Raw genomic sequence first — 43,738 nt, forward strand, 5'->3', positions numbered from 1 at the left:
CTAGGTGTATTGACCTGAGAGGTTAGGTACGCGGGAAGCGGGAGGGCCCCCGAGGGCGGTGTGGAACCGGTGGTGATTGTAGTGGTGCAACCACCCTGTGAACGCCTCCCGCTTCTCGCTCTCGCTGGTGTAGGGGCGGGCGTAGGCCCATTCCTCGACCAGGACGCGGTTGAACCGCTCGACCTTGCCGTTGGTCTGGGGACGGTAGGGGCGGGTGCGCTTGTGCTCGATGCCCTGGCCGGCCAGCAGGCCCCGCCAGGCGTGGGACTTGTAGCAGGACCCGTTGTCGGTCAGCACCCGCTCCACGACGATGCCCACCGACGCGAAGTAGGCGGCCGCGCGTTCCCAGAACCCGGTGGCGGTCTCCTTCTTCTCATCGGCCAGGATCTCGCAGTAGGCCAGGCGGGAGTGGTCGTCCACGGCGTTGTGCAGGTAGGCGTACCCGGCCCTGGCCCGGTTCTTGCGCCCCCGGGCGCGGCCCAGTGTCTTGTGGCCGCCGCCGTCGGGGATGTTGCCGAGCTTCTTGATGTCCACGTGGACCAGCTCGCCGGGCCGCTCGCGTTCGTATCGGCGCACCACACGGCCGGTGGCCCGGTCCAGGTGGGTGAGGCGGGCGCACTTGTAGCGGGTCAGGACGCGGTGGACGGTGGAGGCGTGCATGCGCAGGTGGCCGCCGATGCGGGCTGGTCCCCACCGGTGGAGGATGCGGAGTTTGATGATCCGGCGCTCGCGGTGGGTGGGGGTGCGCCGGGGGCTGTGGTGGGGGCGGCTGGAGGTGTCGTGCATGCCGGGCTCGCCGAGGGTCCGGTAGCGGTCGGCCCAGCGTTTGGCGGTGGTGGGGCTGGTCTGGAAGCGTTCGGCGGCCCGGCGCAGCGGCCAGCCGTCGTCCACGACGCAGCGGGCCAGGGCCAGGCGCCCGGCGGGTGTGAGGCGGGCGTTGGGGTGGGTAGTGTGGGGCATCGAGGGCCTTCTGGTGAGTCGGTGCAGATGTCGCAATCCACACCGATACCGAAGGCCCTCTTCGTGTGTGTCGGGCGGGGTGGGTGTTACCAACCTCTGTGGTCAGTACAACTAGGGCCGCCGCCGGTCCGTCGTCCGGGGCCGCTCCGCGTTCGCGCGGGGCGGCCCTTCGTGTGCGCTCGGGACCCCTGGGCCACGTCGGACCCGTGCGCCCCATCCGTGAGCAGGCGCCCCACCGGGCCTCCGAAATCACAGAGAGTGCCCGAAACCCCGGGGCGACCGGACGTCCGCCTACAGCGAGGACTCCGTACAGTCACGGATCCGCATCGACCCGCCAGGACTCATAGCACTTGCCATAGCTTGTCCGCCCCCGTGATGACTTGCCCCGGAAGCGGACGTAAGGTTGGCCCGGCGATATACCCGCGTCTCCCCAGCTCGTAGCGGTCATCCGATGAATGCGAACTATCAAGGCATTTGTCGTTATATGTGGCTTTTCTGTTTGTTTGTCACGATTTAGCTACATGGGCGCAGATTGGACGATATGCACCCCGGGGCCGAGTAGGTTTGTCGCTGTGTAACAACCCGGGCGGAACGCCCTGTGGATGTGTCCAACTCCTCGTAGGACCCAGGACACGTTCGCGGGCGGGGTCCGCGGTGGCGGGCCAACCTCCCGCACCGCAGGCCCGGCGCCCACGCCAGCCAGCGTCGAGACCCGGCCGGCCCCACCCGTGAGACCCGCATGGGTCACCCCCCACAGGCCTCACGTGTGGGATCCGTCCCCCCTCGGCCAGAAGCGTATGAGTGGAGAGTGGTGGCCTGATGAGCGCGCCCTCGCATGCCCCCGAGTCGGCCGAGCAGCCCGAGGCTGCGGCCGCGGCAGCCAAGGTGCCGGGCGGGCGCGGCGACGCCGACAGCCGGTCCCTGCGCCAGATCGCCTGGCAGCGCCTGCGCAAGGACAAGGTCGCGATGGTGTCCGGCGTGATCGTCGTGCTGCTCATCCTGGCCGCGATCTTCGCCCCCCTGCTGGCCAAGTGGCTGGGACAGCCGCCCACCCAGTTCAACCAGGACCTGATCGAGCCCAACACGGGCCTGCCCTACGCCGACCCGAACAACACCGAGCCGGTCGGCGGACTGATCCCCGAGGTCGACAACTGGGGCGGCATCAGCGGCGACCACCTCCTGGGCCTGGAGCCCAAGACCGGCCGCGACCTGTTCAGCCGCATCGTCTACGGCGCGCAGATCTCCCTGCTGGTGGCGTTCCTGTCCACCCTGCTGTGCGTGGCCCTGGGAACCCTGCTCGGCATCATCGCCGGGTACAAGGGCGGCTGGGTCGACACCGTCATCAGCCGGGCCATGGACATCTTCCTGGCCTTCCCGCTGATGCTCTTCGCGATCGCCCTGGTCGGCGTCATCCCCAACGGCTTCATCGGCCTGGAGGGCAACGGCCTGCGCATCGCGGTCATCGTCTTCATCATCGGGTTCTTCAACTGGCCCTACATCGCCCGCATCGTGCGCGGCCAGACCCTCTCGCTGCGCGAGCGCGAGTTCGTCGAGGCCGCCCGGAGCCTGGGTGCGAGCAACCGGCACATCCTCTTCAAGGAGATCCTGCCGAACCTGATCACGCCGATCCTGGTCTACTCCACCCTGCTCATCCCCACGAACATCCTGTTCGAGGCGGCCCTGAGCTTCCTGGGCGTCGGTATCAACCCGCCCACCCCGAGCTGGGGCAAGATGCTCTCCGAAGCCGTGGCGCACTACTCCACCGCCCCGTACTTCATCATCTTCCCGGGTCTGGCCATCTTCGTCACCGTCCTCGCCTTCAACCTCTTCGGCGACGGCCTCCGAGACGCCTTCGACCCCAAGACCTCCGACTAGGACCGTACGCCCGGTGCGCGGCCCACCCGCTCGGCCCGCACCCCCACAAGGGCGCACGTCCGCACGGACGGCACCACCCATCCCCACATCAGGTTCGCAAGAGAGGTACTTCCTTGAGGAAACGCACCCTCGGCTTCGTCGCACTCGGCGCGGCGGCGTCCATCTTCCTTGCCGCGTGCGGCAGCGGTGACTCCGGCGAGAACGGCGGCTCCGACGCCGCCGCCGCCTTCGACGCCGGCTCCACCGGTGTCGTGAACCCGTCCGAGGAGACCGGCGGCACCCTGCGCTACGCCATCTCGTCGGACTTCGACTCCACCGACCCGGGCGACACGTACTACGGCTTCAGCTGGAACTTCACCCGCTACTACGCCCGTACGCTGCTGGCGTTCACCCCGGCCCCGGCCGAGGCGTCCACCGAGCTGACCACGGACCTCGCCGCGGGCATGCCCGAGCCCAACGACGACTTCACCCAGTGGACGGTCAAGATCCAGGAGGGCCTCAAGTACGAGGACGGCACTGAGATCACCGCCCAGGACATCAAGTACGCGATCGCCCGCTCCAACTACAACGGCGGCGAGCTGCCCAACGGGCCGCGCTACTTCGAGTCCAGCCTGGACCAGGAGCCGTTCAACGTCTACGAGTCCTCGGACCCGATGGAAGAGTTCACCGCCATCGAGACCCCGGACGACTACACGCTGGTGTTCAACCTCAAGGAGAGCTTCTCGGAGTTCCCCTACGTCCTGACCCAGCCGCAGACCGCCCCGGTCCCCGAGGAGGCCGACCGCGGCGCGCTGTACAAGGAGAACGTCCTCTCCTCCGGCCCGTACAAGTTCGAGGGCCAGTACGAGCCCGGCGTGAAGCTGGACCTGGTCCGCAACGAGAACTGGGACGGCGCCACCGACCCGATCCGCCCGGCCCTGCCGGACGAGGTCACCGTCGAGATCGGTGTCGCCCAGGAGGAGATCGACCAGCGCATCGTCAACGGCGAGCTGGACGTGGACCTCTCCGGCGTCGGCGTCGGCCCGACCATGAAGAGCCAGTTCCTCCAGGACCTGGAGTCGTACGAGACCAACCTGGACAACCCGCTGTCCGGCGCGCTCCGCTACGTCAACATCCACACCCCGAACCTGGAGACGGCCTGCCGCCAGGCGATCGCCTTCGCCGCGGACCGCGACAGCCTGCACCGCGCCTGGGGCGGCGACACCGGTGGCGACCTGGCCACCAACCTGCTCCCGCCGACCATCCCCGGCTCGGACCCCGAGTCCGACCTCTACCCGTCCGAGGACAACAAGGGCGACCTGGAGGCGGCGCAGGACAAGCTCGACGAGTGCGGCGAGTCCGACGGCTTCAAGACCGTCATCGCCGTCCGCGACGGCCGCCCGAACGACCTGGCCACCGCCGAGTCGCTCCAGGAGTCGCTCAAGCGCGTCAACATCGAGCTGGAGATCAAGACCTTCCCGGCCGAGGACTTCTTCGCGCAGTACGCCGGCTCCCAGGACTACGTCCGTGAGAACAACATCGGCCTGAGCGTCTCCGGCTGGATCCCGGACTGGGCCAGCGGCTACGGCTTCGGCTACAAGATCACCTCGGGCGACGCCATCCAGGCCACCGGCAACTACAACACCTCCGAGCTGGACGACCAGGAGGTCAACGCCCTCTGGGACGAGGCCCTCACCACCGAGGACCCCGACGAGCGCGCCGAGATCTACGCCCAGATCGACACGCTGGTGATCGAGCAGGCCGCCATCCTGCCGGTCGTGTTCGACCGCGCGATGTTCTACCGCTCGGACGAGCTGACCAACGTCTACTACACGTCGTCCTACGCCATGTACGACTACATGGCGCTCGGCGTGAACCGGGGCTAGTGCCCCTACCGGCCTGAACTAGTACGAGAAGGCAGGTGAAAGCGGCGGGGGTCCACGGCCCCGTGGACCCCCGCCGCCGACCGCGATGCTGAACTATATTCTTCGCCGCCTCGGTGCGGGACTGCTGCTGCTCGCCGTCGTCACGGCGGTGACCTTCTGGATCTTCTACGTCCTGCCCAAGTGGGCGGGCGTGACCCCGCGCGGGATGGCCGCGATGTACGTGGGCAAGGCCCCGACCCCCGAGGCGCTCGACGCCACGGTGGAGCGGCTGGGCCTGGACCAGCCCGTCATCGTGCAGTTCTTCGACTTCATCCGGTCCCTGGTCTTCGGCGACCAGTTCCAGTTCGGCCGGGAGACGGTGGAGTGCGCGGCCCCCTGCCTGGGCTACTCCTTCACCACCAACAGCCCCGTGCTGGAGCAGCTGCTCGCCCGCCTGCCGATCACCGTGTCCCTCGCCCTGGGCGCGGCCGTGATCTGGCTCATCGGCGGTGTCGCCGTCGGCGTCCTGTCCGCGGTCAAGAGGGGCAGCGTCTTCGACCGCCTGGCCATGGGCACCGCCCTGGTGGGCGTGTCCCTGCCGATCTACTTCACCGGCCTGCTGGCCCTGGCCTTCATCGTCCACGAGTGGAAGGTCCTCCCGGTCCCGCGCTACGCGCCGCTGACCGAGAACCCCGGTGCCTGGTTCACCGCGATGCTGCTGCCCTGGATCACCCTGGCGTTCCTGCACGCCGCCCAGTACGCGCGCCAGACCCGCGCGGGCATGCTGGAGGTCCTGAGCGAGGACTACATCCGCACCGCCCGGGCCAAGGGGCTGAGCGAGCGCAAGGTGATCTTCAAGCACGCCCTGCGCCCCGCCCTGACGCCCATCCTGACGATCTTCGGCCTGGACCTGGGACTGGTCCTGGGCGGCGCCATCCTGACGGAGAAGGTCTTCTCCCTCAAGGGCGTGGGCGCCTACGCCATCGACGCCATCATCGGCAAGGACCTCCCGGTCGTGCTCGGTGTGACGCTCCTGGGCGCCGTCTTCATCGTCGTCTGCAACCTGGTCGTCGACCTGCTGTACCCGCTGGTCGACCCGCGGGTGCGGATCGCGGGCTGACCCCCGCGCCGGTACCGATCAGCTCTAGTGAAGGAATGTGACATGGCCCCGACCGAGCCCGTCGTCCGGGTGGACGACCTGCGGGTGACGTTCCCGACCATGGACGGCGACGTCCAGGCGGTGAACGGACTGTCCTTCGAGGTGCCCGCCGGGGGCGCCCTCGGCATCGTGGGCGAGTCGGGCTCGGGCAAGAGCGTGACCTCGCTGGCCCTGATGGGCCTGCACCGCGGCAGCCGGGCGCGGATCACCGGCGCCATCGAGGTGGCGGGCCAGGACGTGGTCTCGGCCACGGACCGGCAGCTGCGGGCGATGCGCGGCAACGACATCGCGATGGTCTTCCAGGACCCGATGCAGTCGCTGCACCCGCAGTACACCATCGGCAACCAGCTGGTCGAGGCCCACCGCGTCCACCACCCCAAGACCTCCAAGGCCCAGGCCCGCAACCACGCGGTCGGGGCCCTGGACCGGGTCGGCATCCCCGACCCCGCCAACCGCATCAACTCCTACCCGCACGAGTTCTCGGGCGGTATGCGCCAGCGCGTGGTGATCGCGATGGGGTTGATGTGCGATCCGAAGGTGTTGTTGGCGGACGAGCCGACGACGGCTTTGGACGTGACGGTGCAGGCGCGGATCCTGGACCTGCTGGACGAGTTGCGGCGTGATCTGGGGATGGCGCTGATTTTGGTCTCGCACGACCTGGCGGTGGTGGCGGGGTCGGTGGACGAGGTCGTGGTGATGCGCCACGGTGTGGCGGTGGAGCGGGGCGACGTGCGCACGGTGCTGTCGGCGCCCGAGCACCCGTACACGCAGGCGCTGCTGGCGGCGGTGCCGCGGGTGGAGGTCTCCCGCGCCCAGCGCCGCGCCCAGGACCGGTCCGACCGCCTGGACAAGGAGAAGCGCGAGGGCACCGTCACCGACCCGGCGAAGTTCGAGGCCTTCACCCCCGCCCCGGCGGGCGGCGAGCCGCTGCTCAAGGTCGAGGACGTCGCGCAGAGCTTCAAGGTGCGCGGCGGGGTGCTGGGCCGCTCCACCGACTTCTGGGCCGTCAACGGCGTCAGCTTCGACCTGTACAAGGGCGAGACGCTGGGCATCGTGGGCGAGTCCGGGTCGGGCAAGAGCACGCTGTCGCGGATGATCATGCGCCTGCTGGAGCCCACCCGGGGCCGGGTGGTCTTCGAGGGCCAGGACATCACGCACATGTCCGAGCGCGCGCTGCGCCCGCTGCGCCGCGACGTGCAGATGGTGTTCCAGAACCCGTACTCCTCGCTCAACCCGCGCGTGACCGTGGGCGACGCGGTCGGCACCGCGCTGCGGGTGCAGGGCGAGCGCGACACCAAGAAGATCAAGCTCCAGGTGCAGGAGCTGCTGGAGCGGGTGGGCCTCCAGCCCAACCACTACAACCGGTTCCCGCACGCGTTCTCGGGCGGGCAGCGCCAGCGGATCGCGATCGCGCGGGCGCTGATCCTCAAGCCCAAGCTGATCATCTGCGACGAGCCGGTCTCGGCGCTGGACGTGTCCACCCAGGACCAGGTGCTGCGGCTGCTGTCCGAGCTCCAGGACGACTTCGGGCTGACCTACATCTTCGTCGCGCACGACCTGGCGGTGGTGCGCCAGGTCAGCGACCGCGTCGCGGTCATGCGCAAGGGCGAGGTGGTGGAGCTGGGCGACAGCGACGCCATCTACGAGAACCCGCAGAGCGACTACACCCGCCAGCTGCTGACGGCTGCCCCGCTGCTGGACCCGGACGAGGCCCGCAGCCAGCGCGCCGAGCGCGAGGCGCTGCGCGCGGAGGCGGCCCGGACCGCCTGACGCGGCCGGGCGGGGCGCCCGCACCGCGGGCGGGGCCCGCCCGCGCGGCGCGGGTGCGCAGGAGTGCGGTCCGGTGCGCCGGACCGCGGAGGGGGCCGGTCGGCGACCGGCCCCCTCCGGCGTTCAGCGGGGCGCCGCGGGCGGGCGCCCGGTGGCCGCGGCGCAGAAGAGGTCGGCCAGCTCGCGGCCGTAGTCGGCCGGGGAAGCCCCGGCGCGCCCGCGCAGCACGGCCGGCGCCCCCCGCAGCGCGGCGAACAGCGCGTCGGTGAAGACCCCGGTGTCGAACGGCCGGAACTCCCCGTGCCGCTGCCCCTCGGAGAGGAAGCCGCCCAGCTCGGCCCGCCCCGCCAGCTCCTGGGCGTCGAGTTCGGCGCGCAGCCCGGCCGGCAGGGTGGCGGCGGAGACGATCTCCCGCCGGGCCGCCATCTCCTCGGGATTGCTCGCGCAGTAGCCGACGTTGCCGGTGATGATCCGGCGCAGGGCGTCCTCGAACCCCTCCAGCGGCTCCCCGCCGCCCTCCATCGCCTGGTCGAGCCGGGCGGCGATGTCGTGCATCACCCGCCGCATCAGCCGTTCCTTGGTCTTGAAGTGGTACGTGATCAGGCCCGGGCTGATCGAGGCCCGCGCGGCGATGCGCACGAACGACGCCCGGGCGTACCCCTCCTCCGCGATGGTCGCGATGGCGGACCGCACGATCTGGTCGCGGCGCGCGGCCTCCACGAACGTCTCCCCGGACCCCTCCGGATCCTTTCCTGGTTGCATGTACAGGATCCTATATGCTCAACTAGGAGAGAGTCCACCACCGGAGGGGGAGTGCCGCATGGAGACCGCAGCGCTGGCGCTGACGCGGGTCACCGCGCTGGTCGGCGACGGCCTGGAGCCGGTCCAGGGCACCGTCGTGGTCGAGGGCGGGCGGGTCGCCGCCGTCGGCGACGTTCCCGTCCCCGCCGGGGCCCGGGAGGTCGCCCTGCCCGGCCACACCGTGCTCCCCGGCCTGGTGGACACCCACGTCCACCTGGGCGCCCCCGGCGGCGCGGGCCCGCTCGCCCTGGCCGGCGCCGTCCTGGGCCACCTGCGCTTCCAGCCGCGCGGGCGCCGCGCCTTCCTCGCCCACGGCGTCACCACCGTGTGCAGCCTGGGCGACGACGACGCCTGGGTCCACGAGCTGCGCCGCCGCACGGCCGACGGCTCCCTGCCCGGCCCGCGTGTGCGCATCGCCGGCCCGCTCTTCACCGCCCCCGGCGGACACCCGGTCGCCACCCTGGGGGCCTCGCCCGACGACGATTGGGTCCGGGTGCCCCGCAGCCCCGACCACGCCCGGGAGCAGGTGGCCGCGCTGGCCGGGGGCGCGGACCCCGTCGACGTGGTCAAGGTCGTCCAGGACCGGGGCGACCCCGCCCGGAGGTCCCTGGAACCCGTCGCCCCGGCGGTGCTGGCCGCGATCGCCGACGAGGCCCACCGGCACGGCGTCCCGGTGGTCGCCCACTGGGGGACCCTGCCCGACCTGGCCGAGCTGCTGGAGGCCGGGGCCGACCACCTCCAGCACCTGGAGCCGCGCGGCCCCCTGGCGGGCTGGCCCGCCGAGCTGCTGGAGGCCCTGGTGGCGCGCGGCACCACCCTCGCGCCCACCCTGGCCGTCACCGAGGCGCTGCTGGACGCCGACACCGCCCGCACGCTGCGCCGCCGGGTCCGGGAGTTCCACGAGGCCGGCGGCACCGTGCTGGCGGGCAGCGACAGCGGCATGCCGGCCGTGCCCCCGGGGGCGGGGCTGGTCCGCGAGGTCGAGCTGCTGGCCGCCTGCGGCCTCACCCCGCGCGAGGCCCTGGCCGCCGCCACCACCGGGCCCGCCCGCGCCCTGGGCGCCGGGGCGGCGCTCGTCCCCGGCGCCCCGGCCGACCTGCTGGTCGTCCGGGGCGACCCGCACACCGGGACCGACCCCCTGCGCCGGGTCGCCCTGGTCCTGCGCGGGGGCCGGCCCGCCGCCCGCGCGGGACGCCGACGCACCCGCCGTCTCCGAGGAGGGACACCGTGAAGATCCGGGAAAGAGGAAACGTGACCGCCGCCGAGCCCGCGGGCCCGCCCGCCGTCGTCCGCCACGGGGCGGGCCACCACCTGTTCGTATGGGGGGTCCTCCCGCCGCTGGGGGCCGCCGCCGGAGGGCTGCTGTCCCTGCTCCCGGGGTGGCTGCTCGCCCTGCCGGACTGGGTCCTGGCGCTGCCGTTCCTGCCGGGCCCGGACAAGGTCGAACTCCTGGCCGGGGTGAGCGGCCCGGTCCTCACCGCGGTCCTGGCCGTCGTCGGCCTGCTGGGCGGGGGGCTCCTGGCGCTGATGTCCTACGAGGAGGCCGTCATGGTGGAGGCCGGCGCGGACTCCGTGCGGGTGACCGCCTCCGGCGGGACCGCGGAGGTGGCCCGCACCCGCTTCGGCACCGCCTTCCTGGACGGCCGGGAGCTGGTGGTCCTGGACACCGACACCGCCGAGGCGGTCCGCGTCGTGACCGACCACGGGGAGAAGCGGCTGCGCGCCGCGTTCGAGGCGCACGGGTACGCGTGGTCCGACGCCGATCCGCACGAGGGCGACTTCCTGCGCTGGCTGGACGGCACACCCGACCTGGACGCGCACGCGCAGGCGCTGCTGCGCACCCGACAGGAGGCGCTGGAGCGCAAGGACGCGGACGACGCCGCCGGGCTGCGGACCGAGCTGGCCGGACGGGGCCTGGTCGTGCGCGACCGGGAGCGGCGCCAGTACTGGCGGGCGCTGCCCGCCCGCGGGGGACGGCCGGTACCGGGGACCGACTGACGGGGCCCGGCCGCGCCGCCGCACCCGGCCGGGGCGGCGGCGCGGCCGGGTCGGCGGGTCAGGTGCCGACGATCCCGCCGTCGTCCTTGCGCACCGCCACCACCGCGCAGCGGGCGCGGCCCCCGGGGTCGAACCCGGGCCAGTTGCCGACCGCCCGCGGGTTCCGTGCGGTGGGCTCCCCCCAGCGGGCGTCGGAGGTCCCCGGGCCGCGCACCGCCACGAACAGGGTCCGCTGGTCCGGGGTGGCCCCCACCCCGGCGATCCCGGAGCCGCGCGGTCCGGTCATGAAGCGCCGCACGCTCCGGCCCGCCGCGTCGGCGCACAGCAGGGCGCTGTTGCCCAGCTGCTCGCGGGAGGCGTCCCGGCCCAGGTGGGCGACGTCGGTGGAAATCCACATCCGCCCGTCCGCCCCGGAGAAGACCCCGCCGGGGGAGGCGAACACCGTGCCCCGGCCCGCCCCGGCCCGGGCGAACTCCCGCCAGGCCATGACGGTCGCGGCGTGGTCGCCCGCCCCCTCGGTCCAGGCGATCAGCCGGCCGCCCCCGCCGCCGTCGGCCTCGGGCAGGTACACCTCGCCGCTGTCGGGGTGGACCGCGGGCCGCCCCGGCCCCTGGAACCCGGTCGCGCCCACCGCGGCCGCCGCCTCGCGCGCCCGCAGCAGCACCGCGGCCTGGTCGGCGAACCCGTCCCGGGCGGTGAGCCCGGACCGGCCGTGCGCCAGCGGCAGCCACGCCCCCGTCCCGTCCCCGTCCAGCCGCAGCGCGTACAGGGTGCCCTCGTCCAGCGGGCTCGACCCCGGCCTGCGGGACTCCGCCCAGGGCCGGGCGGCGACGAACTTGTACACGTGGGCGGTGTCGCTCATGTACACCACCGGGCGCCCCCGCGAGCCGCCCACGGCCAGCCCCGTGTGCCCCAGCCGCCCCAGGGCGGTGCGCTTGGCCGGCGGGGCCTGGGGGTCGAACGGGTCGATCTCCACCACCCAGCCGAACCGGTCGGCCTCCCCGGGCGTGCGCGCCAGGTCGAACCGGTCCAGGTGCCGGTGCCAGCCGCGCACGGAGTCCGCCGTCAGGCCGTAGGCGTCGTGGGCGGCCCCGGGCCGCCAGGACCGCTCCCGGGTCCCGAAGGCGTCGGCGAAGGTGTCCTCCCCGGTCAGGTAGGTGTTCCAGGGGGTGACCGCGTGCGCGGACCCGCCGGTGGTGCCCAGCGGCTCCTCCCCGGTGTCCAGGGCGGCGTGCCCGGCCAGCGGCCCGGAGAACACCACGGGGGTGTCCGCGGTGACCCGGCGGTTCAGCTCGTCGTGCGCCATCCGCCAGCGCCCCTCGGCCAGCTCGACCCGCACCACGGTCGCCCCCAGGGAGGCGATCTCCTTGGCGGTCCCCTCGGCGGTGCCGGCCCCGTGCGCGCCGGGGTGCAGCAGCACCGGATCGAGGGTGGAGTGGCCGAGCACCAGCAGGCCGTCGCGGGTGCCCGCCCGGGAGGGGCCCATCGGCAGGTAGTGCAGGCCGCCGTGCCCGGTGCCGACCTGCTGCCGGGCCCGGTCGGCGGTGTCGGAGGCGTCCGGCCGCCAGGCGGGCCCGCCCGGGGCGATCGGCGCGCCCCAGGGGAGCAGGACGCGGGCGGTGTACCCGGGCGGCACGGTCAGCCGGTCGGCGCCCGCCACCGGGACCTCGGTGAAGCCCGGGGCGCCGTCGTCGGGGACGACGGCGCCCCGGGAGGCCAGGGCCGTGCCGGAGGGCAGGCCGGCCAGCGCGGCGGCCAGCGCCCCCGCGCCCGCCGAGCACAGCAGGCGGCGCCGGGTCACGGCGGGTGAGTGCGGTTCCGGGTCCCCCGCGGGCCGGGTGCGGTCGGTCATGGTCCCCTCCGGGGTGTGTCGCGGACGCGACGAATCTCTCTAATGGTGACGACATAACCACACAGAGTGACGAATTGCCCGCAGGCGGACTCCGCGTCGCGAGGAGGAAATAAAAACGGTTATCATTTTCTTATTACTGGCACACCACGGCAGCCGGTCCACCGGCGAAGGAGAGGCCCATGGCGCGCAACGACGTCCGCCCCATCATCAAGCTCAAGTCCACGGCCGGGACCGGCTACACCTACGTGACCCGCAAGAACCGGCGCAACGACCCCGACCGCCTCACCCTGCGCAAGTACGACCCGGTGGTCCGCCGCCACGTCGACTTCAGGGAAGAGCGCTGACCCCGCGCCGCACCCCGGCCGCCACCACGCACACCGACCCCGGAAAGGGCGTACAGCCATGAAGCAGGGCATCCACCCCGACTACCGCCCGGTCGTCTTCCGCGACCGCGCGGGCGACTTCGCCATCCTCACCCGGTCCACCCGGACCTCCGACGCCACCGTCGAGTGGGAGGACGGCAACACCTACCCGGTGGTCGACGTCGAGATCTCCAGCGCGAGCCACCCGTTCTACACCGGCAACGCCCGCGTGGTGGACACGGCCGGACGCGTCGAGCGCTTCAAGCGCCGGTACAACAAGTAACGGTCGGGAACGACCGACGGCGGGGCCCCGGCCCCGCCGCCGACACGGACGGAGGACACGATGGCCGTACCCAAGCGCAGGATGTCGCGCTCCAACACCCGCACCCGCCGCTCCCAGTGGCGGGCCCAGGCCCCCGACCTGGTCCCCCTCACCCTCGCCGGCCGCGAGTACCTGGTCCCGCGCAACCTGGTCCCGGCCTACCGGCGCGGGCTGCTGCCCCCGCCGGCCTGACGCCGCGCCGGCCGCGGGGGCGCCCGCCGGGCGCCCCCGCGGCCGCGTCCGGGTCCGGTCCGCGACCGACCGCGCGAAACGCCCCCGCGCCGGTGCTCGAACACTCCGCCGGTCGGGCAGGCTGGTGGGGTGACCACAACCGCCACGGGGACCCCGCCCCCCGGTCCCGCCGCCGTGCACGCCCCGCGCCGCCCCGTCGACCTCTTCGTCGGGGTCGGCGGACTGTGCCTGATCGCGGTGCTCCTGCTCGCCGTGCGCGCGGTCACCGACGGCCTGATCGGCCCCGGGACCCTGCGCGCGCTGCTGCCCTCGGGGCCGCTCTTCCTCGCCGCGGTGGGCGCCAACCTCGCCCTCGTCCTGCTGGTCTGCGCCTCCGCGCTGCTCGCCCTCTTCGCCGGGGCCCTGCGCGACCTGCTCCGGGCCGGCTCGGCCGCCGTCGCTGCCTACGCGCTCACCTCCGCGGTCAACGCGGTCCTGTTCACGCTCATCGGCCCCGGCCGGACCCCCGCCGTCGCGCCCGGGGCCCCCGTCGACCTGTTCACCGGCGCCACCCTCGGCTACGTCGCCGCGGCCCTGGCCTACCTGCTCACCATGCCCGCCGGACAGCCCCGGGTGCGCTCCCTGCTGTGGGCGGCCACCGCCACCTCCGCCGCCTGCGCCCTGCTGGCCGGGGTCACCAGCCTGTCCGCCCTGCTCCTCACCGTGATCGCCGGGGTGACCTGCTCGGGGCTGCTGGGCTACGCGGTCGGCGCGGGCACCCCGCCCCCCGCCCACGGTCTGCTGCGCGCGGAGCTGCGCAGGTTCGGCCTGGAGCCCGTCGACGTCGTCCCCGCCGGGACCGACCCCGAGGGCGACCCGCGCCACCTGGTGGAGCTGGCCGGCGGCGGCCGGGCCGAGGCCGTCGTGCTCGGCTCCGAGAACACCCTCGGGTTCTGGCGGCGGCTGCGCGACCTGCTGCTGCTGCGCGGCCCCTTCGCCCCCCGCATGCTCTACGGGGTGCGGCGGCGCGCCGAGCACGCCGCGCTCATGGCCCACGCCGTGCGCGCCGCGGGGGTGGCCACACCCCGGGTGCTGGCCGTCGGCGAGCCCCGCCCCGGCACGGTCCTGCTGGTGCGCGAGCTGCCCGACGTGCGCCCCCTGGACGACCTGGCGGGGGAGGAGTTCACCGACGCCCTGCTCGACCGCTGCTGGGAGGCGCTGGGGCGGCTGCACCGGCACCGCGTCGCCCACGGCAACCTGCACGGGGCCACGGTCGGGACGGGCCCGGACGGCGGGATCGTCCTCACCGGGGTGGGCCGGGGGTCGGTGGCGGCGCCGCCGCTGACCGTCTCCCTCGACGACGCGGCGCTGGTCGCCCTGCTGGCCGCCCGGGTCGGCGCCGAGCGCGCCGTCGCCTCGGCGGTGCGCGCCCTGGGGGTGCCCGCCACCGCCGCCATGCTGCCGTTCCTCCAGCCGCCCGGGCTGCCCTACCCGCTGCGCCGCGCGCTGCGCGCCCGCAAGGGGCTGCTGGGCCGGCTGCGCGCGGCCGTGATCGAGGTCGCCCCCGAGGCCCCCGCCGAGCCGGCGCGGGTGGAGCGGATGCGGCCGCGCACCGTCGTGAGCGTCATCGTCGCCACCGCGGTCGGCCTGGTCCTGCTGTACCAGCTCACGGGCGTGGACCTGAGCGCCGTGGGCCGGGCCGACCCCGGGTGGGCGCTGGCCGCGTTCGCGACGGCCACGGCGTGCATGGTCGCCGCGGCCATGGTGCTCATCGGGTTCGTGCCGGTCCGGCTGCCCTGGTGGCGCAGCGTCCTGGTGCAGTACGCGGCGTCGTTCGTGCGCATCGCCGCCCCGGCGGGGCTGGGGTCGATCGCGGTCAACACCCGGTTCGCGATCAAGGCCGGGGCGTCCACCCCGCTGGCGCTGTCGGGGGTGGGCCTGGGCCAGCTGGTCGGGCTGCTGGTTCATGTGCCGCTGCTGCTGGTGTGCGCGTACCTGACCGGGACCTCGTACTGGACCGGGTTCACGCCCTCGCCGACGGTGGTGACCATCGCGATCGCCGTCACCTCGATCGTCGCCGCGGTGCTGCTCTCGCCGCGGCTGCGCCGGGCCCTGGCCGACCGGGTCCGGCCCTACCTGCGCGGGGTGCTGCCCCGGCTGCTGGACACGCTCCAGCGGCCGGCCTCCCTGGCGACGGGGCTGGGCGGGACGGTGCTGCTGACGGTGGCGTTCGTGCTGTGCCTGTACTTCTCGGTGCTGGCGTTCGCCCCCGACCCCGCCGGGGTGAGCCTGGTGGCCGTCGCGGTGGTGTTCCTGGCCGGGAACGCCATCGGCTCGGCGGCGCCCACGCCGGGCGGGCTGGGCGCGGTGGAGGCCGCGCTCATCGGCGGGCTGACGGCGGTGGCCGGGGTCCCGGCGGCGGTGGCGCTGCCCGCGGTGCTGCTGTTCCGGGTTTTCACGTTCTGGTTCCCGGTGCTGCCGGGCTGGGCGGCGTTCTCCTACCTCCAGCGGCGGGAGGCCGTCTGAGCGGGGGTAGCCTGGCAGGGCGTCGGAAAAGTCCTGGTCCGTGCCTTTTGTCACAGAAAGTGGCGCACGGTCGCGGAAGCGGTTAATCCTGATTTATGGTCGGGTGACTAGGAAATGTCCGGGCGGCACCGCACCGCCGCCCGCCACCGTGCAAAGGACCCCGACGATGCGCCGCCCCATCCTCGCCGCCCCCGCAGCCGCAGCCGTCCTGGCGGTGGCCGCCTGCGGCGCCCCCTCCGAGAACGCGGCCGCCCCCGCGGAGGGCACCGAGGTCCTCACCGTCGGCGCCACCGCCGTCCCCGCGGGCGACATCCTGGACTTCGTCGACGCCGAACTCGCCGCGGACGCCGGGCTGGACCTGGAGATCGTCGAGTACTCCGACTACATCGCCCCCAACGCCGCCCTGGCCGAGGGCCAGCTGGACGTGAACCTGTACCAGCACGAGCCGTTCCTGGCGGAGTACAACGAGGGCAACGGCACCGACCTGGTCGCCGTCGAGCCGGTCTACCTGCCGCCGCTGGGCCTGTACTCCTTCGAGGTCGACGCCGCCGAGGACCTGGCCGAGGGGGCCGAGGTGGCGCTGCCCAACGACCCCACCAACGAGTTCCGCGCCCTGCTGCTGCTCCAGGAGGGCGGGCTCATCACCCTGGCCGAGGGCACCGACGCCGCCACCTTCTCCCTGGACGACATCGAGGAGAACCCCAAGGACCTGGTGTTCCGCGAGGTCGAGGCGGCCCAGCTGCCGCGCTCGCTGGACGACGTGGACGCGGCGATCGTCAACAACAACTACGCCCAGGAGGCGGGGCTGGACTTCGAGGAGGACTCGATCCTCCTGGAGGCCGTCGAGGACAACCCGTACGTGAACATCCTGGCCGCCCGCGCCGACAACGCCGACGACCCGCGCGTGGCGACCCTGGTGGAGCTGCTCACCTCGGACGAGACCGCGGCGTTCATCGAGGAGGAGTTCGGCGGCAGCGTCATCCCCGCCGCCCGGGGCTGAGCGCCCGCCCGGACCTCCGCGGCCGCCCGCCCCGTCCGGGGCGGGCGGCCGGGCCGTCGCAGGGACCGGATTGAATGGGCGCATGAACGCACCCGACACCGCCCGCCGCCTGCCCGCGCCCGCCCGCCTGCGGGACCTCTCCCGCCGGGTGGCGCTGCTGGAGTTCCTGGTCGCCCCGGACACCCGCTACCGCAAGCACGCCTTCCGGGCGGAGTGGCGGCCCGGGTGGGACCTGGCGACCATGTCCAACGGGGGCGGGGACGAGTACGTGATCGCCTTCTCCGGGACGGCCGCGCTCATCCGCTGCTTCGACCACGAGTCCGGGATGAGCCCCTACGCCAACGACGAGGAGCACCGGCCCGGGACGGTCGACGCCCTGCCCGCGGAGTTCGCCGGCCTGCTCGCCGACCCGGACTTCGAGGGCGGCGACCCGCTCGCGGTGAGCGCCCTGATCTGGTGGCGCGAGGGGAGCACCGCCTGGGCCACCGGTGTCCCCGGCGACATGGACGACGGCTCCGGGTGGCTGCTGGGGGGCCTCACCGACGAGGCTCCGCAGGAGTACTACGCCGACCACTTCCGCCACTACCACGGCCGGCCGGTCGACGAGCGGGCCGCGGCCCGAGTGCTCCTCGGCGAGCCGACCGCGCAGACCGCGGCCCTGCTCGACCCCGGCGCCGCCGACCCGGCGGACCTGCTGCGCCGCGCCCTGGCCTCGGTGGACCCGGTCCGCGACTGACCTCCCGCCCGGACGGCCCCCGCCCCGGGGACCGCCGCACGCAGGGCCCCGGCCGGGCGCCGCCGCCCCGGCGCGGACGGTGCGGCGGGGCGGGGCGCGGGGGTCAGAACAGCTGGCCCCGGACGGCCCCGTCGGGGAACTCGCCCGTGTGCAGGTTCAGGTAGTAGTCGTGCGGGTTCGCGGCGATCCGCCCGGTGACCCCCGGGTCCACGTGGCCCACCGTCCCCGACACGGCGAACACCGTGCCGGGCAGCTCGCCCGCGAACAGCTCCACGGCCACGTCGCCGTTCTCGCCCGCCGCGCCCCGGTGCAGGTGGCCGAGCGTGGGCGGCGCCACGTTGGTCCAGGCCGTGGAGAACGCCACGGTCCCGTCCTCGGGGCGGAAGAAGCCGGAGGCCCGCCCGTCGGGGTCGCCCACCTCGGGCTTCTCCGGCGTGAACACCTCCTGGGCGCCGTCGGCCACCGCCACCAGCCCCGACCCCTCGATGATGCTCAGCACGTTGAGCCGCTGCCCGGAGGGCGTCAGCTGCCCGCGGACCGCACCGCCGGGGAACTCCTCGGTGTGCAGGTTGACGTAGAACCCGCCCGGGTCGGTGAGCAGCTCCAGCGCCAGCTCCTCGTCGGTGACCGTCGTCTGCCCGGCCACGGCGGTGAGGGTGCCGGGCAGCGCGGTGTCGAAGAAGACCAGCCGCACCTCGCCGTTCTCGCCCGCGGCCCCCCGGTGGATGTGGCCCAGGGTGGGCGCCTGCGTGCCCTCCCACTCCAGGGCGAAGGTCACGCGGTCGCCCTTGACGGAGACGAGGGCGCGCCCGTGGCCCTCGGGGTCGCCCGCCGCGGGGCCGTCCGGGTCCGGCACCTCCTCGGCGCCGCTCAGCTCGGCGGTGAAGAAGACCGTCTCCTCGCCCTTGGTGGAGTTGAGCACCGGTGCCTTGTTCCCGCCCCCGGCCGGGGCGCCCTGGCCCCCGTGGCCGCCGTGCCCGTCCGCGTACGCGGTCCCGGCGGTCGCGGCCAGGGCGGCGGCGGCCGTCGCGGCGATGATTCGTGTGCGCATGGAGGTTCCCGTCCCCGTTCGTCTGCTACAGGGCCGCCGCTCCGCGGGGGAGCGGCGATCAGTGACGGGTACGGGGCCCGGGCCGCGCCGGTTCACCCGCCCCCGCGCCTTCGCGGTGAACCGCCCGCGGCGCTCCCCCGTATCCGCATCCGAACGACGCACGACCGACACGACGGGGAGAACCTGAACCATGCGCATCCGAGTGACTCTTGCGGCCGCCGGCGCCCTGCTCGCCCTCACCGCCTGCTCCGCCGGGGGCTCCGGCGGCGCCGGGGCGGAGCCCTCCGCCCCCGCCGGGGCCGAACCCGTCGGGATCACCCTGGTGGAGAGCGAGGTCGGCACGGCCCTGGCCGACACCCAGGGCCGCATCCTCTACGGGTTCACCAAGGACAAGGACGCCGAGAGCGTCTGCGAGGCCGACTGCATCGCCACCTGGCCCGCGCTCACCGCCGCCGCCGGCGCCGACGGCGTGGAACTCGGCGAGGGGCTCGACGCGGCGCTGCTGGACACCACCGAGCGCACCGACGGCGTCGTCCAGGTCGTCTACAACGACTGGCCGCTGTACTACTACGTCGGCGACGCCCTGGCGGAGGAGAGCAACGGCCAGGGCCTGGACGAGGAGTGGTTCCTGGTCGCCCCGGACGGCTCCCTCATCAGGGACCTGCCGTAGCCGCGGCGGGGCCGCCGGGGCCGCCCCCGGATGCCGGCGGCCCCGGTGCGGTGTGGCATAAAGGACGGTGCGGGGCGGCGGCACCGGAGGGCCCCTGGAACCCGGGCGGGAGACACGATGTTCGAGCGGGACGACCCCTGCGGCGCGCCGGTCGCCGGAGCCCTCGTCCTGGGCGCCCTGGACCCCGCCGAGCGGGCCGGGGCCGACGCCCACCTGGAGGGGTGCCCCTCCTGCCGGGAGCGGGTGCGGGAGCTGGAGGTCGTGCCGCGGGCCCTGGCGGACCTGCCGCTGGAGGAGTTCCTGACGGACTTCCTGCTCACCCCCGAGCGGATCGGGGGCCTGGCGCGCCGCGTCCTGGAGCGCGCGGCCCGCGAGGGGGAGGGCGGGGCCGCGGACGCCCCGGGCGCTCAGCCCGGGTAGCCGCGGGCCAGCAGCCGCTCCCGGAGCGCGCGCACCGCCTTGTAGGTGCGGGACTTCACCGTGCCGGCGGGGACGCCCAGGATCTCGGCGGTCTCGCCGACGCTGCGCCCCAGGTAGTGGACGTGCACCAGGACCTCCCGCTGCGTCGGGGTCAGGTCGCGCAGGGCGTCGGCCACCACCTGGGCGGTGACCACCCGCTCCGCGGTGTCCGGGACCGGCGGGTCCTGGGCGTCGCCGGGCGGGACCTCCGCGGGCCGGACGCTGCGCGCCCGGTGGGCGTCGATGGCGAGCCGGCGCACGACCGTGAACAGCCACGGCCGCAGCCTCCCGGGCTCGGACGCCAGCGCCTCCCGCCCGCGCCAGGCGCGCAGCACGGCCTCCTGGACCAGGTCCTGGGCCCGGTGCAGGTCGCGGTCCACCAGGGTCAGCGCGTACCGCAGCAGCACGGTCCCGTGCAGGTCGCACACGGCGCGGACGAACTCCGCGCCGGGTTCGGGGGCTCCCGCCTCGCGGGGCGCGGCCGCGGGGGCCGCGGTCGCCCGCTGCGGTTCGGTGGTCGGCGTCATGGCGGCTCGGGGCTCCGGCTCTTCGGGTGGTGTCAGGCGGACACCGGCCATGAAACCGATCGGGTATTAATGTGTCTGCGTACTCTTCTACACAAGACGTCCCGCAGGTCCGATGTGTCGCACCGCACACCGTCGGTACGGGGCGTCCGCCCCCCGGGGCGCCGCCCTCTGAGCGACAGAGAACACCCCCATGGCTGACACCCCCCTGCCGGCGCGCGCCCCCGCGCCGCCGTCCCCGCGCTCCGCCCGTCCGGTGCGCTTCCTCGTCTGGTGCCTGCACCTGGCCGCGCCGCTGGCCGGCCTGTGGCTCCTGCTGGCGCGGCCGCACCTGGACGTGGAGTGGCACCACAACCCCGGGCACTTCTGGCTGGTGCTCATCGTCGCCCTGGTCAACGTGGCCATGGGGGTGTGGATGGGGGTCGCCGCCCGGGGCCGCGGCGACGCCCGCCTCTTCCTGGTGTCGCTGGCGTTCCTGTCCTCGGCCGGGTTCCTGGCCGTCCACGCCCTGCTCACCCCCGGCATGGTCACCGCGGACGCCGGCATCGGCTTCGACCTCTCCCACCCGGTGGGGCTGGTCATCGCCTCCGTCTTCGCCTTCGCGTCCTCCCTGGACCTGCGCGCCGGGCGCGGCGCCCGGGTGCTGGCGTTCGAGCGCCCGCTCTGGATCCTGCTGGCCACCCTCATGGCCGCCTGGACGGTCGCCGGGCTGCTGGGCCTGCCGCCCCTGCACCTGCCCGCCCAGCAGCGCGACGTGGAGGGCCTGATGGTGCCCGTCGCGGTCGCCTCGGCACTGCTGTACGTCGTCGCCGCCGTCCGCTACTACCTCATGTTCCGCCGCTCCGCCTCGGCGGTCCTGCTCAGCCTGGTCACGGCGTTCGCACTGCTGGCCGAGGCGATGGTCACGGTCGTCCTCGCCGACAAGTGGCACCTGTCCTGGTGGCACTGGCACGTGCTGCTGGTGGCGGCGTTCGGGTTCATCGCCTACAGCGCCTACGTCCAGTACCGGCGCGAGGGGGCCACCGCCGGGGTGTTCGACGCGATCGTGCTGGAGGAGACCGCCCGCCGCATCCGCGCCGAGTACGAGGACGCCATCGAGGAGTTCGTGGCCCGGCTCGGCGAGGGGGAGCGGACCGGCGCCTCCCCGCCCGCGGGGACCGACTTCACCGCGTTCGCGGAGCGCTTCCGGCTCTCGGAGGGACAGATCGCCGTGGTCGAGCGGGCCGCGGCGGCCCTGGCCGCCGAACGCGCCACCTCCCGCCGCCTGGCGGCCCTGGCCGAGGTCGCCCGCCGCACCCGCGTGGGCGACCAGGACGAGGACGCGTTCGTGCGCTCGGTCCTGGAGGCCGTCCGCCCCGCCTACGGCGACGTGAACGTGGGCCTGGCCTCCGACGGCGCCGTGCGCATCGAGGACCGGGTCTACCCGGTCGACCGCGACCCCGGGGCCGGCGCCGTCCGCGACGGGCGCTCGGTGCGCCCCCTGGTCGTGCGCGGCGGCACCGCGGGCGTCCTGGAGGGCCCGCTCCAGGAGCGGGAGGACGACCCCGCCTCGCTGGCGGTCCTGGCCGGGCAGCTGTCCATCTCCCTGGAGAACGTGCGCCTGTACCGCGAGCTGGGCACCCTGTTCCGCCAGTACATGTCGCCGGACGTGGCGGCCTCCCTGCTGGCCGACCCCGACCAGGCGGCGCTGGGCGGGCGGGTCGTGCGGGTGAGCGCCCTGTTCGCGGACCTGCGCGGGTTCACGGCCTTCTCCGAGGCGGTGGAGCCCGCCGAGATCGTGCGCATGCTCAACCGGTACCACGGCGCCGCCGTCCCGGCGATCCTCGACAACGGCGGCACGATCGTGCAGTTCGTCGGCGACGCCCTGCTGGCCCTGTTCAACGCCCCCGCCCGCCAGGCCGACCACGAGGCGCGGGCGGTGCGGGCCGCCCTGGCCATGCGCGACGCCTCCGAGCGCATCGCCGCCCGCAGCCCCGACTGGCCGCGGTTCCGCATCGGCGTCAACACCGGGCCCGCCCTGGTGGGCAACATCGGCAGCGAGCGGCTGCGCGGCTTCAACGCCATGGGCGACGCCGTCAACGTCGCCGCGCGGTTGCAGTCGCTGGCCGAGCCGGGGCGGGTGGTGGTGGGCGACGCCACGCTCCGGGGGCTGGGGGAGGGCGTGCGCTCCCGGTCGCTGGGGGACCTGGAGGTCAAGGGCCGACAGGGCCGGGTGCCCGCGCACGAGGTCCTGGCGCTGGAGCCCGCCGGCGGGACGGCGGCGGGGACGCCGTGAGCGGGCCGGAGGGGGCGCCGACCGAGTTCTGGGCCCTGCTGGGCGCCGAGGAGCGCGCCGGACTGCGGGCGGCGGGCACGGTGCGGCGCTGGGCGCGCCGGGAGATCCTCTTCCACGAGGGGGCCGTGTCCGACCTGGTGCTGGTGGTGCTCTCCGGGCGGATCAAGGTGTCCTCCCACACCGCGGGCGGCACCGAGGCGGTGCTGGCGGTGCGCGGGCCCGGGACCCTGGTCGGGGAGCTGGGCGTCATCGACGGCGGCCCCCGGTCGGCGACCGTGCAGGCGCTGGACGACCTCACCGGGCTGACGCTCGCCCCGGACCGGTTCGAGGCGTACCTGGAGCGGTGGCCGCGGGTGTCCCTGCTCCTGCTGCGCACCGTCGCCTCCCGGCTGCGCGACGCCGACCGCAAGCGGGTCGAGTTCGGCGCCCTGGACGCCGGGCGGCGGGTGGCGTCGCGTCTGGTGGAGCTGGCGGAGAAGTTCGGGCGCACCACCGGCGGGGAGGTGCGCCTGGACCTGCCGGTCTCCCAGGACGAGCTGGCCTCCTGGACGGGGGTCTCGCGCGCCGCGGTCAACAAGGCGCTGTCCGTGCTGCGCGCCCGCGGCTGGATCAGCACCGGCCGGATGAGCATCACCCTGCACGACGTCCCCGCCCTGCGCGCCTACGCCGAGGACGCCTGAGCGGAGCCGGTGCGCGGCCCCCGCGACCGGGGGAGCGTCGGGGCCGGCCGGGGGGGCGCCCGGCCGGACCGCGGCTACCGGGGAACGCCCGGCCGCTCCCCGCCGGGGAGGCCGCCGGGGACGGGCGCGGCCGTCCGGCCGCCGTTCCCCAGGAGGGGTTCGAGGGGCCGCAGGCCGTGGGCGCGGGAGAACCAGAGGGTCAGGCCCGCGGTGGCCGCGAGCGTGAGCGGCACCGACACCAGCAGCACGGCGGGGTCCACCGCGCCCTGGTCCAGGGACGAGGGGCTGAACGGCGCCGCGACGAGCAGCGTCAGGTTGTTCGCCGTGTGGACGGCGATCGCGAGTTCCAGGCCCCCGGTCTTCCACACGAGGAAGCCCATGCACAGCGCGAAGACCGCGATGTCCACCTGGCCCACCCAGTCGTAGCCGTGCCCGAGCATGAACAGCGGCACCGGAAGCACGATCCCCCACAGGGGCGAGCGCAGCCAGGTGCCCAGCACCTGCTGGGGCAGGCCGCGGAACGCGTACTCCTCCGCAGCGCACTGCAGCGGCACCAGGACGAGGCAGACCGCGACCCCGGCGAGGAGCAGGGGGTCCGCCCGCGGCACCGCGGCGTCGGCGGGCGGGTCGAGCAGGAACGACCCCCAGTACACGAGGGCGTAGAGCGGCACGAGGACCGCCGCCGCCCCGAGCATCAGCGGCCAGCGCAGCCGGCCCGCGACCGAGTGGAGGATGCGCGACGCGCCCCCGCCGGCCCAGCGCGCGCCGAGCAGCACCGCCGGGATCATCAGCGCCAGCATCCCGAAGGTGAGGAGCATGTCGGTCGGGTTGTCCAGGACGAAGTCGTCCAGGTCCGTCGGCTCGGGCAGCCACGGCACGAACAGCGAGGCCAGGGCCAGGAGCGCGGCGCCCAGGAGGCTCAGGGTGACGAAGAGCGCGAGGGCCGTGGCGACGGTCGCCAACGGCCGCCACCACCGGGACGTGCGGTGTTCGAGGCGGGTGAGCCGGTGGTACGGCAGCGCCGCGTCCGGGAGGGGGCGGGGAGGGGCGGTTTCTGCGGTCATGCCCCCAGACTGCCCGCCGGCGCCGGGCCGCGGATCGTGCGTTCGGGCCAGGCGCGCGCCTCCGCCGTTCGGAGGAGGCGCCTCCCCCGAACGCACGATCCGCGGGGCCCGGCACCGTCCCTAGGATGGCGGCGTGACCGAATCCGAGACCGGGGCGCCCGCCTCCGCCGCGCCCGGGGCCGGCGCGCTCCTCAGACGCCCCTGGGTCCGCGCCGCGCTCGTCTCGGTGCTGTGCAGCCTGCTGGGGCCGCCCTTCTTCCTCGTGTCGCTGGGCCTGTACCTGGACTCCGACCCCCGCGACCACGGGGCGCTGCTGGCGTTCGCGCTGCTCGACGTCCCCATCGGCCTGGCCGCGGGGATCGCCGCGGGCCCCCTGCGCCGCTCCACGGCGGGCAACCTGGTGCTCGTCCTGGCCGGGAGCGTCAGCTCCTGGGCGCTGCCCGCGTGCGCGGTCGCGACCGTGCGGCTGGGGGCCCGGCGCTCCCACCCCCTCGCCGGCCTGGTCCTGCTGCTCACGGTGGGCTCGGGCACCGCCTTCGCCCGGCTGCACTCCCGCCTCACCGGGATCGCGTCGGAACCCCTCCTCTTCGAGGTGCTCGCCGTGGGGGCCCTCACACTGTTCCTGCTGCTGTGGGGCTACGCCCTGGGGACGCGGGAGGCGCTGGTCGCCACGCTGCGGGAGCGGGCCGAGGCCGCCGAGCGCGAGCGGGTCGCGACGGTGCGCGGGCGCAACGCCGACATCGCCCGGACCCGCGCGGAGGAGCGCAACGCGATCGCGCGGGACATGCACGACGGCCTGTCCCACCAGCTCGCGATCATCGCGATGCACGCGGGCGCCCTGGCCTACCGCTCCGACCTGCCGCCGGACCGGATGCGCGAGGCGGCCGGGACGGTCCGGGACGCCGCCGCGGACGCCAACGGCGTCCTGCGCGAGGTGCTCTCCGCGCTGCGGGCCGTCGGGCCGGGCGCCCCCTCCCGCTCCGGCACGGAGCCGCTGCCCACCCCCGCGTCCCTGGGCGAGCTCGTCGAGGGCGCCCGCGCCGCCGGACAGCGGGTCGACGTGCGGTGGCGCGGGCTCGACCCCGGGGACCTCGGGTCGCTGGCCCCCACGACTGCCGTGTCCCTGGCGCGGGTGACCTCCGAGCTGCTCATGAACGCGCGCAAGCACGCGCCGGGGGAGCCCGTGGAACTCGTGTTCGCCCGGGAGGGGGACGCGCTGACGGTGCGCGCCGCCAACGCCGTCGTCGACGGCGCGTCCCCGGCGCAGGGCACCGGGCTCGGGCTTGTCGGCGTCGCCGAGCGGGCGCAGCTGCTCGGGGGCACCGCCCGGTACGGTGGCGTGGGCGGTCGGTTCGAGGTGGAGGTGAGGGTTCCGTGGCGGCTGTGAACGGGGGCGGCGGCGAGGTCTCCGTGCGGGTGCTCATCGTCGACGACGAGGCGCTGATGCGCGCGGGCCTGCGGCTGATGGTCGACGGCACGGCCGGTATCGCCGTGGTGGGCGAGGCCGGAGACGGGGCCGCCGCGGTGGCGCAGGTCGCGGCGCTCGACCCGGACGTGGTCCTCATGGACGTCCGGATGCCGGGTACCGACGGCCTGGAGGCGATCCGGATGCTGCGGGCGGCCGGCGCCCGGGCGCGCGTGATCGTGCTGACCGCCTTCGACACCGACGGCCACCTCCTGGAGGCGCTGCGCGGGGGAGCGGTGTCGTTCCTGCTCAAGGAGTCCCCGCCGGAGACCGTGGTGGCGGCCGTCCACGACGCCGCCCGCGGCCGTCCGATGTTCTCGCCCGGAGTCCTGGCCCGGCTGGTGTCGCTGGCCGTGGACGCCGGCGGGACCGCGGGGGCCGCGGCGGGCGGCGACCCCTCCCGGCCGCCCGCGCACGTGACCTCGCGGGAGTGGGAGGTCGGACGGCTCGTTGCCGAGGGCGGCACCAACGCGGACATCGCGGCGGCGCTCGACCTCAGCGTCACGACGGTCAAGACCCACCTCGGCAACCTGTACGCGAAACTCCACGTCACGAACCGGGTGCAGCTGGCCATCCGGGTGCTGGAGCACACGGCCCGCGGCCCCGGGGACGGCGTGCCGCGCTGACGGCCCGCCGGGGTGGGGCGGGTGGAGGTAGGGCGGTCCTGTCGGTGTTGCGGTGCCCGGTGCCTCCGTCCGCGCACTTCGCGCCGCCGACCCGGTCCCCGGCGCGCGTCGTCGCCCGTGTGAGCGGGGGCCGGACGGCCGCCGGGACCCGGGTAGGGCCGGACACCGGTGCCCCCTGCCGCTCAGGGCGGTCGTCGGCGGGACGGGCGGGCCCGCGCGGCCGTGCCCCGGTTCCCCGCCTGTGCGCTTCGCGCCACCGGCCCCGCCGGTCGAGCGGTCGGGCCGGTTCCCGGCGCGCGTCGTCGGTGTGAGCGGGGGCGAACGGCCTCGGGGCCCCGGCCCGGCCCGGACGCGCGCGGTTCCGTGATCCCGCCGCCCGCCACCGGGCGGCCGGTCGGCGGGCGCGGGCGGCACCCGGGGCCGGGCGGACGAGAAGACCGCCCCGGCGCGGACGGTGCGCCGGGGCGGTCACGTGCGGGTTCAGGGCACGTCGGCCGGAAGCAGGCCCGTGAAGTCCTCCCGGGTCGCCGAGGCGCCCAGCCCCACCAGGCGGCCCGCCTGCCGGGTGATCATCCGCTCCAGGACCTGGCGGGCGTAGCGGGCGTTGCCGAAGGAGCCGTCCCGCTCCACGGTCGCGAAGTGGGCCGCGAGCGTGGTCAGCGTCTCGGGACCGCACTCGTAGCCGGAGGAGGCCGCCATGCGGGTGACGATGGTGACCAGTTCGTCGTCGCTGTAGGACGGGAACTCCACCCGGTGGTTGAACCGGGAGGCCAGACCGGGGTTGGAGTCCATGAACCGGTCCATCTCGACCGGGTACCCGGCCACGATCACCGCGACCTCGTCGCGGTGGTCCTCCATGAGCTTGAGCAGCGTGTCCACGGCCTCCTGGCCGAAGTCGTTGCCCTCGCCCTTGGGCGTCAGGGTGTAGGCCTCGTCGACGAACAGCACGCCCCCGCGCGCCTGCTCGAACACCTCCGCGGTCAGCTGGGCGGTGTGCCCGATGTACCGTCCGACGAGGTCCGACCGCGCCGCCTCCACGACGTGGTCGCCCGGCAGCACCCCCAGCGTGTGCAGCAGCTTCCCGTACAGGCGCGCCACCGTCGTTTTACCGGTACCGGGGGGGCCGGTGAAGACCAGGTGGTGGCTCATCTGCGAGACGGGCAGCCCCATCGACTTGCGCTGCTCCGCCATCAGCAGCAGGTTGGCGAGGTCGTTGACGGTGTCCTTGACCTGGGCCAGGCCCACCAGCGCGTCCAGCTCCTCGCGCAGCTCGGTGATCTGCCGGTCGCGGTCGGCCGGGGAGTCCTGCTCCTCCACCGCCCCCGGCCCCAGGTCCTCCGGCAGCAGCAGCGTCAGGGAGTCGTGGTCCTCGGGGGAGAAGGCGCCCAGCCGGCTCGCCTGCCGGTCGATCATCTCCTCGAACACCTTGCGGGCCTCGCGGGCGTTGCCGAAGTTGGGGCCCTTGGGCATCCGCTCGAACATCCCCGCCAGGGCGGTCTCCGTCTCCGGGGCCATCCGGTAGCTGTTCGCCCCGCCGAGCCTGCGCACGATCTCCACCAGCTCGTCCACCTCGTAGTTGACGAACTCGATGGTCTTGCTGAACCGCGAGGCCAGGCCGGGGTTGGCCGCCAGGAAGCGGTCCATGTCCTCGGTGTACCCGGCCACGATGACCGCCACCTCGTCCCGGTGGTCCTCCATCAGCTTGACCAGCGTGTCGATGGCCTCCTTGCCGAAGTCGGGGCCCTTGCCCGACTCGCCGTTGGACAGGGTGTACGCCTCGTCGATGAAGAGGACGCCGCCCTTGGCCTGCTCGAACACCTCGGTGGTCTTGATGGCGGTCCCGCCGACGTACTGCGAGACCAGGTCCGCCCGGGCCACCTCGATCACGTGGCCGTAGCGCAGCACGCCCAGCTCGGAGAGGATGCGGCCGTACAGGCGGGCCACGGTCGTCTTGCCGGTACCGGGCGCGCCGCCGAAGACCAGGTGGCGGCTCATCGGCGGGGTGGGCAGGCCCATCTCCGCGCGCCGCTGCGCCATCTGGTTGCGGGTGATGAGCGTGCGCACCTCCTGCTTGACGTTGCCCAGGCCGATCAGCGCGTCCAGCTCCTGCATCGGGCCCTCGGACTCGTCGTCCCCGTCCGCCTCCCCGTCGTCGGGCAGCGGTGCCAGGGGCACCGGCGTGCCCGCCTGCTCGCCGAAGGCGTCGGGCGAGCCGTTGCCCTGGCTGAAGAGGTCCTCGGTGCGGGCCTGCTCGCTGGCCACGGTCTGGCGCAGCCCCGAGCGGCCGTTGTCGCGCACCGTGCAGTCCTCGACCACCACCTCCTCGGTGGAGTGGACCAGGACGCCGTCGGCCCGGTTGCCGAACACCTCGCACCGGCGCAGGGTGGCGCGCGCCCCGGCCGCCAGCAGCACGCCGTTGCGCCTGCCCTCGCGCACCCGGGTCCGCAGCACCGTCGCGCGGCTGCCGCCGCGCACCGAGATCCCGTCCCCCGCGCTGGAGGAGATCTCGCAGTCGCGCAGGTCCGCCTCGCCGTCGGGGCCCACGGCCACGCCCGCGTCGCGGCCCTCCGAGATGCGGGCCCCCTCCAGCTCCAGGCGGCCGCCCTCGCGCACCGCCACGGACGCGTTGCGCGCCCGCTCGATGGTCATGCCCTCCAGGCGTCCGCGGGCCGACCCCTCCAGCAGGGCCCCGTGCCCGGAAGTGTCCGCGACCGTCATGCCCCGCAGGAACGGGGCCCCGCCGGTGATGACGATGCCGTGGCCGCTCGTCTCGCCGATCTCGCCGCGGTCGAACTCCACGACGCTGTCCTCGGCCAGCAGCAGGCCGCGGCCGCCCTTGACCCGCAGGCCCAGGAACGCGGTGGACGCGCGCCCCCCGGAGCGGACCGCGTCGCCCTCGGACTCCTCCACCTCGCAGTCGGTGAACACGCCGCGGGCCCGCTCGGTGACGTGCACCCCGGCCCCCTTGACGCGCACCGCGCGGGTCCGGGCCACCTGGGGGTCGCAGCTGCCGCGGACCACGATCCCGTCGCCGCCGACCTCCTCGACCGTGCAGTCCTCGACCACCGGGCGCGCCTGGCTGGACAGGGCGATGCCGTCCTTCTCCGTGCGGTGCACGTAGAGGCCGCGCAGGGTCGTGGCGGCCCCGTCCTCCAGGGCCACGCCGGGCTTGCCGGTGGCCGTGATCTCACAGCCCTCCAGGACGCCGGTGGCCTCGCCGCTGGCGAAGAGCCCGTTGCCCTTGGCGTCGCGGAACACGCAGGACCGGACCGTCGGCCGCCCCTGCTCGCCGATGACCAGGGCACTGGTCCCCACGTCCTCGACCACGCACTCCTCGATGAGGCTCAGGCCGGGGGAGACGATGACCACGCCCGCCCCGTCGGTGCAGCTCACCCGGCTGTCGCGCATGGCGACGGCCCCCGTGCCGCGCACCGACACCGCGGCCCACGCCGTGCCGACCACCTCGCAGTCGGCCATCTCGACCTGGCCGGCGGGGATGTCCACCGTGGGACGCTCCTCGTCGCGGCCCCGCAGGACGAGGCCGGAGAGCTTGACCGCCTCCGCGCCGGAGAGGACGGTGCTGCCCGACGAGCTGGTCACCTCCACGCTCCCGCGGCCGTCGCGCGCGACCAGGGTGACCACCTCCCGCAGGACGAGGCTCTCCTCGTACCTGCCGGGCGCGATGGTGATCAGCGCACCGCCGGTGGCCTCCTCCAGCGCCGCGGTGATCGTGTCGTGCGCTCCCTGGGCGCCGGGGTTGACGGTGAGGAGCTGCCTGCTCATCGTGGCCTTCCTTGTTCGTCCGGCCGCGCGGCGGCCGGAATGGGGGAAGACGGGGCGGCCTGCCGGGGCCGCCCCGCCCGGGGTGTCAGGAGCAGGAGGAGCGCACGGCCGACGCGGCGACGTGGGCACTCGTGCCCTCCGTCTCCGCGAGGGGGTCGGCGCCCGCGTTGGTCAGCTCGACGGTGAACTCCGCCGCCGGGGTGACGAAGCCGGTGACCTGGACCCAGCCGCCGCGGATCTGCGACTGGTCGAAGCCGAACACCGCCACGGGCGGCTGCTCGGTGCCGACGCCCGGCCGGATCAGGTACCGGGCCTCGCCCGGGGCCAGCCAGAGGGGGCTCTCGTCGTCGGGTACGTGGACGTACAGCTCGCAGGAGACACCCTCCCGTCCGGGATTGAAGGACCACACGGCGTACTGCCCGTTGCCCCGCTCGGGATCGCCGGACACCGGTATGGCATCGTACTCGCCCGCGCAGTCCTCTCCGCCGTAGCCGCCGGGCCGGGTGGCCCAGCCGGCGGTGCCCTCCTCCCCGTCGCCCCAGCGGCCCTCGTGGCCGTAGGAGGCCCCGGGGACGGTCGGGCAGCCGGGCCCGGCCACGGCCATGTAGGTGTCCTCGACGGGGACGAACCGCTCGACCACGCCGTTGAGGACGGAGGAGTCCCCGCCCCCGTCGGCCGGCACCGGGCCCTGGGCGACCCCGGGGTCCTGCACCCCGGCGCCGGGCTCGGCCGCGGCCCCCTCCTGCTGGGCGACCGCGCCCCCGCCCTCCTGGGCGGCCTGGTCCGCTCCGCCGGAGCCCTGGTCGGAGAACGCCTCGGCCGCGGCCTCGTCGCCGCGGCCCTCCTGGGCCCCCGCGGCGGACCCCTCCGACGCGTCCCCCTGGGCCGGGTCGCCGTCCGCGGTCCCGGGGGCGTCCGCCTCCGGGGCGTCGGCGGCGGCCCCGGTGTCGGCTCCCGCCTCGCCCCCGGCACCGGTCCCGGTGCCGGTCTCGGCTCCCGCCTCGCCCCCGGCACCCGCCTGGGCGTCGCCGCCCGCGGCGGTGTCGCCGGCGCCGGCCGCGGCCACGTCGCCGCCAGCCTCCGGCTCGACGCCCTGGGCGGCGGGCTGCTCGGCGTTGGGCGCCGGGTCCTGGCCGGGGGTGGACGTCTGCACGGCGGAGCCGCCCGACGCGTCACCGGGGTCGGGCATGGCCGGCGCCGACACGTCCGGTCGGACCTCCGGGACGTAGCCGGTGTCCGGCGCGGTGTCGGTGACCGGGGAGCCGCCCCCGTCGCCGCCGGCCGGGACCGACGAGCCCGACCCGGACTCGCCGGCGCCCTGCCCGCCGGACTGCGCGCTGTTCTGCCCCTGCCCGGAGAGGGTGGCGGGCACCTGCTCGCCGCCGGCCATGACGTCCAGGGACATGGGCCCGCCGCCGGTGCCGGTCACCACCGCGAAGGGTGCCGCGACGAGGATCAGGCCGGCGATGGCCGCCCCCGCCAGCATCGGCGCACCGGGGCGGTCCAGCGCGGGCTCCGCCTCGGCGGCGGCCTCGCGCTCGGCGCCGACCACCGAGCCCACCCGGCGACCGGGCTCCTCGGGGTCGGGAGCCGCCTGCGGCGCGGGTTCGGCCACCGCGTCCGCGGGGAGGGCCTGGGCCTTCTCCGCGGCCTGCTCCCCGGCCGCGGGGGCGCCGCCGTTGAGGGCCGCGCCGAAGTCCTCGGCCGCGGGTGCCGGGGCCGGCCGGGCCGCGGCGCCGGAGGGCTCCTCGGGGACGGCGTCCCCGGCGGGGCGCGGGCTCATCTGCGGCCTCCCGAGCCGGGCATGATGTTGCCGGAGATGTCGTTGTTGAGGTCCTCGGTCCCGCCGAGCCGGTCTCCCGACTGGAGGGTCCCGTCGGCGGCCTGGCGCTGGGCCACGGCGACGTAGTCCAGCAGCATGTAGAGCTTCTCCTCCGCCTCGCCGAGGTTCTTCTGCATCTGCTCGGCGTACTCGCCCTTGCTCCCCCACGGGGGTCCCCCGCAGGCGGCCTCGATCTGCTCGCGTCCGGAGCGGGTGTAGGACACGAGCTCGTCCGTGTAGTCGGCGGCGTCGTAGATCCGCGTCCCGTCCCTTTTGATGTTCTCGGGGAAGGCCCACAGGCCCTTGCCTGACACTGACATCGGTTCCTCCTGATCCGTGGTCGGCGGCGCCGGCCGCTACTTGAGGTCGTCCAGGGAGACGCCCATGCGGCGCAGCGTCTCCTCGGGGTCGAGGTCGCCGCGCATCGCGGCCTCGCCGTCGATGCCCTCGGGCATGAAGGCCTCGTAGGCCTTCGAGACCCGCTCGGCCATCTGCCGCTGGGCGCGGCCGACCACCTCGACGATGGCCGCGGACAGCTCCGCGGGCGCCATGCTCCGGTACGCGTCGGTGTGGAACTTCAGCTCAGTCAGACGACCCGTCCCGTCCACCGTCGCCGCCACCGCTCTGTTCTTGGCCACGGCCTCTTCGGTTGCCGATTCCAGGCTTGCGCTTGCGTCCGAGAGTTCCCTCATCGTCGTGTGAAGCCGTTCCAGTTCGGCTTCCATCTGCTCCCGCATCGATGAACTCATGGCGCTGGGCCCCCTTCTTCTGCTGTCCGGGCACGGGCCTGCCGAGCGTGGCCCGCTGCTGGTTCTTGTCGGTTCCCCAGACCTTCTCGTCCTCGGAGAGCCAGGTGGTCCGGTTGCGGTCGCCGCCGGCTCCGCCGCCCCCGGCGCCGCCCATGCCGCCGGGCGGCATCATCGGCGGCATCATGGGCGCGCCGGCCCCGCCCATGCCCTGCTGGCCCGCGGCGCCTCCGGGGCCGCCTGCGCCGCCGCCCTCGCCGCCTCCGCCGGCCTGCACCTGCGTGCCGCCCGCGCCGGTGGGCGCGGCGAACATCTCGGTGCGGTCAGAGCTGTCGCGGCCACCGCCGCCGGCGCCGTCGCTGCCGCCGCCGTAGCCGCCGTAGTTGAGGCCGTTGGGACCGCCGCTCTCGAAGCGCGGCGGCGGGTAGTTCGTGTTCCCGGGCGGCGGGTCGAACCCGCCCTTGATCGCCTCGCCCGTGTCGGGGTCGACGGGGTAGGGCTGGCCGGTGATCGGGTCGACCTCGGCCGGCTCCCCGGTCACCGGGTTGATCGGGACGTCGCTCCCCCCGGGGAAGTTGGTGTCGAGCCCCGGGTCGATCGGCGGCGGGGTGAAGGAGTCGGGCGGGAGCGGCTGTCCGGTGACGGGGTCGATGGGCGCGGGGAGCCCGGTCACCGGGTCGTAGTCGATGGGCAGCCCGTTGTCGGGGTTGAACGGCTGCCCCGTCTCGGGGTCGACCGGGAACGGCTGCCCGGTCTCGGGGTTGATGGGCAGGCCCGTCTCCGGGTCCATGTCCAGCCGTGTGCCGCCGTCGGTGATCGGCTCGCCCGTCACCGGGTCCACCGGCACCGGGAGCCCGGTCTCGGGGTCGTAGGTGATCGGCAGTCCGGCGTCGGGGGACACCGGCTGTCCGGTGACGGGGTCGATCGGCGCGACCTCGCCGGTCTCGGGGTCGAAGTTGATGGGCAGCCCGTTGTCGGGGTTGAAGGGCAGGCCCGTCTCGGGGTCGACCGGGAACGGCTGTCCGGTCTCGGGGTTGATGGGCAGGCCCGTCTCCGGGTCGACCTCCAGGCGCGTGCCGCCGTCGGGCGAGACGGGCTCGCCGGTGACCGGGTCGATCGGGGTGACACGGCCCGTGTCGGGGTCGAAGTTGATGGGCAGGCCGGTGTCGGGGTCGAAGGGCTGGCCCGTCTCCGGGTCGACCGGGAACGGCCGGCCCGTGTCGGGGTTCAGCGGCAGGCCCGTCTCCGGGTCGATCGGCAGGCCGGTGGGCGGCGGGAGGCTCCCGGCGCCGTTGCCGGGACGGCCGTTGCCGCTGCCCGGTCCGCCGGGGCCGTTGAGGCCGAGCGGGGGCGGGGGCATGATGCCGCCGGGCGGGGGCACCATGCCCCCGGGCGGCACCTCGCCGCCGGGTCCGCCGGGCCCGCCGGGGCCGTTGAGGTCCAGCGGGGGCGGAGGCGGGGGCACCGAACCGCCGGGGGGCGGCACCGAACCGCCGGGCGGCACCTCGCCGCCGGGCGCGCCCGGTCCGCCGGGGCCGTTGAGGCCGAGCGGGGGCGGGGGCATGACGCCGCCGGGCGGCGGCACGACGCCTCCGGGCGGTCCCTCGCCGCTGCCGGGCCCGCCGGGGCCGTTGAGGTCGAGCGGCGGCGGGGGGCCCATGAAGGCCTCCGGCCCCGGGCCGCCACCGGTCTCCTCGGGCCCCGGGCCGCCCTCGCCGTAGCCCCCGCCGTCGTCCGGGGGGCCCTGGTAGTCGGGGGGCCCCTCGCCGGGGGGACCCTCGTAGTCCTCCGGGCCGCCGTAGCCGGGCGGCGGCTCCTGCATCCAGTCGGGGATGTCGGGGCCGCCACCGCCGGGGGGACCGTCGCCCCAGTCGATGGTGATCTCCTCGGGGCCGCCGGGCCCGTCACCGTCGCCGAAGATGTCGTCGTACGGGTTGTCGGTGTCGTTGATGTCCGGGATCATGCTCAGCGGCAGGCCGCCCTTGGGATCCTGGATGACGTTCAGGTCGGTGTGCGCCCGCGTGTACAGCTCGTCCATCTTGTTGTACAGCTCGGTCGCGGCGTCGAACACGTTCTCGAACTGCTTGCGCCACCGGTTCTTCAGCTCGTTGTTGACGTTGCTGTCCGTGACGTCGTCGCCGATGATCCCGTAGACCGGCGGGTCCGCGTGGATGCGCACCTGGAACTGGCCGCGGGCGCTGTTCCACTGCTCGCTGCCGGTGGTGACGCCGAAGTACCAGTCGTCCAGGATCCGGCGCATACCGCTGGTGGGGGCGTTCAGGGCGCCCGTCACCGCCGACTGCAGCTCGACGGCCTTGAGCCGGATCGGCTCCATGATGTCCTTGAGCGCCTCGTGGTTGTTGTCGACCTGCCTGCGCAGGTCGCGCAGGCGCAGCGCGAAGTCGTAGAGGCGCGCCGCGTAGGCCGACGCCGCCGAGCCCGTCATGGGCCCCTCGGGCACGTCCAGCTCGTTGAACGCGGTGCGCATCTTCTCGCTCTGGGTGTCCAGGACGGTGCTCAGCGCGGAGAGGTGGGTGACGAGGTCGACCACCGGCTTGCCGTGGAAGCTGGTCGACCCCGCCCCCGTCATGGAGTTGGGGATGACGGAGGCGAGGGTGGCCAGGGCGGTGCGGAACTTCCCCTCGACCGACTCGTCGCCGGTCCAGAGCTCCTCCATCATCGTGTAGCCGGAGTAGTCCCAGCCGTTGGGCACCGCGACGCTGTGGCCTCCGTACGTCGGGACGTACTGGTTGCCGGGCTTGCGCATGCGCCACCAGCGGTTCATCTCGTGGCCGCCGTAGTCGAACTCGAAGCCGATGAACGGCTTGGTGTCCTTGGCGAAGTGGTAGCGGCCGTGGTCCACCCAGTTGACGCCCTCGCCGACGATGGTGTCGACGCTGGGCATCGGCGGGTGGTTCCCCTCCTCCCCGGCGTCGGCGACGATGTTCAGGATCTCGTGTAGCGCGGGCACTCTTTCTCCGACCTCCTCGGGGTCGCGGCGGGACGCGGTCGCTTGCTAGGGGGTGGGGGTCGGGCCGGTGCCGCCGGTGGCCCCGGGCGGGCTGCCGATCAGGTAGACCACCTGGCTGGCGTTCAGCTCCTGCCCCTCCTCCAGCTGCTCGAACTCCACGATGTTGACCTCCAGGCGGTCGCTCACGTCGTCGAGCTCCTTGCGCAGGTCCTTGAAGATCCCGAAGAGGTTGCCCATGGACTGGTCGATGCTTCCGGCGAGGCGGCCCGCGCTGGCGAGCTTGGACGAGTCTCCCAGGAGGGTGATGCCCGTGGTACCTCCCTCGGCGCCTCCGCTGTCGAACCGGGAGAAGTTGTGGTCGTGGTCGTCCAGCGCGGTGTCGAGCTTGCCGACGTACTCCTCCTGGAAGGAGCGCAGGCGCTCCACGTCGATCTTGGTGCCCTGGCCCTCCTGGGGGCCGTCTCCGTTGCCCCCGGAGCCCTCGCCGCCGCTGCCCTCCTCGTCGTCGTCCTCGTCGTCCTCGTCGTCATCCTCCTCATCGTCCTCTTCGTCGTCGTCCTCTTCGTCGTCGTTCTCCTCGTCGTCGTCTCCGCCCCCCTGGCCCTCCTCGTCGTCCTCGTCCCCGTCGCCCTGGCCTTCTTCGTCGTCCTCGTCGTCGTCTTCGTCGTCGTCCCCGTTGGTGCCCGGGCCGCCGCTCGGCTGGGGCACGGGCTCCGGAGCGGGTCCGTACAGGCCGTCACCCGAGATCGGGTCCGGGATGCTGTCCGGGTTGACGTCCGAGCCGCCGCCACCCCCGCCCCCGCCGCCGGACGAGTCGTCGCCCGGCTCCTCGATCACCTCGGGCACGAAGCTCTGCGTGGGGTCCAGCTCCGTGGTGCCGGGGCCGTCCCCGCCCTCCTGGCCCTCCTGGCCTTCTTGGCCTTCTTGGCCCTCCTGGCCGGTGAGCACCTCCCCGGGCACGCGCTGGCCCGCCTCCAGCGGGGGGTCGTCGGTGACGGGGGTGTCCGGCACGGAGCCGTACATGCCCTCGGTGTCGATGTGGTCGAGGGGGCCCTCGCCGTTGCCGCCGTCGCCGTTGCCGTCGCCGCTGCTCTCGTCGCCGGGACCGCCGTTGCCGTTGCCGCCGCTGCCTTCGTCGCCGTCGTCCTCGTCGCCGTTCCCGGTCGGGGTGCGCTCCGGGTTCGTCACGACCGGGGGGTCGTCGGTGACGGGCACGTCCGGCGCGGGGCCGTACATGCCGTCGGTGTCGATGTGGTCGAGGTCGCCGTCGCCGCCGTCCTCGTCGCCGCCGGGGCGGTCGCCGCCGGGGCGGTCGCCGTCCTCGCGGTCCTCCTCGTCCTCGCCGTGGCCGCCCCTGCCCACGGGGGCGCCCCCGCCGCCGGGGACCGAGCCGCCGGAGCCGCCGGAGTCCTGGCCCGGGCGGCCGTGCACGCCCTCGGGGCCGTCCTCGCCCCCGGACCCCTCCTCGTCGTCCTCGTCCCGGTCGCCGCCGGGGCGGTCCTCGTCGTCCTCGTCGCGGCCGGGACGGTCGCCGTGCCCGTGGTCGTCCTCGTCGCCGCCGGGCCGGTCGCCCTCACCGTCGCCGCCGGGGCGGTCGCCGTCCTCTTCCTCGTCGCCCTCTTCGTCGCCGCCGGGGCGGTCCCCGTCCTCGCCGTCCTCGTCGCCGTCCCCGTCCTCCTCGTCGGAGTCGGAGTCCTCGTCCTGCTCCACCGGCTCGATGGTGATCAGGCCGGTCTCGGGGTCGACCGAGACGGTCCCGTCCCCGGGGTCGACCGAGACCTCGCCCGTCTCACCGTCCATGACGATGCTCAGGTCGCCGATCTCGACGGTGACGTCCACGAACTCGCCCTTGACCGGGTTCACCTCAAGGGTGCCCGTCGCCGGGTCGATCACCATGCGCAGGCCGCCGGCCTCGACGGTGATGGGGGGCGAGTCGGCTCCCAGGGGGACGTTCTCGTCCGACGGCTCGATCTTCAGCGCGCCGTTCTCGCCGACCGTGATCCGCAGGTCCTCGGCGAGGATGACCGTCTCGCCCGTCTCGGGGTCGACGGTGACCACCGGGCCGGCGGCGTCGGCGGATTCCGCGCCGTCGGCGCCCTCGGTGTCCTCGTCGGCCGGGGCGCTGATCGGCACCGCCTCGATCCGCTCGCCGGCCGGCATGACCTCCGACGCCGGGATGCCCTCCATGACGGGCTCCAGGCGCGAGGCCTCCATCAGGGGCAGGCCCTCGGACAGCGGTTCCGCCTCCACGGCGGGCGTCGCCTCCACCAGCTCCGACTCCACCAGCTCCGACTCCGCCGGCGCGCGGACGGACACCACGTGGACCGGGTCCTCCAGCGGCGTGGACAGCGGCTCGGTGACCACGCCCTCGGTGGAGCCCTCCATGGAGGCCGGGACGCCCTGCTGCACCGGTTCGAGCCGCTGGGCCTCCACGGCCCGGCCGGCCAGGAGCGGCGAGCCCTCGGCCGTCGCGCCCAGCACGATGCCCCCGTCCCGCTGTCCCACCTCGGACGCGGACTCGGGGTCGATCACCACGCTCTGGTCCGTGGTGTCCACCTCGACCGTGCCCGACCTGTTGGTCATCATGAGCAGGCCGGTGGCCAGGTTCAGGGTGAGCGGCGCCCCTCCCGACCCGGCCCCCGTGGTGTTCTCCTGGGCGGACATCGCGGTGAAGAGTTGCGCCTGCTCCTCCTCGCCCTCGGCGGGAGGCTCCGGCTCGCCGGACAGGGCGGCGCGAAAGTCGTACAGCGATTCGGACACGTTCTCGGTCTCCTTGCCGCCCGTACGGGGGCGTCATCCGAATGAGGGGAGGGGTGCGGGCCGGACCCGCGGACGGACGGGCCCGGCCCCGGGGAGGCCGGGCGGGGCGGCACCGCCGCCCCGCCCGGACCGACACGGGTCGCGGTCGGGTCAGAGCAGGGAGGCCCAGTTCATGGCCTCGCGGCGGTCCGTGCCCGAGTAGTTGTTGCGGATCTCGTTCAGGGCGTTCTGGGCCTTGCCCAGCAGGGTGCGCATGTCCGCGACGTTCATGCGCCAGGACTTCACCTTCGCCTCGTAGTTCTCCTTGGTCTCACCTTCGAGGTCGGCGAGGAGCTTCTGCATCTTGGCGTCGAGCTCTTCGATCCGCCGTGCGACCTCTTCGGTCTGCTGGCCCAGACGCATGGTCGCGTCGTCGACCCGGCCGTAGCTGACGTCGAATCCGTTCATGGGTTCCGCCTTGCCGTCGTGAGGGGTTGCGTGGAGGGGGCCGTCCGCTCCCGCGCGCGATCGCGCGGGGGACGTTCCGCGGTCGCGGCGCCCGGGGGTCCGGGGCCGGTACCGGGGTCAGCCCGACTGGTTGGGGTTCAGGTCGTCGATCCAGCGGGAACCGGTCAGGATGGCCTGGTCCTCGGTGGCGTTCATGGCCTGCACCGTGCCGCCGAAGGTGCCGATCATCTGGTTCATGTCGTTGGTGATGAGCCGCAGCTCCTCCAGCCAGCCCACCAGCGCCTCGCTGTAGCGGTTGGAGGCCGCGCCCTGCCAGGAGCCGCGCAGTTCGTCACGCGTGTCGTCGACGTTCTGGTAGATGTTGTTACACGCCGTGTGCGCCTCCTGCATGGCCTCCTGGGCGAGCCGGTTGGCCTCATCTGTACTACGTGTTCTCTGCGACATGTGCATCTCCTCTGGTGTTGGACGCTAGGGGCAGGAGGTGCCCCCGCCTCGGGGGGAGGACGCCAAGGGGAGCGAGGCGGCCTCCTGGCTCAGCACGGGCCCGGTGGGCACCACCCGGAGCAGCGACGTCGGCAGCGGTACCGCCTCGTCCTCCGTGTAGCCCAGGGCCCTGAGGGCGTTGGTGTCCGCGACCGGGTACTTGGCCGCGGCGTCCGTCACCACGTAGTACGTGGGTGCGGCGTCGGTGCCCGCCACGGGCCGGGCGCGGACCAGGCCGCCCTGCCCGGCGGGGATGCCCACGAGGGAGGGCGTGGGGCACCCGGGCTCGACGAACGGGCGCTCCTGGACGGGCCAGGCCCGGATCCCGGTGGGGTCGTCCATGGTCATGGACATCGACCCGTCCGTCTCCCAGCGCAGGCAGGGGAAGCCGGGGCCCACGTCCAGCACGGCGGGCGGGACCGGCGGCAGCCCCTCGGCCGCGGCGGGGGTCGGCGGCCCCGGGGCCAGGTTGGTGTGCACCTCGGCCGCGGGCAGCGGGACCGGCTCGGGGGAGGCCCCGCCGTACGCCGGGCCGGACACCTCGGTGTCGCCGAGCACCAGCAGCGCCTGCGTGAGCGTCAGGGGGGCCAGGCCGTCCCGGGTGAGCAGGTAGTGCTGGTCCTCCTGGCCGGGCGCGGAGACCGCGAACACCTGCCCCACCGACCGGGTCGAACCGCCCAGTTCGCGGCCGTCCTCCCCGGCGCCGGGCACGTCCCGGGGGAGCAGGTCCGGGCCCTCGGGGACGGTGTTGAGGAACGCGGAGTCCACCGGCAGGGCGGCCGTCGTGCCGTAGCCGAGGGCCTGCACGCCGCCGGACTCCTCGTCCAGGCGCAGCCGCGTGCCCTGCCACAGCAGGTAGGCGGTGTCGTCCGGGCCGGCCACCAGCACCCCGTCGCGGGGGCCCACGAACCAGGGTTCCGGGGCCTCGCCGACCACCAGGGCGGTCCTGCCGCGCAGCGCGTCCTCCTCGCCGGTGGGCGCCACGGCGCACAGCCGCCAGGTGCCCTCCGTGCCGGCCTCGGGGAGGCCGTCGGGCGCTCCGGCGATCCCCACCGGCCCGCCCATGGTCTCGCCCTCCAGGGAGCGCTGGGCGACCAGGCTGGTGGTGGCGCCCTCGCCCAGGGCCAGGCGCGCGGACGCGAGGTTGGCGACGGGGCGCAGCATCCCGCCCGAGTACAGGTACGTCGCGCCGCCGTTGCGGTCGATGACGATCCGGCCCTCCTGGCGCCAGGAGTTCGCCCCGCCCGGGAAGATCAGGCCGAAGACCAGGAAGCCGACGCAGAGCAGCGCGCCCAGGCCCAGCCCCACGTAGGTGCCGTTGCGGGTGCGCCGCATGGGGGCGTCCACCGCGTCGGGGTCGGCCTCCAGCATCGCCGTCCCCAGGCGGCCCACGGTGAAGTTGTGGGCCATCACGCGGTCGCGTCGTGACTGCATGTCAGCCCCCGATCCCGCGGAGCAGGCCGAACACCCCGAACTGGGCCAGGACCAGCGGTATCAGGGCCACGCACAGGAGGAGCTGGATGATCTCCGCCGCCCGGCCCCAGTGCGGCAGGGCCCGGCGCCCGGGCAGGCTCCACGAGATCACCGCGAGGACCGTCGTGGCGCCGAACAGGCCCAGCACGGCCAGCAGGCGGCCCAGGGGCTCGGCGCCCCAGGCCAGGGCGATGGCGAGCACCGAGAGCGCGGCCCAGGGCGGGCCGACCATCAGCGCGCGCTGCCAGGCGCTGCCCAGGCCGCGCGACTGGAGCAGCATCACCAGGCACAGGATGAGCACGAGCGTCTTGGGCACCCAGCCCGGGGTCAGGGCCAGGACGGTCGCGCACACCGTGATCACGGCGCCGGTGGAGGCGTACAGGGCCGTCTGGAAGCGGTCGGCCAGGGCCGTGCGGTCCAGGACCCGGCGCGCCGGGAGGGGGTCGATCTCCTCCTGGAGCTGCTTGGGGTTGGACGGCAGCGCCGGGAGCTTCAGACCGGAGAGCCGGAAGGCCAGCTGCGGGGCGTAGGTGCCGGTGAACAGCGCCACGATCGCCACCAGGGCGGCGGCGTCCGCGACGGAGGTGTTCGGGAGGAACATGAGCAGCAGCCCGCCCACCACGCCCAGCACCTCGACGACGAACAGGGCGGTGAAGAACGGGATCGAGCCCGCCACCGCCGCGACGCCGAGCACGCTGGCGCCCGCCGCCGTCACCGAGGCCGTGAGGATGACCGCGCCCGTGAACAGGGTTCCCGGCTCCCCGGTGGGGATCAGCGCCCCCGCCAGCCCCATGGCCAGGGTGGCGCACCCGGCGAGGCCGGTGGACGCGGAGAGGTCGGCCATGGCGCGCGAGGCGGCCCAGGCCGAGAGCAGCATGAGGACCGCCGAGGCGGACGCGCCCAGCACGGTGAACAGGTTGCGGCCGCCGCCGGTGAGCACGCCCAGCCCGAGCAGCAGGACCACCAGGCCCAGGACCTGGAGCAGGACGCGCGTGTGCGCGGGCGACCAGCGGTCGGGGCGCTCGGACATCCCCGTGGCCACGCCGTCGACGATGTCGTCGAAGTGGACCGGGGGGAGTTGCTCCCGACGGGGTCGAAGGTAGAGGGTCTCCCCATGGCACAGGCCCAGGGACGCGAGGGTCTCGTCCTCGTCCAGGGGTTCGTCCCCCAGCTGCTGGAGGACCCACCCGTCGTGTTCGAGACCGCTCTCGTCCAGGTCCTCGCCATCGTCGCCCTCGGCGTACAGCACGAGGGTGGGGATGATTTCGGACAGGGGGACCTCGACCGGGGCCGCGATCTCGAACGCGCGCTGTGGTGCGCGGATCATGAGGCGGCAGGGGTCGACGGCAGAGGAATCGCTCATCCGGGGCCGTTCGACAGGGGGCTACACAACGACACAGACACTAACACTCAGATATCGGTTTCTGGTGTTGTGTTGGTTTAAGTATCCGAATTTGTGACCTTGTTTCTTAACGGTAGCTTTTCTCGTGGTCTGCCGCTCACCGTGCCGTGGTCTCCTCGTACCGGCACCCGCGAGCGAACCCGCCCGGCCCCAGCAAGGAGTCCCAGCCCAGTGAGCACCATCCGAGTACGGCGTCCACCGAGGCGTCCCGGCCCCGATCTGCCCTCGGGGGAGATCTCCCTCCAGGAGCCGCCGGAGCTGACCGAGCAGCAGTCCAGCATGTCCTCGGTCTTCATGTACATGCCGATGGCGTTCACTTCACTCGCCATGTTGATGATGTTCATCCGTCCTGGCAACATGGGCAACAGTGTGATGCCGTTCATCGCCGGCGGCATGATGCTGGCGGGCGCGGTCCTGATGCTCGGCGGCCAGTACCTGCGCGCGCTCCTGGAGCGGCGCCGCAAGCTCAACGACGACCGGCGCGACTACCTGCGCTACCTGCGGCAGATGCGCACCCGGCTGCGCCAGGTCGTCACCGAGCAGCGCGACGCCATGCTCTGGCGCGCCCCCCACCCCGACGCCCTGTGGTCCATCGTGCGCACCTCGCGCCTGTGGGAGCGCCGGGCCGACGACGAGGACTTCGGCGAGGTCCGGGTCGCGGTCGGCGAGCAGGCGCTCTCCATGAAGATCTCCCCGGTCTCCTCCAAGCCGGTGGAGGACCTCGAACCCCTCAGCGCGCACGCCCTGCGCCGCTTCATCCGCGCCTACGGCACGGTCGAGGACCAGCCCGTGCAGGTGTTCCTGCGCGGCTACGCCCGCGTGACGCTGCGCGGGGACCTGGCGGCCTCCCGGGGGCTCACCCGGGCCCTGCTGGGCCAGCTCGCCGTCTTCCACTCCCACGACGAGCTGCGCGTCGCCGTGTGCGCCTCCGCCGCCGCCATGCCGCACTGGTCCTGGGTGAAGTGGCTCCCGCACAACCAGCACCCCACGGTCCGCGACGGCGCCGGGCAGGCCCGCCTGCTCTTCACCGACGCGATCGAGCTCGAACAGCTCCTGGGCGAGGAGCTGTCCGACCGGCCCCGCTTCGACCCCACCGCCTCGCCGGGCCGGGAGGAGCCCTTCATCGTCGTGGTCGTGGACGGCGGGAGCATCCCGCCCGGCTCCCGGCTGCTCGGCGGCGGGTACCGCAACGCCGTGGTCGTGGACGTCGCCGACCCCATGCCGCCGGAGGACGACCCCTACACCCTGGCGCTGCGGGTGGAGCCCGACCGGCTGGTCATGCTGGGCAGCGACAACACCGGCCGCGACACCGAGGAGGACCTGGGCCGCCCGGACTCCCTCACCCGGGTCCGCGCCGGGGCCCTGGGCCGCCTGCTCTCCCCCTACCGGGCCAGCGGCATCGCGGCCGAGGTGACCGAGCCCCTCACGACCGACTTCGAGCTGACCACGCTGCTGGGGGTCCGCGACCTGCGGTCCCACGACCCGGAGCGGATGTGGGGCGAGCTGCACCCCAAGAACCGGCTGCGCGTGCCCATCGGCATGACCTCGGACGGGGCTCCCCTGGAGCTGGACCTCAAGGAGTCGGCGCTGGGCGGCATGGGCCCGCACGGCATGCTGATCGGCGCGACCGGCTCGGGCAAGAGCGAGCTGCTGCGCACCCT

The 43,738-nt window shown here is 74.4% G+C and carries 35 protein-coding genes; 19 read left to right on the forward strand and 16 right to left on the reverse strand.

The window, feature by feature from the left end:
• Complete coding sequence (locus tag BUE45_RS29175; protein WP_073378321.1) at positions 1–960, reverse strand: IS481 family transposase; 960 nt, start codon at positions 958–960, stop codon at positions 1–3.
• 819 nt (positions 961–1,779) lie between these two features.
• Between BUE45_RS29175 and BUE45_RS29180 the strand changes: the two genes are divergently transcribed.
• The 4 genes from BUE45_RS29180 to BUE45_RS29195 all read left to right on the forward strand — a co-directional run bounded on the left by BUE45_RS29180 (position 1,780) and on the right by BUE45_RS29195 (position 7,608).
• Complete coding sequence (locus BUE45_RS29180; RefSeq protein WP_073384145.1) at positions 1,780–2,835, forward strand: ABC transporter permease; 1,056 nt, start codon at positions 1,780–1,782, stop codon at positions 2,833–2,835.
• Positions 2,836–2,948: 113 nt separating this feature from the next.
• A complete protein-coding gene (locus BUE45_RS29185; protein WP_073384146.1) occupies positions 2,949–4,700 on the forward strand; it encodes an ABC transporter substrate-binding protein in 1,752 nt (583 codons plus the stop codon).
• Positions 4,701–4,785: 85 nt separating this feature from the next.
• A complete protein-coding gene (locus BUE45_RS29190) occupies positions 4,786–5,799 on the forward strand; it encodes an ABC transporter permease (RefSeq protein ID WP_073384147.1) in 1,014 nt (337 codons plus the stop codon).
• Positions 5,800–5,841: 42 nt separating this feature from the next.
• Positions 5,842–7,608, forward strand: coding sequence for an ABC transporter ATP-binding protein (locus tag BUE45_RS29195; RefSeq protein ID WP_073384148.1), 1,767 nt, complete (start codon positions 5,842–5,844; stop codon positions 7,606–7,608).
• A gap of 123 nt (positions 7,609–7,731) precedes the next feature.
• On the opposite strand, the gene BUE45_RS29200 is transcribed toward BUE45_RS29195, so the two are convergent.
• A complete protein-coding gene (locus BUE45_RS29200) occupies positions 7,732–8,370 on the reverse strand; it encodes a TetR/AcrR family transcriptional regulator (protein ID WP_143173517.1) in 639 nt (212 codons plus the stop codon).
• A gap of 58 nt (positions 8,371–8,428) precedes the next feature.
• Here BUE45_RS29200 and BUE45_RS29205 point away from each other — a divergent pair, with 58 nt between their 5' ends.
• Both BUE45_RS29205 and BUE45_RS29210 read left to right on the forward strand, forming a co-directional pair.
• Complete coding sequence (locus BUE45_RS29205) at positions 8,429–9,640, forward strand: amidohydrolase family protein (RefSeq protein ID WP_073384150.1); 1,212 nt, start codon at positions 8,429–8,431, stop codon at positions 9,638–9,640.
• A 20-nt stretch (positions 9,641–9,660) separates the two neighbouring features.
• Complete coding sequence (locus BUE45_RS29210) at positions 9,661–10,407, forward strand: YqeB family protein (RefSeq protein WP_084738109.1); 747 nt, start codon at positions 9,661–9,663, stop codon at positions 10,405–10,407.
• Positions 10,408–10,465: 58 nt separating this feature from the next.
• Here BUE45_RS29210 and BUE45_RS29215 read toward each other — a convergent pair whose 3' ends face one another.
• Complete coding sequence (locus tag BUE45_RS29215; RefSeq protein WP_073384152.1) at positions 10,466–12,259, reverse strand: PhoX family protein; 1,794 nt, start codon at positions 12,257–12,259, stop codon at positions 10,466–10,468.
• A 179-nt stretch (positions 12,260–12,438) separates the two neighbouring features.
• Here BUE45_RS29215 and rpmG point away from each other — a divergent pair, with 179 nt between their 5' ends.
• From rpmG to BUE45_RS29245, 6 genes are all read left to right on the forward strand, one after another.
• Positions 12,439–12,603: a 50S ribosomal protein L33 gene (rpmG, locus tag BUE45_RS29220; RefSeq protein ID WP_073384153.1), complete on the forward strand. Its 165-nt coding sequence runs from the start codon at positions 12,439–12,441 to the stop codon at positions 12,601–12,603.
• A gap of 58 nt (positions 12,604–12,661) precedes the next feature.
• Positions 12,662–12,904 (forward strand): type B 50S ribosomal protein L31, encoded by a 243-nt coding sequence (locus BUE45_RS29225; protein ID WP_073384154.1) that lies wholly within the window; start codon positions 12,662–12,664, stop codon positions 12,902–12,904.
• Between the two features lie 60 nt (positions 12,905–12,964).
• Positions 12,965–13,135: a 50S ribosomal protein L32 gene (rpmF, locus tag BUE45_RS29230; RefSeq protein WP_073384155.1), complete on the forward strand. Its 171-nt coding sequence runs from the start codon at positions 12,965–12,967 to the stop codon at positions 13,133–13,135.
• 129 nt (positions 13,136–13,264) lie between these two features.
• A complete protein-coding gene (locus BUE45_RS29235) occupies positions 13,265–15,640 on the forward strand; it encodes a lysylphosphatidylglycerol synthase transmembrane domain-containing protein (protein WP_245833547.1) in 2,376 nt (791 codons plus the stop codon).
• A gap of 166 nt (positions 15,641–15,806) precedes the next feature.
• A complete protein-coding gene (locus BUE45_RS29240; RefSeq protein WP_073384156.1) occupies positions 15,807–16,640 on the forward strand; it encodes a MetQ/NlpA family ABC transporter substrate-binding protein in 834 nt (277 codons plus the stop codon).
• An 82-nt stretch (positions 16,641–16,722) separates the two neighbouring features.
• A complete protein-coding gene (locus BUE45_RS29245) occupies positions 16,723–17,376 on the forward strand; it encodes a hypothetical protein (RefSeq protein ID WP_073384157.1) in 654 nt (217 codons plus the stop codon).
• 103 nt (positions 17,377–17,479) lie between these two features.
• Here BUE45_RS29245 and BUE45_RS29250 read toward each other — a convergent pair whose 3' ends face one another.
• Entirely contained in the window at positions 17,480–18,427 is a 948-nt protein-coding gene (locus BUE45_RS29250; protein ID WP_073384158.1) for a CHRD domain-containing protein, read from the reverse strand.
• Positions 18,428–18,617: 190 nt separating this feature from the next.
• Between BUE45_RS29250 and BUE45_RS29255 the strand changes: the two genes are divergently transcribed.
• Together BUE45_RS29255 and BUE45_RS33035 are read left to right on the forward strand one after the other, a co-directional pair.
• A complete protein-coding gene (locus BUE45_RS29255; protein WP_073384159.1) occupies positions 18,618–19,097 on the forward strand; it encodes a COG4315 family predicted lipoprotein in 480 nt (159 codons plus the stop codon).
• A gap of 117 nt (positions 19,098–19,214) precedes the next feature.
• Complete coding sequence (locus tag BUE45_RS33035; RefSeq protein ID WP_073384160.1) at positions 19,215–19,517, forward strand: anti-sigma factor family protein; 303 nt, start codon at positions 19,215–19,217, stop codon at positions 19,515–19,517.
• Here the strand turns inward: BUE45_RS33035 and BUE45_RS29265 are convergent.
• Positions 19,505–20,083, reverse strand: a complete 579-nt coding sequence (locus BUE45_RS29265) for a sigma-70 family RNA polymerase sigma factor (protein WP_143173520.1) — start codon at positions 20,081–20,083, stop codon at positions 19,505–19,507. The two genes, BUE45_RS33035 and BUE45_RS29265, sit on opposite strands and share 13 nt — an antisense overlap.
• Positions 20,084–20,273: 190 nt before the next feature.
• Here BUE45_RS29265 and BUE45_RS29270 point away from each other — a divergent pair, with 190 nt between their 5' ends.
• Together BUE45_RS29270 and BUE45_RS29275 are read left to right on the forward strand one after the other, a co-directional pair.
• Entirely contained in the window at positions 20,274–22,355 is a 2,082-nt protein-coding gene (locus tag BUE45_RS29270; protein ID WP_073384162.1) for an adenylate/guanylate cyclase domain-containing protein, read from the forward strand.
• On the forward strand, positions 22,352–23,035 hold the full coding sequence (locus BUE45_RS29275) for a Crp/Fnr family transcriptional regulator (protein ID WP_073384163.1): 684 nt from the start codon (positions 22,352–22,354) through the stop codon (positions 23,033–23,035). Before BUE45_RS29270 ends, BUE45_RS29275 begins: the two co-directional genes overlap by 4 nt.
• A gap of 74 nt (positions 23,036–23,109) precedes the next feature.
• Here the strand turns inward: BUE45_RS29275 and BUE45_RS29280 are convergent, their stop codons facing one another.
• Complete coding sequence (locus tag BUE45_RS29280; RefSeq protein WP_073384164.1) at positions 23,110–24,099, reverse strand: CPBP family intramembrane glutamic endopeptidase; 990 nt, start codon at positions 24,097–24,099, stop codon at positions 23,110–23,112.
• 133 nt (positions 24,100–24,232) lie between these two features.
• Here BUE45_RS29280 and BUE45_RS29285 point away from each other — a divergent pair, with 133 nt between their 5' ends.
• Together BUE45_RS29285 and BUE45_RS29290 are read left to right on the forward strand one after the other, a co-directional pair.
• On the forward strand, positions 24,233–25,486 hold the full coding sequence (locus tag BUE45_RS29285; RefSeq protein WP_073384165.1) for a sensor histidine kinase: 1,254 nt from the start codon (positions 24,233–24,235) through the stop codon (positions 25,484–25,486).
• Positions 25,474–26,190, forward strand: coding sequence for a response regulator (locus BUE45_RS29290; protein ID WP_073384166.1), 717 nt, complete (start codon positions 25,474–25,476; stop codon positions 26,188–26,190). Before BUE45_RS29285 ends, BUE45_RS29290 begins: the two co-directional genes overlap by 13 nt.
• Before the next feature lie 480 nt (positions 26,191–26,670).
• Here the strand turns inward: BUE45_RS29290 and BUE45_RS29295 are convergent, their stop codons facing one another.
• The 10 genes from BUE45_RS29295 to eccD all read right to left on the reverse strand — a co-directional run bounded on the left by BUE45_RS29295 (position 26,671) and on the right by eccD (position 42,038).
• Positions 26,671–29,973 (reverse strand): right-handed parallel beta-helix repeat-containing protein, encoded by a 3,303-nt coding sequence (locus BUE45_RS29295; RefSeq protein WP_073384167.1) that lies wholly within the window; start codon positions 29,971–29,973, stop codon positions 26,671–26,673.
• Between the two features lie 85 nt (positions 29,974–30,058).
• Positions 30,059–31,756: a hypothetical protein gene (locus BUE45_RS32745; protein WP_073384168.1), complete on the reverse strand. Its 1,698-nt coding sequence runs from the start codon at positions 31,754–31,756 to the stop codon at positions 30,059–30,061.
• Positions 31,753–32,115, reverse strand: coding sequence for a hypothetical protein (locus BUE45_RS29305; RefSeq protein ID WP_073384169.1), 363 nt, complete (start codon positions 32,113–32,115; stop codon positions 31,753–31,755). Before BUE45_RS29305 ends, BUE45_RS32745 begins: the two co-directional genes overlap by 4 nt.
• A 36-nt stretch (positions 32,116–32,151) precedes the next feature.
• Positions 32,152–32,433, reverse strand: coding sequence for a YbaB/EbfC family nucleoid-associated protein (locus BUE45_RS29310; protein WP_245833556.1), 282 nt, complete (start codon positions 32,431–32,433; stop codon positions 32,152–32,154).
• Positions 32,378–35,512 carry a YML083C domain-containing protein gene (locus BUE45_RS33960; RefSeq protein ID WP_073384171.1) on the reverse strand — a complete coding sequence of 1,045 codons (3,135 nt, stop codon included), beginning with the start codon at positions 35,510–35,512 and terminating at the stop codon, positions 32,378–32,380. The genes BUE45_RS29310 and BUE45_RS33960 overlap by 56 nt, the downstream gene beginning before the upstream one ends.
• A 45-nt stretch (positions 35,513–35,557) precedes the next feature.
• Positions 35,558–38,272: a hypothetical protein gene (locus BUE45_RS32750; RefSeq protein ID WP_073384172.1), complete on the reverse strand. Its 2,715-nt coding sequence runs from the start codon at positions 38,270–38,272 to the stop codon at positions 35,558–35,560.
• Positions 38,273–38,422: 150 nt separating this feature from the next.
• Entirely contained in the window at positions 38,423–38,719 is a 297-nt protein-coding gene (locus BUE45_RS29325) for a WXG100 family type VII secretion target (protein ID WP_073384173.1), read from the reverse strand.
• Between the two features lie 117 nt (positions 38,720–38,836).
• The gene (locus tag BUE45_RS29330; RefSeq protein WP_073384174.1) at positions 38,837–39,163 is read right to left on the reverse strand and encodes a WXG100 family type VII secretion target; all 327 of its coding nucleotides are present in this window, start codon (positions 39,161–39,163) and stop codon (positions 38,837–38,839) included.
• Between the two features lie 24 nt (positions 39,164–39,187).
• Positions 39,188–40,636 carry a type VII secretion protein EccB gene (gene eccB / locus BUE45_RS29335; RefSeq protein WP_073384175.1) on the reverse strand — a complete coding sequence of 483 codons (1,449 nt, stop codon included), beginning with the start codon at positions 40,634–40,636 and terminating at the stop codon, positions 39,188–39,190.
• Between the two features lies 1 nt (position 40,637).
• Complete coding sequence (eccD, locus tag BUE45_RS29340) at positions 40,638–42,038, reverse strand: type VII secretion integral membrane protein EccD (RefSeq protein ID WP_073384176.1); 1,401 nt, start codon at positions 42,036–42,038, stop codon at positions 40,638–40,640.
• Positions 42,039–42,248: 210 nt separating this feature from the next.
• On the opposite strand from eccD, the gene BUE45_RS29345 reads away from it, so the two are divergent.
• The coding region (locus tag BUE45_RS29345) for an FtsK/SpoIIIE domain-containing protein (protein WP_281256390.1) at positions 42,249–43,738 on the forward strand (1,490 nt) is incomplete at its 3' end.

The sequence above is a fragment of the Nocardiopsis flavescens genome (assembly GCF_900141985.1).
Taxonomy (GTDB): Bacteria; Actinomycetota; Actinomycetes; order Streptosporangiales; family Streptosporangiaceae; genus Nocardiopsis; species Nocardiopsis flavescens.

What these genes read in the sequence shown, in the direction of transcription:
- BUE45_RS29200 (WP_143173517.1), bottom strand. Translation starts at nt 8,370, where the DNA reads ATGCAACCAGGAAAGGATCCGGAGGGGTCCGGGGAGACGTTCGTGGAG.
- BUE45_RS29250 (WP_073384158.1), bottom strand. Translation starts at nt 18,427, where the DNA reads ATGCGCACACGAATCATCGCCGCGACGGCCGCCGCCGCCCTGGCCGCG.
- BUE45_RS29270 (WP_073384162.1), top strand. Translation starts at nt 20,274, where the DNA reads ATGGCTGACACCCCCCTGCCGGCGCGCGCCCCCGCGCCGCCGTCCCCG.
- BUE45_RS33035 (WP_073384160.1), top strand. Translation starts at nt 19,215, where the DNA reads ATGTTCGAGCGGGACGACCCCTGCGGCGCGCCGGTCGCCGGAGCCCTC.
- eccD (WP_073384176.1), bottom strand. Translation starts at nt 42,038, where the DNA reads ATGAGCGATTCCTCTGCCGTCGACCCCTGCCGCCTCATGATCCGCGCA.
- BUE45_RS29265 (WP_143173520.1), bottom strand. Translation starts at nt 20,083, where the DNA reads ATGACGCCGACCACCGAACCGCAGCGGGCGACCGCGGCCCCCGCGGCC.
- BUE45_RS32745 (WP_073384168.1), bottom strand. Translation starts at nt 31,756, where the DNA reads ATGAGCCCGCGCCCCGCCGGGGACGCCGTCCCCGAGGAGCCCTCCGGC.
- BUE45_RS29225 (WP_073384154.1), top strand. Translation starts at nt 12,662, where the DNA reads ATGAAGCAGGGCATCCACCCCGACTACCGCCCGGTCGTCTTCCGCGAC.
- BUE45_RS29215 (WP_073384152.1), bottom strand. Translation starts at nt 12,259, where the DNA reads ATGACCGACCGCACCCGGCCCGCGGGGGACCCGGAACCGCACTCACCC.
- rpmG (WP_073384153.1), top strand. Translation starts at nt 12,439, where the DNA reads ATGGCGCGCAACGACGTCCGCCCCATCATCAAGCTCAAGTCCACGGCC.
- BUE45_RS29255 (WP_073384159.1), top strand. Translation starts at nt 18,618, where the DNA reads ATGCGCATCCGAGTGACTCTTGCGGCCGCCGGCGCCCTGCTCGCCCTC.
- BUE45_RS29195 (WP_073384148.1), top strand. Translation starts at nt 5,842, where the DNA reads ATGGCCCCGACCGAGCCCGTCGTCCGGGTGGACGACCTGCGGGTGACG.
- BUE45_RS29330 (WP_073384174.1), bottom strand. Translation starts at nt 39,163, where the DNA reads ATGTCGCAGAGAACACGTAGTACAGATGAGGCCAACCGGCTCGCCCAG.
- BUE45_RS29295 (WP_073384167.1), bottom strand. Translation starts at nt 29,973, where the DNA reads ATGAGCAGGCAGCTCCTCACCGTCAACCCCGGCGCCCAGGGAGCGCAC.
- BUE45_RS29325 (WP_073384173.1), bottom strand. Translation starts at nt 38,719, where the DNA reads ATGAACGGATTCGACGTCAGCTACGGCCGGGTCGACGACGCGACCATG.
- BUE45_RS29280 (WP_073384164.1), bottom strand. Translation starts at nt 24,099, where the DNA reads ATGACCGCAGAAACCGCCCCTCCCCGCCCCCTCCCGGACGCGGCGCTG.
- BUE45_RS29175 (WP_073378321.1), bottom strand. Translation starts at nt 960, where the DNA reads ATGCCCCACACTACCCACCCCAACGCCCGCCTCACACCCGCCGGGCGC.
- BUE45_RS29180 (WP_073384145.1), top strand. Translation starts at nt 1,780, where the DNA reads ATGAGCGCGCCCTCGCATGCCCCCGAGTCGGCCGAGCAGCCCGAGGCT.
- BUE45_RS29240 (WP_073384156.1), top strand. Translation starts at nt 15,807, where the DNA reads ATGCGCCGCCCCATCCTCGCCGCCCCCGCAGCCGCAGCCGTCCTGGCG.
- BUE45_RS29205 (WP_073384150.1), top strand. Translation starts at nt 8,429, where the DNA reads ATGGAGACCGCAGCGCTGGCGCTGACGCGGGTCACCGCGCTGGTCGGC.
- eccB (WP_073384175.1), bottom strand. Translation starts at nt 40,636, where the DNA reads ATGCAGTCACGACGCGACCGCGTGATGGCCCACAACTTCACCGTGGGC.
- BUE45_RS29190 (WP_073384147.1), top strand. Translation starts at nt 4,786, where the DNA reads ATGCTGAACTATATTCTTCGCCGCCTCGGTGCGGGACTGCTGCTGCTC.
- BUE45_RS29245 (WP_073384157.1), top strand. Translation starts at nt 16,723, where the DNA reads ATGAACGCACCCGACACCGCCCGCCGCCTGCCCGCGCCCGCCCGCCTG.
- rpmF (WP_073384155.1), top strand. Translation starts at nt 12,965, where the DNA reads ATGGCCGTACCCAAGCGCAGGATGTCGCGCTCCAACACCCGCACCCGC.
- BUE45_RS29305 (WP_073384169.1), bottom strand. Translation starts at nt 32,115, where the DNA reads ATGTCAGTGTCAGGCAAGGGCCTGTGGGCCTTCCCCGAGAACATCAAA.